Origin of the sequence: Leucobacter chromiireducens subsp. solipictus, from assembly GCF_016758195.1 — a bacterium.
In the GTDB taxonomy this organism is placed as follows: domain Bacteria; phylum Actinomycetota; class Actinomycetes; order Actinomycetales; family Microbacteriaceae; genus Leucobacter; species Leucobacter solipictus.
Window position 1 is genome coordinate 57,234 of record NZ_QYAC01000003.1, and the last position, 57,671, is coordinate 114,904.

A 57,671-nucleotide genomic window follows, 5' to 3' on the forward strand; every position below is an offset into this window, starting at 1 on the left:
CCGACGAGCCGACATCACCGATGTGCTGCCCGGCCGCGACCGTTTCGCCGGCCGTAACGTAGATACCGTCTCGCCACATATGCACGTAGTAGGAAGCGACGCGGGCACCCTTGACCGTGTGCTCGATGATGATGAGGCCACCCCAGCCCCCGAACTCCGCGACCGCGACGCGGCCATCGGCGACGGCGAAGATCGGGGTGCCGTCGGCTGCCGCGAGATCAGAGCCGGAATGGAACTCGCTCTCCCCAGTGAAGGGGTCGGTGCGCCACCCGAAGCTGTCGGTACTCGCGTAGCTGCCCTCCGGGAGCGGGAACACGACGCGCGAAGTCTCCGACACCTGCCCGCCACCCCCGCCGCCCCGGCTGTTGCCGGGTGCGGGGTTGGTGAGAGCGGTGAGGATCGCCTCGGCGACGGGCTGCCAGTTCCGGTACCGGTCGGGATAAGCGCTGACCTCGACCGCCTGCGCCGCAGCGCCCGGATCCATCGACTGCCAGCCGGGAATGTCAAGCAGACCACGCGGCGAAGGGTAGTTCGGTCCGTCCTTCCCGCCATAGAACGCCTGAGCCTGATAGCTCGGGTTCATGAGCTCAGCGACCGTGCCCCAGCCCGCGGCAGGCCGCATCTGGAACACCCCCAGCGAGTCGTGATCCGAAGCGTCGCCGTCGTTCGGGAAGTTCCCGGACTCGGGGTACGCGCCCGTGTTCGAGAGCATCCGCAGCCGCGATTCGGTGAGCGCGGCCATCAGCGCAATGCGAACGCCGGCCTGCCCGGCACCGGGGATGCCGGCCCCGGTGGTGATGATCGTCGCCGCGTGGGTGAGCTGCCGCTTGTCGAGCGTGACCGGGGTGCCGTCGGCGGTCGTCGCGGTAAGGCTGTCGGGGATCGGGCCGACGAGCAGGGAGTTGTTCAGGCAGAACCCGGCCGGCCCCATGAACGCGCCAAGACTCACGATCGCGGTCGACGGGCCGATGCAGAACAGCACCAGCAGGATGACGAGCAGCTTCTTCGCCATGAGCTACGGCATGGGGGTATCGACGGCCGAGAGCCGCAGCAGCCGGCAGGAATCACCCGTCGGGCAGGCGGCGAAGATCGTGAACGACACCGGGCGCGCATCCGAAACGTCCTGACCCTCCCAGGAGCCTGCGCGGTGCCGGGTGCCGGTGATCGTGTAGGCGACCGCACCCTGCGGAAGCGTGCCCGGTCGTGCCTCTTCTGTGACGCGCGCCCAGGTGTCGGGCACGGTGGCGGTGTCGAGTTCGAGCCACTGCCTCGTCGAGTAGCCCTGCAAGGTGCGCCAGGCGGCATCGTCTGGGTAGTAGCTGCGGAGATCGGCAGCGAGACCCGGCGCCTCAGCCGGGTCAGCGATGTCAATGAGGGACTGCATGTACTCGGCCGTGCCGTGGCCGAGCCGGGTATCCCACGCGAACAGCCGCACCGCGACCGCGCGGGCGAACCGCTCCCCATCCGAGGCCGCAGACAGCCGGCTCAGGGCGAGATCACGCTCAGGCTCGGGCTCCGCGGTCTCAGAAGTCGAGGAGTCTGCGCGGGTGTCCGTGTCTGAGGCGGGGCCCCGGAGGAGTCCGTAAATGCCGATGCCGACGAGCACCATGAGCGCGAGACCGCCGGCGATGAGGGCGATCTGGAAGCGGCTGGACTGCCGGCCCGATTCCTTGGGCGTGCGCATGGTTCCTCCCGAAGCCGAAGTGAGAACGTCACTCGGGAGGTGCACAAGCTGCACCCCGGGCAGGATCAGCCCGCCTGCGACCGGGCTTCCATCCCAGCGCCGGGAACCGCCGGTGCGGCGCTTTCGCGGACGGTGCGGATCGCGGCGAAGAACGAGACCGTCTCTGCGAGCACGATCTCGGCGCGCTCCCACTCCGGGACGGTCAGGGCGGCGGCGATTTCGGCCGGGTCGTACTTCCTCGTCCAGCCATCCATATCAGCCCAGAGCGCGACGAAGGCGCGCGGCGGCAGCATGACGAGCGTCAACGCCGGCCGGCCGGGTTCCTTCGCCTGTCGCTTCTTGCCCTTGCCCCGGCCCTCGGCCGTGACCCGGGCGATCGCCTCGGCAGCGAGGGCAGCAAGCTCCGCCGTGCGAGTCTCCGCGCTCGCGGCGGCCCGCACCTGGGAAGCCGAAGCGGCAGCCTGCGCCCGCACAGGCTCCGATTGCGCGGGGTCGGCTGCGATCCGGTCGAGCTCGTCGAGCGAGAGCGCCGCGTTCATGCGCAGATGCGCGCCATGCACTTTCCCGCCGGCCTCGATCCGAGCAAGCTCGGCCATCGCCTGAGACCTGATGCGCTCGGGGCGCGTGTCATCGTGCGCAAGATCCTTCAGCCGGCCGATCTGCTCAAGCATCGTCTGCGAGCCGCGGCCCGTCACCATGCGTGCCGCCTGCACCCGCGCTTCGCCCGCCGATCGCGGTGCCGTCGATTCGACGGCACCGGAGACTTCCGCAGAGTCCTCCGGTGTTCCCGCCTCCGCACCGAAGCGGGTCGCTGCCTGCCGACGCGTGGCTTCCTCGGCGAGCACGACCTTGAGCTCCCGGTACAGCGACTCGGCCTCTATCAGGGAGAGAGGCTTGTGCAGGGCGTTGTCGTTCTGCTCCGCGAGAAGCTGGCTGAGCCGGTCCGAGAGGTTCGAGCGCACCCACACGTTCGTGGAGCGATGCCCGAGGAGGCGGAGCGCCTCGAGCCGGCGACGCCCGCAGACCAGCGTCCCATCCGGGGTGACCGTGATCGGCTGCAACAGCCCCTCGCTGCGGATGGACTCGGCCAGCGCGGCAATGTCGCCGAGGTCAGTGCGATGCCGCTTGCCGACGACGATGGAATCGAGCGAGCGTTCCAGCTCGATATGCCCCGGGCTACTCGCAGCCACGTCACCCACCCCCGTCAGGCGCGGAACGCACGATCTCAGCGAGCACCGTGTCGTCGGCGAGGAGCGCGCGGAGCGGTTCGCCCGACACGAGCCGGTACAGCACCCCGCGCGCCGCCCGGGTGTGGGATTGGTTCGGGTCCTGCGTTCCGAGCACGATGCGCAGCATCGCCAGCCACGAGGCGGCGGGCAGGTCGAGCAGCGCACGGGCGTGGTAGTCGCGGCGCAGCGACTCGAACGCCTGCGCCCGAGAGGAGGACTCGGCCAGCCTCGTCACGATGTAGTCGATCCCCGCCCGCGCCGTCTCCGCCGGCCAGCCGAGCAGATGGAACAGCACCACGGCATCTTCCACGGCTCGCACTACGAGGGTCGAAGTCTCCGTGTCGTCGGGGTCGTCGTCTGGGAAGTCGGGGGCGGGCACGCGGAGGTTCGGGTGATAGTCGGTGAGCGGGTTCTCCCGGTCCGAGAACCGTTCGGCGTCGTGGTGCGCGGAGAACTTCGGCCTACGTGCCTGGTGCACCGAGCACAGCAACCCGTTCGCTCGCTCCTCGGCGATGCAGGTGACCTTGACGGCACGGGTGATGACCGCCCACGGGTCGTCGGCCCGGCGGACGGCGCCGGTGCGCATCGCATCGAACGCGGCCGCGGCTGCCTCCCACGGGTCGAGGCCGTGCCGGCGCGCGAGGGCGGCGTACTTGTCGGCGGCGTGCCGCATGAGCGCGGCGACCTCGGGATCGTGCCGCCACGCCCACTGGCCTCCCTCGTGCAGGCGGATGAGCAGGGCGCGCAGCCCCTCGGAATGCTCGAACCCCCGCCGCGGGCCCGGGGTTCCGGGCTGCGCGGCAGGGGTTCTCGTGCTGCTGGTTCTCTTCATGGTCGTGGCACCTCCTTGGAGGCAGGTGCACCCGGCCTGCATGGGCCCGGGCAGGTCCTGCGCGAAGACGCGGCTGGTCGCATTCATGGCGGATCACCTCAGCCCCATCCCCGAACGCTCCTGCGATGAGGCGCGGCGAGCACGGCGGCCCGAGATCGACAGATCGGGCAGACGCTCCGCCCGTGCGCTGCGGCGCTCGGCCCGATCCTGCTTCCGCTCGACACGCGCGTCGCGAACCCGCTGCCCGAGCTTGGCCCGCAGATCAAGGCCCCAGCCCGTCGCCCGAGCCCCGCCCTGCATCGCCAGCTCGGTCGGCCGCACCCACCGCACCTGCGTGCGCCGTTTCTCCTCAGCGTCTGCCTCAGGCTCGGAGGTCTCGGGATCTGCTTCGGGAGCGTTCAGCGTGGGGTCGCGGTGCACGGCGAGCATCGACCGCTGCGCCTCCGCGACCTCTGCCGCCACCGGGTCTGTCGGGCGGGCGGCTTCGGCTTGCATGGCCGCCGCGAGCGCGGGGTGCAGGCGCGACCGCGCCGCCTCCGGCCCGCCGGCGGGCTCGTATTCGGGGTTCATGAGGGTTCCTCCTCGTTCTCAAGAGGTGTCGCATCAGCAGGAGGTGACATCGGTTCCGGTTCGGGGCTGCCGCCCGTCGGCTCGCCTGGCTGGTCGGAGTCGTGGGCGAACCATCGGCCGACGGTCGAGGGGTGAACTTCGAGATAGCGGGCGATCTTCTTGTTCGACCATCCGCCCGCCCGCAGGACCTCGGCAGCTTCTCGCGCCGTCGGCACGCTGTGTCCGCTCGTCGGGGCCATGCCGTCGCTCTCGATGGGCGCGTGCTCTCGCGCCACGGCCGTGACTGGGATCGACGTCGGCGCCGGTTTCGGATTCGTCATCGCCTCTGGGATAGACAGTGCGTGGGTGGTGAGCAGTGATTTGCGATGCCGGTTGAGCACGATCGTGAGGTGCGTGATCGCGAGCAGCACCAGCGATGGTACGGAGGCCACTGAGCCGGCGAGCAGCCAGGGCACTTCGGGGTCGGCGGTCAGTATCGCGTGAATGAAGTTCGCCGTCACCGAGATCCCGGCACCGCACATCAGGAGGAACCACGGGTACCAAGCAGAACGGTGGCCGGCGATTGCGACCGTGGCAACGGTCGCCACGACGATGATGCCGTCCACGATCAGCGGCCATACCCACGCCTGCTCCGCCGCGTATCCCGACCTCTGGGCAAGATTCGTCAGCGCGATGAACGACAGCCAGAACGCCCCCGCCGCAATGGCGATCGTGCCGGTGATTGCCGTGATGACCGGGAGCCGTCCGACTCGCGTCTCAGATGCTGTGGCGGTCATGCGAGCACCCGCCCTCGATCGACCGGCCCCCGCTGGGCGGCCGGCTGCGCATGCGCGGGCGACGGCGAGGAAGCCGAGACGGGGCCACGGTATGCGGAGCGGATCGTGCGTGCGATTTCCGGAGGTGCGAGGCCGATCTGCTCGGCGACCGGGCCGAGCGCTGCGAACGCCTCGGCAAGGGTGGCGCCGTTCTCGGCGAGACGGCAGGAAGCCCAGTAGAGGCCCTGGTTCCGTTCGCTCTGCTCCCGTCCGCCAAGCCATGCTGCAATGCGCTGGGTGCGCTCTTGGAGGGCGCCCCGGAAGGGCTGCCCTTGCCACGTCGGCCGCACCAGGCGAGGGTCGAGGAACTCCCGCAATGCGGCCGCATCCACCGGCTGCACGTCGCCGGTGGCGAGATCGAGGAGCTGATACGCGGCCACCTGCCCGTCGATGAGGGTGCGAGATGGCGGGGCGACGATGTAGCCGGCGGTGCCCCGGAAGTCGAGCTGCGCGTTCCCCGACGCCCACGAGCGCTGCTCGATCTCCGCCGCCGGATAGTAGGCGTGCAGCCCGCCCGACGGGGTGACCACGTGCGCCGCCCACCCGTCGAGGAAGCCGGCCTGCGTGGCGCGCTGCCACGAGACGGGCCCGCGCGGTTCGTCGCCCTTCACGTCGACATCGACGACTTCGATCCCGGAGGCGGGGCCGGTCGGGATGCCGATGTTCGCCTCCGGCCAGCGCCGCCACCATGCACCCACCTGGACAGGGTCAGCGGTCGCGTCTTTGAAGCCGTGCGCCACGAGCGGGCGCTTCTCACCGGGCACGCACGGGAACACGGGCACCCCGAGATTCGCATAGTGCTGGGCGGCATCCGCCAGCGACAGGCCGGCCACTGGGGCGAGGAGCTGCTCGGCATCCATCACAGCCCCCGAACCGGCGCCGTCTGCGCTGGTTTTCGTGCAGCGGGGCGTGCCGGTGTCTTCCGTTCGGCCTGCTTTGCAGTCGCGCGCTCGGGCTCATCTCGGGTGAGACCGGGCGGGGTGCCGTCGCTGATCTGCACGGTGTCGAGCTGGTCCAGGATCTCGAGCGAGACTTTCCGCACGCGCTCGGCCGTGGCCTGCACGATCTGGATCGGGTTCTTCCCATCGGCGGCCATCGCCCACCCCGAAACATATGGGATCGTGTAGGCGCTCGTATCCATGCCGTGCGCGGCACCGACCATGAGCGCGACCGACTCGGCCTCCACCTCGCCGATCCCGCGATGCTGCCGCGCCTCCACCTGGTCGGGGCCGTGCATCTTCACATGCGCCAGCTCGTGCACGAGCGTCTTCACCTGGGCGGCATCGTCCATGTTCGTGCGCACCGCGACCTGACGATCATCGAACTTCGTGATGCCATTCGCACCGTGGATCATGCCCTCGTGCGGCACCGGCATAAACGTGAACCCAGCCTCCTCGACCTGCCGGATCAGGCCCTCGCGAAGCCCGGCCGGCGCCTCACCCGCGAGGAGCTGCGGTGACGGCGGCAGGGCCACGTCGGGGCCGGTGGTCTGGGAAATATCGAAGACGTAGGCGACCTTCGCGCCAACCATCTCCGACTTCACCTTCTCGCCCGGCAGCGGCGCTTCGCGGGGCGCGAGCCGACGCCACGACATCGGATTCGCCGGGGTCTTCGACGCGAACTTCCCGATCACCGGGGCGAGGATCGCGTACCCCTTCTGGCCCTTCTCGACGCGACGGCCAAGCTGCGCCCACTGCCGGAACCCCGCCACATACGTCGGCATCGGCTCCGGCACCCGGCCGGCCTCCCACGCGGCCTGATGCTGCGCGAAGATCAGCCACGAGTTGTTCACCGAACGTGACCGGAACTTCGCCGCGAACGACAGCGCCCGCTTCCAGTCCTCACCCGTGACCAGCTTCTCGACCTGCGCGTTAAGCTGCTCGCGCACCGCGTCGAGCTTCGCCTCGCGCGCAGCGCGGACTTCCTCGGGGGTCCTCCTCGGTGCAGCCATGATCCGCCTCCTTCACGTCTGCCGCAATCCCGATGTGTGAGACGCGGCATACCTTGAAGGTGCGCCGATCAGACATAGCTGGAGCGTTCAGCGACGTGGAGTACCGTCACTGCTTTCAGCCCTACGCAGGAACCCGGCATGGCACCGTCCTAGCAGGACAGCAGTATGGCGAGAGGTGTTTTCAGAAGAATCCAGTGCTTTCCGGCGGAGAATCGAACAAACCGGCGTTCTAGCCTGGTCGTCGATGGCGCCGCCTGTACTCGCCAGGAGTCATGCCTGCGATCCGTCGGAACAGAGCCGTACCGTGGCTAGAACTACGCCAACCAACGGTGAGCATCGCGGAGTCAATCGTGAGGTCCGAAGTCCGCAGTAATTCTGCAAGGCGCTCCGCACGAATCACCGCGAGATAGGCAGCCGGAGTCTTCCCATGGGCTTCTGTGAAGACGACGCGAAGCTGCGAGGATGACAGATGCACAGCAGCTGAGAGACAAGCAAGAGTCCAGGACTTTCCGGGTTCGCTTCGAAGGAGCTCTGCTGCCAGTCGGGCTTCGGCCCGCATCGGGAATGCCCAACGATTTGGCGAGAAAATCGATTCGAGGTCGAAGGGTTCGACCTCTGAGGGGAAGTCGGGCAGAAAGGGCGATATGAGATTTGCCGTGGAAGACCAGAGCGCCTGCATGCGATGGAAGTTCCGACCCACACTTCCTCTGCTAAGCACTACGAGTTCATCAAGCCATGCGGCAATGACTTTGGCACGATTCTGATCTAGTCGGAAGAATATCGTCGAGATCGGATACAGATCTTCTAGGAGCCTGGTAGCCTCAAGCTTGTCGTGCAATAGATGCGCATGACGCCAGCGGACTTGGTCAATCAAGTATTCGGGATCAAGATAGACCGTTGTGTAGGTAGTTGAACCGTCTGGGGTGCTTCCGCAGAGAGTGTTCGATGCCATCAAGATCGCATCGCCGCGAACCACCCGTTTCTTGCCAAATTCGCTGCAAAAGACACCTGACCCGCCGCGAACCAGTATGAATTTGGCTCGACTGTAAAATCCCGGACGAATTGGTCGGCGCATTTCTCGGGTATGCGCATAGATGGGATAGGACAATCAGTCGAGTTCCTGGATCGTGGAGGGACTGTGGGTACTATTCGAGTGAACCTAATCGGTCGTCGCGCCCAGTGTCGGCTACCGCGTGGATTCCGTTGAGGAGGCTTTCCCCAGGCTGAGTCGGAAAAGCCCCCTGGCAGGAACTAGCCTCAGCGGCGAGCAACCCAGCGGACTATTTCGGTATGATCCGCGCTCGATTCCAGTGATCCGCTGGCCTTCTTCCAGGCCTCTCCTGCAGTACGAAGCGCGAGTGCCGGGAGCCCGAGTTGCTCGCAGAGGTTCACTGCGGTAGCGACGTCTTTGGTCATGAGCGAGAGCGAGAAACCGGAGTTAAAGGTGCCAGGCAAGACGAACTGGGGGTACTTCCATTCGCTGCTGAAGCTCCTGCCCGATGATTTATTGATTATGTCAACGAACACTGCGGGTTCGATTCCGAATCGAGTAGCTGATTCAGTGGCTTCGGCCATAGCGAGGAGCGACGAGGCTGAGAGTGCATTGTTGAGGGCTTTGACGGCATGCCCGGAGCCGACGGGGCCGACTTCGAAGATAGTCTTGCCGAGCACCTCCAAGATGCCCCGCTCTCCATCGTGGAGCGCATCTGAACCGCCGACCATGATGGTCAGAGTTCCCTCAGTAGCCCCGTTAACGCCGCCCGAAACAGGGGCGTCAACGAACCTGATCCCGCACCCAGCGAGTTCACTAGCTCGCGCTCGGGATCCTTCTGGATCTGATGATCCCATGTCGAGTACGAGCGAGCCCTCGGGAAGCGCGGACGCGAGCTTGCCGCTGTAGAAGAGAACATCGTCGACAATGCTCCCATTGGGCAGCATGAGGATGACAATTTCGCAGGAGCTCATCTCGCGGAGACTCGTTGCCTTTCGAGGCGGAGCTGTCCAGCCGTCGAAGGCGGCAGGAGATACATCGTATGCGGTGATCGCATGGCCGGCGCTGATGAGGCGATTTACCATCGGTCGCCCCATGAGCCCCAGGCCGACGAAGCCGATTTTCATTGCGTCTTCCGTTCATCGAGCACGCTCTTGGCGACCCGGAATGCTTCGAGCGCTGCGGGAACGCCGCAGTAGATCGCCGTCTGCATGAGCGCTTCGCGGATCTCTTCCGGACTCAGCCCGTTGTTCAGCGCGCCTCGCACATGCACTGCGAGTTCGTGCGTTTTTCCGAGCGCGACGAGCATACCGAGGTTCAACAGGCTGCGTGAGCGCCGGTCGAGACCAGGTCTGGCCCAGACTTCGCCCCAGCAATACTCCATGACGAGTTCCTGCATGGGCATGGAGAACTCGTCTGCTGTTCCGACAGAACGTGCGACGTGCTCGGCGCCGAGCACCTCCGTGCGAATCCGGCGACCTGTTTCGATTCTTGATTCAGTGGTATCCATCGTGTTCCTGCTTTCCTGAAAGTGATTCGTGCTACCTAGACACGCCGATTCCGTGCCTCGCGAAGAAGGCGAGGGAATCTGCCACGGCGCGTTCTCTGTGAGGCGGTTCGTAGATGTCGTAGTGAGTGATGTTGTAGATGTGCATGCTTTTCGGTTCGCTGGCCGCTTGGAAGAGCGATTCCGTTTCCTCCACGGGCACGGCCAGGTCTTCTCCCGCCCCGAGGAAGAGCACGGGTCGCGGAGAGATACGAGCTACGTCGCGCTCGGGTGCAAACTCGAAGATGCTCTCGACCGCTTCCATCGGGAAGGTCTGGCGGATCTGCGGCCAGCGTTCTTCTGCTTCGATGAAGGCAGCATTGGATTGGCTGTTATCGAGGATCATTCCGGGGTCGATTCGTTCCGAAACGCCGGTTGTGGCTCGACGATGCCGGTCATCCACAACCAGAGGCTCCATACGTTCCCAGGCAGCAGGCCAGCATCGTCGAACGTCACCGATCCCGACCTGGCATACCACCGCCCGAACCCTTGAATCGTCAGCGGCTGCCTGGATGACGTTCGCACCTCCGAAGCTGGTGCCATAGAGCATGAGTTGTTCCGCATCGATGAAAGTCTGGCCTTCCAGCCAGGAGAGTGCCGATCGAATGTCGGCGACCTGTTCTTTGGGAACCAACCGGCCGCGCTCTCCATCAGATTCGCCGAACCCTCGGTAGTCGATGGCCATAGCCACGAACCCCGCTTTGACGAAGAGTTCGGCGAAGTCGGGCAGCGCCCACTCCTTGATGCCCCGGAACCCGTGGCACAGCACAACCGCAGGCACCGGGTTGGTCGTCTCCGGCCGCCAGAGGAGCGCAGAGCATCTGACTCCAGACGAGTAGTAGTCGATGGGTTGCGGAGCGAGAGAGGTGGTGTTCATGAATGGTCCTCCTTAGTGAAGGGCTGGCCTATGCAAGCTGGAAGACTTGCGGGTGTGCGGGGTCGGGTTCGATCTTGCGAACGGTCTCTGGGTCGTGGCCGGGAATGACGAGTTCGTCGGCGTCGGCAAGTGCAATGCAGAGCTGATGGCTGTCGAGGTTCGCGATGACATCGGCGACGACGGGGAACGGACTGCGCTGATCCGCGTTGGCTCGGAAATGCATGGCGTCTGAGGCGAGCACCAGCCATCCCCGCGCGGTGCGGACTCGAACGATCTGGGTGCCTTCGGTATGCCCGCCGACGTGCCTCAGTTCGATTCCCGGCCTGAGCTGGTGGTCGCCCTGGTATAGCCGGATTCGCTCAGTACCAATGAGCGCCCGGACTATCTCAATATCGGCTGACTCATAGGGGCCGGAGATGAGGCTGTGCTGCATCGCTCCGCCGTTGACGAATGCCCATTCGCTCGATTGCAGGTGGAATTGCGCCGCAGGGAAGAGATCGATGCCGCCGGCATGGTCATAGTGGAGATGCGTGAGGATCACGTCTTCCACTTGCCCCGTCGAGACGCCGACCTCAAGCAAGGTCGCTGCGATGTCAAGCAGCGGGGTTCGTCCTCGTCGCGTGAGCGTTTCGGTCTTCGCCCCGGTGTCGACAACGATGGTTTCCTGCCCGTTGCGGAGCAGCCAGAGGTAGTAGTCCATGGCCATCCTGTGGCTCGCTTCTTCGCCGCAGCAGTTCATGAGGTTCTGTGCTCGCACGCGATTCTGCATCGTTGCGTATCTGACGGCGAAGACCTCGTAGGTGTCGCTCACTTCGTGCTCACGGTTTCCAGCGTTGCGGTTTCTTCGATCGAGTGAGAACGGAAGAGATTGCGTCCGAGCGTCTCGGGAAGCCAGACGAGCAGGATCGGCAGGCAGACTGCGGCGACGCCGATGAGGTAGAACGCCGGTGATACGGGGTTCCCGGTGGTCGAGAAGAGCCATGCGGCGACGAACGGGCCGGGGCCGGCCACGAAGGCGAGCGCGAGGTTGTATGCGAGTGATACCGAGGATGAGCGGCTGGCAGCAGGGAACAGCTCGACGATGATGACGAAGTTGGTCACCACGACCATCGACTGCGACATTGCCATGAGCACGAGTCCGAGCAGCGCCGCTGCTTGGGAACCGGAACCCACGAGCAGGAACACGGGAATGGTAAGTACGAGGTGGCCGATGGTGCCGATGAGATTGATCGGGCGGCGACCGAAACGGTCTGCGAGCCATCCGGCAAGCGGACAAAGCGCCATGTAAGAAATCAGGGCGATGGTCATGAGAGTGAGGGCGGTGGTCTTCGGGAACCCTGCGACGGTGGAGAGCTGAGTGTTCATGTAGGTCGCGAGGAAGTAAATGCCGGTTCCGCCGACAGCAGAGACTGCGAAGGCGACCAACGGGCTGCGCCATCCATTCACGAGGGGAAGTTTGAGCGGGCTAGTTGCGAGTTCGTCTTTCTCGACGAGCGCCTCGAAGACAGGGCTCTCCTCAATGCGCAACCGCACGTAGAGGCCAATGATCGACAGAGGAGCTGCAATGAGGAAAGGAATGCGCCATCCCCAGGCAAGCATCTCACTCTCGCCCAGGAACGAATTGACAAGCAGCGCCGCAAAACTGCCCGCAACGAATGAAAGCGCTGCTGAGGCGGGGATCACGCTACCCACGAGGCCGCGTCGGTTTGCGGGTGCGCTCTCGACCAGGAAGGTGATTGCGCTGGCCCCCTCGCCACCTGCGGAGAGTCCCTGCACCATGCGCAAAGCAACGAGAAGTACCGTTGCGGTCACGCCGATGTCGTGGAAGGTGGGCAGGCAACCGATGAGCGTGGTTGCCACTCCCATAAGGAGCACGGAGAGAACCAGCGCGAACTTCCTGCCTTTTCGATCGCCGATCGGCCCGAAGATCAGTCCGCCCAGTGGGCGCATCACGAATCCGACAGCGAACACGGAGAGCGAGCTGAGGAGTCCGATCATCGGGTCATCCGATGCAAAGAAGAGCGCTCCGACAACGGCGGCGAAATACCCGTAGACGGCGAAATCAAACCACTCCATGAAGTTTCCGATGCCGACTGCAAAAGCCGTCTTTCCCATCGAACTCTTGCGGACTCGTGGTGCTTCGGTAAGGGACATTCCAACCTCCTTGTTGGTACTTGCGATGACGCATGACAATCTACATTGATTGTCATACGATTTGCAAGCATTGGTAGACGTTTCCGTGAAATTGTGGGCTACGGGGTTAGACTGAGCGCATGATTCAAGGTCAAACGTCGGGCGCGCTTCCCCGGCGAGAGCTGGTCGTCGAGGCAATTAAGGACGATTTCAGATCCGGCGCTCTCGTGCCAGGCACTCGCTTGACCGAGCGCGGGCTTTGCGAGCGTTTCGATGTGAGTCGCACGACCGTGAGGGAGGCGTTGCGGGCGCTTGAGGCGGAGGGGCTGATAGCCCTGATTCCGAATGCTGGCCCGGTCGTATCCGAGCTCACGGGCGATGAAGCTGCCCAAATCTATCTTGCGCGTGCTGCACTTGAAGGTCTGATGGCAGCCAGCTTCGTTGTGAACTGCACCCGAGCTCAGCTGCTTGAGCTGATGGATTGGAAGGATCGCTTCGCGGTAGCCGTGAGAGCTGGCGATGTGCCGGCCATGGTCAGCTCGATTGGTCAGTTCTACTCGGTGCTTACCCGTGGCGCGTCGAGTCGCATACTTGAACGGCAGTTGGATGCTCTGTATCTGCGCACGACAGCGCTCAGGATGACTTCGCTGGCTCAACCCGGGCGCGCTGACCTCTCTCTCGCGGAAGTTGAAGAGCTCTGCGATGCCCTGCAGCGCAGAGAAGCGGAAGTTGCACGTGTTGCCGCCATGCGACACGTGCTGAATGCCGGCAGCGTGGGACTTGAAGCACTGAACACGCAGGATGCTCGGATCATTTCGAGTTTTGAGGCCACGGCTCGCGCGCTGATTGGTGAGGGCTAAGGCGCCGTCGATGCCTAGGCGGGGGCAAGCTGTGCAGCGGCGAGCGTTGCCCATTCAGCCGTCCGAACTCGTGAGGAGGCTTCTTCTTCGCCGAGCATCAATGCTCCGAGCTGAGGAACCATGTTCGGCCATGCGGCCAAGCCGATAGCCCCGAACAGAAGCGTGGCCGCCTCAGCCTCCGGCACACCGACTCCCTTTGCGAAGGCGCTGACCTTTTCGCGGTAGAACAAAGTGCGCTCGGGGTCTTCGACCCCATCTGCGCCCAGTTCGAGCGCCTCCCATTGCAAGAGGCGGAGCAGCTCGGCATGGTCGCGGTGGTACGCGCCCACCGCAGCAACATACTTCGAGAGAAACTCAGCGGCCGTGAGATCGCCCTGCGGGAAAGGCACGAGCCCGAGCAGCGCATTCAGGGCATCCGAGAGCACGGCCTGGAACATGCCCTCTTTGCTTCCGAAATACGCGTAGATGCGCTGCTTGTTCACGCCAGCCGTCGCCGCGATTCGATCCGTGCGCGCGCCAGCGAGCCCGTGTCTCGCGAACTCTGCCCGCCCAGCGTCGAGAAGGGTGCGCTTGGTTGCCTCGGGATCTGCCATGCCCTCCATCGTAGAGTTCGCGCGCAAATCACGCAACCAACCAGTTAGTTGCAAAACCAACTGGTTGGTTGTAACTTGTTGGTCGTGACTACTTCTCCTCCCAATCTCGCTTCCCCCGCTTCTCCATCTCATCCAGGTTCAACTGGATATTCGACCGCCTCCGTGGTCCTCCTGGCGGTGCTCGCGCTGGTCGTGCTCTCGCAGCTCTACGGCGCGCTCGTACTCGGACCGACTGCCGCAGGCGAGTTCGGAACAGGCGGCGGCGGCCTCGTGCAAACCGCGTTCGGCATCGCCTATGCCGCAGGGTTCATCGCCTGGGGTCCGCTTGTCGATCGTTTCGACGCCCGGCGTATCCTGCTGCTCGGCCTCATCGGCCTGGCGCTCACGACCGCATTCGTGGCGTTCTCGCCGACGATGGCCTGGCTGATCTTTGGCAGGATCGCGCAGGGGCTCGCCGCCGCAAGTTTCGCTCCCGCCGCGTTCTCGTACTTCGGGTCTCACCTTCCAATGCCGTCGCGGGTGACCGCGATCACCGTGCTGACGAGCTCGTTTCTCGCCGCTGCAGTGCTGGGGCAGGTCGCCGCACAGGCGATCACCGACACGCTGTCGTGGCGCTGGTTCTTCGGCATCAGCGCGATCCTGCTCGCCATCGCAGTCGGGGCGGCAGCCCGGGTGCTGCACGCCGATCAGGCAACCGATCAGCCTCAGTCGCGGCCATTCGCCGCACTCGCGACGCTGCTCGGCAACGGCAGAATCCTCGTGCTGCTCATCGCGACGCTCGCTATTCTCGGCCCCTTCATCGCCCTGTACGCGGCCCTCGGGCACACTGCGCAATTTTCGGGGAACGCGATGCTCACGCTTCGCCTCAGTGCTTTGCCCGCCCTCGTCTGGGCCGGCTTCGCCTCGGGATGGCTTGCCCGGTTCTCAGCGTCATCGCGACTGATCGTCGGCTTCACCGGTGCGGCAGTTGCCGCAGCCGCGCTCGCGCTCGTCGGCGGCAACCCCGTCGGCGCAGCTATCTGCCTGTTCGTGTTCGCCGCATGCGTATCGATCCTCGCCCCAGCCATGATCCAGGCACTCACGGGCCTCGCACCCGAACAGCGCGGCAGCATCACCGCGCTTTACACCTTCGCCCTGTTCCTCGGCGCGAGTCTCGCGCCCTTGCCAGTCGCCACCGGCGCTGCTGCCCCAACGCACCTCGACCCGGTCGCCACAACAGCTCTTATCTCTGCCGCAACGCTTCTCGCCTCCGCAGCCCTCACTGCGGCCGCAAGTCGTGCACGCCCCGCCTGACCCCGCACCCCACCGAAAGGAACCCCATGAAATTCTCCACTCTCCGTCACCGCAGCACGATCGCAACGGCAGCCGCCCTGGCAACAGCCGCACTCGCAGTGACGGCGCTCGCCGGCTGCGCGGCGCCCGACGCCAACGCCGACACCCCCGCCCCGGCAGCCGAAACCACCCCTCAGCCGAAGCCCGCCCCCGAACCCGAAAGCACGCCCATGTTGCAGCCGATCCACCCCTCCCTGACCATCCCTGACACCTACGAGCAAGTCACCACCCGAGACGAGCATCACGACGGCCACCCCGTGACCGTCACCCGCGCCCAGGCCAACGGCGAGCTGAACTACGGAGGCGAACACGTCACCACCGTCGTCGGCGAAGACGGAACCATCTACGGGTACACCCGCCAGGCGGCAGCCTTCACTGCCGACGCAATGCCGAGCAGCGAAGAAGCCGAACGAGTCGCCCTCGAGTTTCTGAACAGCATCGACCCAGGCTTCGCGAGCGGGCTCACCGTGCAATGGATCGACCAGCACGACGAGACCATCACCGGCGCAGATGGCACACCCGTCACCGTGACCGGCATGAAGGTGAAGACCCGCCACGCCTCGGGTCTTTACACCTGGGTGATCGTCGGCGCAAACAACGAGATCGTCACCTACGAGCGAGACATCACATGGAACAGCGACCACTCACACAGGCAAACCGCCATGTGGCTTCACGACGCCTGGATCACGGCACGCGACAACGGCGGTGCCGAACTTGGCGGCTTGAACGCACCCCTGAACAGCTAAGACCGAGCAGTGTGGGGCCACCCCATAGGCGAGGCCCCACACCTCAATCCCTATTTCGCCGCACTACGTCAGGAACTCAAATGACCCATGCAACGATAGCCAATTCTCCTACCGCACGACTCGCTCATATTCGAGGAGACGACGCTATCCCCGGAATATCCCAGGCAGTGATCGTCGAACACGGCAGAATCGCATATCTCTCCGGTCATCTTCCGATATCCGCAGACGGCGAAGCGCCAGATCGATTCGAAGAACAACTCGCTCGGGTATTCGCCAGCCTCCGCTCCACTTTGGAGGATCTCCACGCCACCTCCGCTGATCTCATACGCATCACCATCTACGTCGTCGGCCTCAGCGAAGACCGGCTTCCGCTCATCAGAGCAGCCAGGGACCAGTTCTTGGGCAACAGCGACAACCCACCTGCATCCGCCCTGCTCGGCGTTGCATCACTGTTCCGTCCCGAGATCCAAGTCGAAATCGACGCAATCGTGAGCCTTCCGGGTTGAAAATCCCAGCAAGTCACGGGATTCATCCTTTCAAATGCTGAAGTGCGGCCCTCGCCTGCAGCGGTAGTACGCCGTTACCGAGAGCGGCGAGCTGCTGGTTTGCCGTGAGCAGATCCGTCGGATCAGTCACCCAACCTGACGGGAGACCCATGAGCCATTCGACGAACTCAGGGGCCGGCCTCGGGCGAGGCGTATCGTTCAGGATCGTCGGCGCCGGGGCTTGCCTTCCGGTGATGTGTTCCCATCTGGCGATGGCGTCGGCGTATCGGCCCCATCGCCGAGTATGCCGTCGATCAGCCACCACAACGTCTCGGGTTCGGGCTTCCATTCCTCCGAGCCAGCCGGCCCGTTCAATGCGATGTCGATGATCTGATGCGAGAGCGCGATCGTGCCGCGACGTGCTTTCACCTGATCCAGGTTCTCCCCGCCCCGCGCCGCGTCGGAGGCGAGCGGGGTGCGGAACAGGGTCGTGCGCGAGGATGAAAACGCGAAACCTCGGGTGCGGAGCACCGACGGTGGAAGCGGGTAGGCCGATCCATTGCGCGTCATACCCGATGTCGGCCAGGTCTCCGAGAACGGCTCCGGCCGCCCGGAGAGGTCGAGTTGCGTCGTCTCCCAGACCCCAGTATCCGGGTTCCAGGTCGCGAAGGGTTGCGGGGTGAGGGGTTGCATTATTGCCTCCTTCAGGGGTTGCACGGATCGCGGATGCAGAGAGCAGCCCGCGCACGTTCTCGATGACAACGAACTCGGGGCGGAGCTGGTCGATCGCTTCGGCCATGTACGACCAGAGGCCGGATCTCGTGCCGGGAGCAAGGCCCGCCATCTTCCCGACGGTGGAGACATCCTGGCAGGGAAACCCGCCACAGAGTATGTCTACGGGCTCGACGCCGGCCCAGTTGACCGAAGTGATGTCGCCGAGGTTCGGGGCATCGGGCCAGTGGTGAGCGAAGACGTGCTGCACGGGGCTGATCTCCGAGAACCAGATCGTCTGCGCGTGGAAGACGTGCTCCACGGCGAGATCGAGGCCGCCGTAACCAGAGAACAGGGAGCCGACGCGCGGTGGCGCAGGGTCGGAGGGCAGAACTTGGGCTTCTCGCATCGGAACTCCGGGTGATCGGCGATCCCGGCCCGCGCGTTCATCGCCGCCGGATGGTCACCTCTCAGGTGCACCTCGCCCTCATCCACCGCATCGCCTCTCGCGCAGATCCCGCACCACTGAGACCCACCCAGCCAGCGCAGCCAGACCGGCCAACCTAGCCTCGCCGCTCGCCCTGCTCCCGAGCTCTCACGCGTCTTGCAGATGAGGTCCACCCCGCTATCCGTCTCTCGTTCGTAGAGATAGCGATGCGGAATGTCAGCGGTGCGGGAGATACTTCCGGCATGAACGACATGCAGTGGACCGACGAAGATTCCGCCCGGGTTGCCTTTGAAACGTTGGCGGCTGACCATCCGTCGCGAGTAGCGAAGGCCTTCAACGACCTTTTCCATCAGGACGACCTGTTGACGTCTGTCCTCGAGATGTTTGTGACGCCAGAAGCTCGTGCTGATTGGGGAGACTTTACAGACGGCAAACGGTTCTTCTTTGACCAAGCGATCGCCATCTCCACGCGAGCGCTACGTCCGAAGGAAGCAAATGATGTGGCCTACGTGAAGCTCGTCCCCGATAACGGCGCATACCTAGTGAAGCAGCCGAGGCAGGACGTGATCGCCTACGTTACTTTCGTATGGCGTTCAGAACTCCACGGGTGGCGTATCCACTCGATCGGACAACCGGCACCGCCTCACTTGCTGCCCCGCACAGATCTTGGTGGTGCTGCACCACGATATGAGTCCGACGTTGAGGTCTCTATGCAATCAAAAAGTTAGTCACCGGCGCGCTCTAGGGTTGCGTCTCTGGCTATATGCAACCCCACGCAGCTCGGCAGTCCTGGTATGCGCACCTTGTCTGCTCTGGGACAACTTGTCTGAGCATTTGTTCGCTGTCAGGTCGACTGGATCAAATGCGGCAACCTCGTCTTGATGGCCTGGCTCAACTGACAGGCGGCCCTACCGATCCGCCGACCACGTGGTATTGGTGGGTGAGCCGACCAGGAGAAAGCTCGGCCTACCCAGCATCGTGTACATCAGACTCTCGGGAACATATCCTGGTGAGCGTAGCCAGTCTCGTACCTGTTGCTCGTCGTTGGTTCGTGCGGCGATGCTGACAAGTCGAGCTTCCGCATCCTGATACAAGTGCGTGCGTCTCATGCCATGGTCGCCTGTCATGAACTGCTCGATCGGGCTGATGCCATCCACTCGCGTGAATGCCCATTCCATGAGCTTGCGGTTCCCATGGACAAGATCAATAACTACGTTTAGAGCTTGAACTTGATGCCAAACATCCATAACTGAAGAGTTCGCGGCAGTTGCGGAGTCATTGACGGCAAGAGCCACATATCTCAGGAACCGGGCTACAGTCTGCGCGTTGTGGAACACGTCTACTGGAACTAGCGTGCTGAGCACCGCAATAGCGCCTTCTCTGATTAGGAGATCTCCGATGTTCACCACTCCTCCGCCTCGCGGCGAGGTATGGCACGCGCTGAGAATCACTAGTGGTGGGACTGCACCGAAGTCATCGCCAAGGCTACGTTCATTCTCCCCGATAACGATGCCGGCAACGTTTTGTTCAGGCGCGTGAAAACCATGTGCGCTGAGGATCAGTACGTCCGGCGCTGAGGCGGTGATCGCTTCACGGAGTGAATCCTTTGTAAGCGTTTCCCTGATTGTGAAGCCAATGCCTGCGGCCTCCATCTCGTCGGCGATACTTGCCCATCCTGTCCGAGATGCTGCACCAACGGGGTCCGAGGTCGGGATGCACTCCGCCACGAGAACTTTGAAGCCCGCCCTCAACAGGCGCGGTACCTGTGGACTGAGTTCAAACTGCAATGCACGGGTGAGAGGGTTGATGGGACGGTAGTTGATCGGGAGACGATTGCAGATAGGTGAGGAATCGCCGGGAATCGTCAGTAGCCCAAATGGGAAGTTGGTGAAAGCCTCAATGGATGATGCGCAGCGTATAGCTGCGACCAGTTCGTCGGTCCAAAAGGACTCAGTGACGTCGTTGAGGCGTTGAAGAAGCCGTTTAACTGCCACTGGACGCGGCCCTTCAGACCAATGGCGCTCTAGCGAGGCGACTGCATGAAACGCTTCTGGCGTCAGTACATCTTCAAGGACGATGCCCATCGAGTTGTCCGCCGATGCGACATGGCTAACCATCAGGGCTCTAACTTCTGGGTAGTCATCCCTGAAGGTGCCGTCGATGATTCCATCTGGCCCAGAAGAGAACCTGACGTAGCGAGGTGCTGTGCCGGATAGGCTCATCGTTAACCGTATTCGGGTGTTTGATTTCTTCTCCAAAGCTGCGGGATAATGCGCTTCGGCCGAATCGATGTCGACTCCCTCCTGCTCAAGCTCTGCTAGGGCTTCAAGATGTATTCGAAGCCTTCGGACGTTCGCCGCCGAACGAAAAGGAGATACCTGCTCTTCGGGGAGTTCGAGCGGAACTGCCATCATTCGTGCCAGTCTTTGTAGCGAAAGAAGCGAGCCGTCCTGTCGTATCGGCCACGACCACCTCGGAGTAGCAGGTTCGAGGACAACGACTTGCGGCCAGTCATCGAGCCATCGTGAAGCCAGAAGCCGCCAGTGTTCGTCTAGAGAGGATTGATCTAGCGCATCGAAGGCGGCCGGCGGGAGCAGCGAGCCGATCTGTCTCGAAGCTGTCTGTGCTGCCTCAATTCGGTCAGTGGATGCAAGGATGAGCGCCGGTTCATGCGGAGCAGCCAATACTGCCATGAGTTCGGCCTCATCTAGCAGCACATCTGGGATGAGGGCGATCGAGTGACCTCGAGGAAAGCCGTCTACCTGATCTTTGACGGCCGGTATTTGCAGGTCGAGCGTTTCGAACCGGTTCTTTGGAAGGTGCATCGCATAGTGGATTCCAATGAGGGCTGGCAGGAGGGCTTCGTCAAAGGTTCCGGGCTGCGGCTCATCAGGAATGAACGCTGGTTGGAAGTCCGCTCCATCAGGTCCAAGCGGTGCCGCAACAATGTATAGGGGTGTTGGGAAGCCCACCTTGTCGTCTTTGTTCGTCACGCTGAACCTCGGTACTGGATTGTAGATAGATGGGGAACCCAGAATCGCGTTAATGATATAGACGCAATAACTAGGTACCTTTGCAAACCTAATCTTGCTACACCAGGGCGGTCTGGATTTCAAGAACCGCGCGGCGTTCGCCCACCTATACATCATGACGGTTTCGATGCGGATCATGAGCGCCGGGGACGGCTACAAGTATCTCCTGCGCTCGGTCGTCGCGGGTGACGGTGACCGGAGCCTTGCGACGCCGCTGACTCGCTACTATGCCGAGGCCGGGAGCCCTCCCGGCCGGTGGCTCGGCTCTGGCCTCACCCAACTTGGCGAAGGCCGTATCACTCCTGGCGAGGAAGTATCGGAGCAGCAGCTCCAGCTCCTCATCGGGATGGGCTGCGACCCGGTGACAGGTGACCCGCTCGGCCGTGCCTACCCGGTCTACAAGACCCCCGCCGAGCGCATCGCCGACCGAGTTGAAGCCCTCGACCCGGACCTTGGCCCGGCCTCGCGCGCGGAAGCGGTCGCCGAGATCGAAGCCGAAGAACACGGGCGCGGTGCCCGGAAGGCCGTCGCCGGGTACGACTACACCTTCTCGCTCCCGAAGTCGGCGTCGGTGCTGTGGGCGGTCTCAGACGCCGGCACCCAAGCACTCATCGCCGAAGCGCACCACGCAGCGATCGCCGAGGTGATCGACTTCATGGAACGAGAAGTCGCCGCCACCCGCGTCGGCATGACCGGCGCCGACGGCGGCGCAGTCGCCCAAGTCGATACCTTCGGGCTCGTCGCGACCGCCTACGACCACTACGACTCCCGCAGCAATGATCCTCACCTTCACACGCATGTCGTCGTGTCGAACAAGGTGAAGACCGTGCTGGACGGGCGGTGGCGGTCGCTGGACGGGCGGCCGATGCACGCCGCGACCGTCGCGCTCTCCGAACTGCACGAGGCGATCATCGCCGACCACCTCACCCGGCTGCTCGGCGTGGAGTGGGAGGCGCGGGATCGTGGCCGCGACCGCAACCCCGCCTGGGCGATCAGAACGGTGCCGGAAGAGCCCATGCTCGAGTTCTCGACCCGCGCCCGCCAGATCGACGCCGAGAAAGACCGCCTCATCGCCGAGTACGTTCAGAAGCACGGCCGGCAACCCTCGGCGGCAACGATCATCAAGCTCCGCGCCCAAGCCACCCTCTCCACCCGGCCCGAGAAGCAGGTGCGCTCCCTCGCCGACCTCACGACCGAATGGCGCAAGCGCGCCACGACGCGGCTGGGGCGGGAGGCATCGGAATGGGCGCGTGAGGCGATCCCGGCAGCACCCGTACGAGTGCTGCGTGCCGATGACCTTCCTTTGGATGAGATCGAGAAGATCGGCCGTGCCGTGATGGAGGCCGTGGGTGAGAAGCGGTCGACCTGGCATCGCTGGAACCTGACGGCCGAGGCCGCACGGCAGACGATGGAGTACCGATTCGCGACCGTACGGGATCGGGAGGCCGTCACCGGCATGGTCGTCGATGCTGCCGAGCGCGCCTCGCTGCGCCTCACGCCGCCGGAGCTCGCCTCGACGCCGGTGCGGTTCCAGCGGCCGGATGGGTCGAGCGCGTTCCGCCCCCGCCACGGCACCTTGTATTCCTCCGAGGCGCTGCTCGATGCGGAGAAGCGGCTCCTCGAACGCTCCCGCATCCTGACCGGCACAAAGCTCCCGCTCGCCCTCATCGAGAAGGTCACGAGGCGACCGGATCGGGAGGGGCGGATGCTCGGCCCCGACCAGGCAGACGCACTCACCCGCATAGCGGTCTCGGGCCGTCAGCTTGATCTCCTCGTCGGCCCGGCGGGCACGGGGAAGACGACCGCGATGCTCGCGCTCCGCACCGCATGGGAACAGCAGCACGGTGCCGGGTCCGTGGTCGGGCTGGCCCCGTCGGCGGTCGCGGCGGAAGTGCTCGCCGGGGATCTCGGGATCAAAACCGAGAACACCGCCAGGTGGTGGACGCTGCACATCATGACCGGCCGAACCTTCCAGGCGGGTCAGCTCGTGATCGTGGACGAGGCGAGCCTCGCCGGCACCCTCGCCCTCGACCGCATCACCGGGGCCGCCGCGAAAGCCTGCGCGAAGATTCTCCTCGTCGGCGACTACGGGCAGCTCCAATCCCCGGCAGCGGCCGGTGCGTTCGGGCTCCTCGCCGGCGACCGTCACGACACCCCGGAGCTCTCCACAATCCACCGCTTCACGCACGAATGGGAAAAGCGAGCATCGCTGCGGCTCCGCCTCGGAGAACCCGACGTGATTGATGTCTACCAGGACGCCGACCGGATCATCGGCGGCACCACCGACGACATGACCGCAAGAGCCTACGAGGCGTGGCGGGCAGACCGAGAAGCCGGGATCGCGTCGATCCTCGTCTCCGACTCCGGCGAAGCGGTGGCGGCGCTGAATCTGCGCGCCCGTACCGAGCTCATCCTCGCCGATGTCGTGCACCCGCTCAGGGGCGAGGTAACGCTGAGCGGCGGGGTCCAGGCCTCTGTCGGCGACACGGTGATCACGCGGAAGAACGAGAGGAAGCTGCGCACCCGGTTCTCATGGGTACAGAACGGGAACAGGTGGACGATCACGAAAGTGCGCCGCGACGGATCAGTGACCGTGCGTCCAGTCGGCCCAGACCGCGGCGAGTCGATCGTGCTCCCCGCCGACTACGTCGCCCAGCACCTCGACCTCGGCTACGCCGTCACCGCATACCGTGCCCAAAGCGTCACCGTCGATACCTCGCATGTGCTGGCCGATCCAACGATGACGCGGGAGAACCTGTACGTTGCCTTTACCCGCGGCAAGGAAGCGAACCTTGCCTACGTCTCCACCGACACTCCGGACGACGCGCACGCGCACCCGCATGAGGTCGAAGACATAGAAGAAGCAGCCCGTCGGGTGCTCTACGGGGTACTGCATCATTCCGGGGCTGAACTCTCCGTGCACGAGACGATCCAGGCCGAGCAGGAAAGGTGGGGATCGATCCTGCAACTCGCTGCCGAATATGAGACGATCGCCACCGAAGCCCAGCACGACCGCTGGGCCACCCTCATCCGCACCTCCGGCCTCACCGACACGCAGACAGAAGCAGCACTCTCATCGGAAGCATTCGCCGCCCTCGCCGCCGAGCTGCGCCGGGCCGAAGCGAACCATCACGACGTTGACCGGCTCTTCCCGCGGCTCGCGAAAGCGCGAGGCTTCGATGACGCCGACGACATCGCCTCCGTCCTGCGCTGGCGCCTCGCCACCGTCACCCAGCACCCTGCCACAAATGGGCGCGCGGCACAGGCACCGAGGTTGATCGCGGGCCTGATCACCGTCGCCGACGGCATCACCGAACCGGACATGCGGCAGGCGCTCGCGGAACGGCACCAGCTCATCGAGCAACGCGCCGCCGCCCTCGCAGAGCGGGCCACGGCCGATGGTGCACCATGGGTGCAGGCACTCGGGGCGCGACCGGACGATCCGCGCAAGCAGGAGGCCTGGGCGCGGTATGTGCGCACGGTCGCGGCATACCGTGACCGCTACGGCGTCACGAGTGATGATGCCCTCGGCCCGGCCCCGGACGGGATCGCGCAGACGATCGACCAGGCCCGCGCCGCACAAGCGATCCAGCGCGCACGAGCTCTCACCATTCAGCGGGAGCGCCCGAAGGCCGCGGCGAACGCGCTCACCAGACGGGGCGCACGGTCGCTCTGATACTTGCGAAGGGTTCCGCTTCTCGACTGCCCGACGTACATTGGAAGCACAGCGGCAGAAACCTGCATGACACATTTCGCCTCCGGGCCGGGCCTTCGGGTCACTTCCATTAGCGCCGCTGCTAACCGCAATGCGCTAATGAGAGGAATCATCATGTTGAACTTCATCGTCTCGGGATTCGCGAACGTGGTCGCCACGCTGAACCGTCACCTTCCCAGCCTCCGGCTCATTCAGCGAGTCGTCCACCGTCGCGACAGCCACAAGTGGGGTGTTCCCGCGATGCTCCTCGCGGTGCCCTATTTCCTGCTCGCGAACGTCTTCAAAGTCATTCTCGAGGATGGAGGGCACGCCTTGTTCAGCTTGCCGCTCCTGTGGTGCCTCGTCATGGGGATCGTGTTCCTCGCGCTCGGCCCCATCAGCTTGGTCTTGCTATTTGCCGCCCGCGCTCGTGAGGTGATGACTCAACGTAGACGAGCGCACAGCAGGATGAACGCTTGAGAGCCAGCCGGGAGACGCGGCGGCACCCTCCTGCGTAGGAGAATGGGGGCGTGGAGCCAGAACTTGAACTGACCCGACGCGATGGAGCGCCGGAAGAACTGTGGCAGATTGCCCGCCTATATTGGGAACACTCGGGTGTCGATGCCTACGGCAAGGTTGTCTGGGCAAGGCCCACGAAATCGATCTCGGTCACCGCATGGCGGGGCGCAGTTCACCATGTGGCCGGTGCTGGCGCAATCGCAGCGCTCCCCGGAGCGGCTTGTGCCGAGTGCGGAGATCCTCTGACGCTCACCTCTCGTACCGCGTTCGAGTCTGGACGGAACGGGCGGAATACAGTTTGCTGTGACTGTACCTCAACATATGCGGACAGTGTGCTTCGCGTCGGCGGCTCCGACCTTGAAGATCTGCGTCTGCGTCAGCAGCAGCACGCGACCAGGCGACTGGCTGCGGTGCAGGCAGAAGCAGAATTGAAAGCTGAGCAGCAAAGACAACTGGACGCACTCGAAACCGAGCGGCGTCGCGCGATTGCTGCACAGTTTCCATTGCAGTATCGCCAGGATCTCCCAGATCCGCGATCCATCGGTCTCCGAGCTCGACTGACAACCCTCGCGCTGATGGACTACGCCGCACGAGATGGGCTCGTTGAGCCGGTCGAGCACCAAGAGCTCGTGCTTGCGCCGTCTCCCCAACTGGGGGCTGACCTCATTGACGAAGCAAGTGGAGGTCTGCTGGTCACTCATCCTTCAACCCCAACGCGAGCGTTTGCCTGGGCGTCGCCGGCGGACGGGGAAGAGCCGAGCTGGACGGGCTATTACCCACTCCTGACGCGATTACATCTGGGGCTCGGCCAGCATGATCCGGCAAAGTGGGAAGCCACACGCGAAAACCTTGTTGCATCCATGCAACTCGAAGCACTCACCGCAGCTGAGCAAAAGGATCTTTTGACTTTCGCGGCGGAGCTCATTGGAAACGAGGCACTCCGCTACCTTAAGTTCAAGCTCAACGACGAGTATCGTCTCCCGGACATCTCCGATGAGATTCGCCCGCGCGCACTCGACCTCCTGACATTCGCGGCCCACCAGCTTTCGCTTGGGCATCTCATGCGGGCAATCTGGACCGTAACTAGCGGCGCGACGAACCTCAAGGCCTCCAGGCCCTATATACCCAAGCAGCGTGTCGCGGACTACACCGTCGGTCAGCTCGAAGTGAAACTTCACGACTACTTAGCTCCCGAGCACCAACTTCTAGAACCGTACCGGGCCGACACCAGGCTCCCGCTGTCGGCACTCACCCGTGTCCTGTTTTACGAAGTCATTCACGCAGATCCCCTCACCTATACATTGCCGGAGCTGGAGCGGTCACTTCCGGCACCCAGTGACACCTATGCCCGCGAGCTCTGCCGCATCAGCATCCCCGACGGAGAACAAGCCCGAGATGCCCTGCTCGCAACCTCCCACAACTGGGACGGAACCCTGTTCCGCCGAGCCCTCGCCGAGGTCGAGAACCGGACCTTTGAACCGTGCACGCCGGGATGCATCCACGACCGTCAGCCAGATCGCGCAAGACAATTCGGGGCGAGCTTCGACAAGCTCATCTCTCGAATTGGCGCAGACGCAGCGAGCGTCGCCTTGATCGAGTTAATGCGTTATGCGAACGACGACCCGGAGACAGCAGCGGAACGTCCAGGCGATCTGCTACTGACCCTGGTCGCTCAGGAACTCGGCGCGCTTTGAAATCCGCGCACATCTCCAGTTTCAATTCGCCACCCGCATGAGGCCAGGCTGGAAGGATGAAGAGTCCCCAGCAGCACCCCCGACCAGCCCTTCTCCATTGCTCACCTCGCGCCCATCAGATCGGAGGGCAGCATGGCTAGGCCTCGCACACCCATTGGCACCTTCGGGAAGATCAGTCACCGCCGCCTAGGCAAGGGACGATGCGAAGCTCGCGCACGCTACCGAGACTGGGACGGCAAGCTCCGCGCCGTCCAATGCAGAGGCCTAACTCGTGCCGCGGCGGAACTCGCGCTGAAGCGCAAGCTCGCCGAACGTTCTCTCTTCCAGCCCGGCTTCATCGGTATCAGCTCCGACAGCCGATTTTCCGCGCTTGTCGACTACTGGCTCGAAGACATGGAGATCGAAGACCGCCTCTCGAAAACCACCCGGCAGCTCTACGAACGCAACATGCGCACCCTCGTCGCACCCGTCTTCGCCGAGCTCACCCTGCGCGAGATCGGGGTTGCTCGCTGCGACTACTTCCTGAAGCAGCTCGCGAAGCAGAGCTACAACCGGGCCCGGCAAGCCCGCGTCGTCCTCAGGCTCGCGCTCGGCCTTGCCGTTCGGCACGAAGTGATCCCGCGCAACCCGATGGATCACGTCTCCCGGCTGCGCCGCCCAGTCAGCACTCCGGACGCATTCGAGGACTCTGACATCGAGCTAATCCGCGAAGCGGTGCAGGCCTGGGAAGAACGGGAGATCACTGCCGGTCCGAGACCTGATGGGCAGCTCGGTCAGATCATCGAAGTGCTCCTCGGCACCTCTGCCCGGATCGGGGAGGTGCTCGCGATCCGGCTGTGCGACCTCGATCTGCGCAGCCCGATCCCGACGGTGAAGATCACCGGCACGATCGTCAGCCGGAAAGGCGAGCTGACACACCGGCAGGATCACCCGAAGACCTCGCGCTCGGTACGGAGGATCGCGCTCCCGGCGTTCGCGATGAAAGCGATCAAGGCCCGCATGAAGAAACGGCTCTCGATCGACCCCGACGCCTTGCTGTTCTGCAACCGCAACGGCGGCCCGATGACCACGAACAACGTCCGCCGCCAACTCCGCTCGATCATGGACAAAACCGGGCTCGAAGGAGTCACACCGCACCGGTTCCGCAGGACCGGAGCGACCACGATCTATCACGCGGGCGGACTCGATCTCGCGGCCGGCCTTCTCGGGCACACCGACCCGAGAATCACCCAGCACCACTACATCGCCCGCAACGACCTTGTAGATCCGGCCACCGCATCAATGCTCGAACAACGATTCGGAGGATAGTCGCCCAGCGCGCACGGGGAACCGCGCCCTATCACGAGGGTCGGGGCGCGGTTCCCAGAATCCAGGTCTTCACGTAAGGTCGGGACATGGGCGACGGCGGCATCGAGATCCCGGAAGACCTGGAGATCCGGGTGTGGGATCCGGACAGCGGGTACCGCACGTGCCCGGTATGCGGTGGAGATTGCGTTCCCGAGCCGAACGGCGCAGACGGGCACGGCATCCGCATCATGTTCGTCTGCCCCGAGCACGGTGCGCACAGCATTGTCGACCCGTTCGCCGATAAGCGGCGCTAGAGAAGGAAGTAGGTCTGCGCTTCCACCCTCTGTTCAGAACTGAATGTGAATACGAGCACATTCATCTAACATCCCAACACCGCGGCAAACCACCCACAGCCCGAAGCGTTCTCAGGCAGTTGCCACCACACAAGCCAGCCGTCATAGACTAGGGAAAGTGTTGTCCACGAGCTGACTTAGGTCGAGCCACAGATTAGCAAGGCGGTGATGCCATGAGTCAGTTTGATGCAAGCGCCTCAGCTCTTGGCTTCATCTACCAACTCAGATGGGCGTTGCTGGACCTCCTCCGAGCTATGCGGCGTGACGCGACCATCAGCCTATCGATCGAAGACTACGACGACATTGCGCAACTCACTCCCGACGGAGATGTGCATTCGGCTAGTCAGATAAAGAACCACGAAGCACCCGCGCCAGTTACAAACTCGAGTCCTGACCTCTGGAAAACCTTGCGAGTATGGCTAGAAACACCAGTGCTCCGAGCCAGTGGCGGCCCCCGACTGTATTTGATCACGACGGCGACAGTTCCCGAGGATTCAGCGGCATGGTTCTTGACACAAGAAGCGCGAGACACGAGTCAAGCATGCGCGCTCCTAACCCAAGCAGCTGCACGGTACACCGCAAAGGAAACCGAAGCAGGACGGACGGCGTGGAAGGACGCGCCAGAGTCGGACAGGCTAGCGCTCATCGAACGCATCTTTGTCATCGGAAATAACCCCAAGGTCACCGAGATTGATGAGATTGTCCGTCAAGAGTTGTCTCAGAGTGTCCGCGATGAACATATGGACCACTTCGTTGAGCGGCTCTGGGGGTGGTGGCATCAACAATGCCTGGCTGTTCTCACGAAGGACGGGGTAGCCACGATCTCTGCCGGACAGCTCCGGGCCAAACTCAACGCTCTTCGTGACCACTACACCGAAGGCGCTCTTCCAATCGACGATAGCCTGGCTGGAATTACCGCTGAGGATATCGGTGACGAACATTCAGGAAAACCGTTCGTACAGCAACTCGAGTGGATTCAGATTCGCGGTAAGAACATGCAGCGAGCGCTCATCGATTACCACCGGGCATACGCACAAACTACGAAGTGGCTTCGGGACGGAGACCTTGTTGAGGACGACCTCAGCAGGTACGAAAGGATGCTCGTTGAAGAGTGGGAGATTCAATTCGAGAACGCGTGTGACCGGCTCGACCGGCTAGGGGCGACTGATGATGCAGCCAAAGTGGAAACCGGTCGTTCTCTGTTTGAAAAACTCTATGAAATGAACAACGTAGTAATCCAGGCGGGGTTCACTGAGCGATTCCTTAGCGGAGGAACCCGCCATGTGATTGCTAATCGAGGTGATCTCGGGTGGCATCCAGATTTCCGTGAGCGAGTCCGAGAGCTTTTGGGAGTTCCTGCATGACCTCATCAGATCCTGGTCACCGGCCGGAATTATCCACAGCTATCCTCAACCCTGCAATCGTTGCAGCGTCGATTCAGTGGGCTAGCCGTCGGCACAGTGACACAGGCAAACGGTCGATGCCATGGGAGTACTCCTTCCTTATCGTGCCGCTTGTCTTTCATCAGCGCACCCGGCTTGAGCTTCCACAAACTTCGACTACTCATCTTCCTGTTTGGATTAACAACCACCAGAGCGTCTTGGCTGGTTTCCCGCAGCGGGCAAAAAAGTTCACCTCCCACGTTCGTGAAGGTATTCGGTATGGACTTCGAAGCGGACAGCTCACCCTCAACGCTGACGCAACGTTCAGAGGATCAATGAGATCCGGAATAACGCTTCCGGAAGATTCGGAACTTAAGAGCATCCTCTCGTCGTCTGCCACAGTTGGAGGCATTTTCTCAAAATCTGGCACCCCTGTGAACGTATTCACGCAGTTTGGAGTATCTCCCTAATGCAGATTGTCAGTATCAGCATTTATCACCAGGATGGCCGGAGAAGAGACGTAAATTTCCGCCTTAACGCCCTAAACATCATTACGGGCGACTCCAAGACGGGGAAAAGTTCGTTGCTCAACATTGTTGACTACTGCCTCGGGCGCAAAAAGTCTTCAATCCCTCGCACGAAATGGTTCAAGGCCATCGCTTGGTTTGCTGTGGTCTTCCAGCTGCCAGGTGGTAACCGCGCTCTTGTTGCGCGAATCCCGCATGCGCCCGGCATATCAAACCACCGAGCCATGCTGGAGTTCGGGAACTCCGAAATGGTTGCTCCGCCCGCAGAACAGCTGCGGCTGAATGTCGACACAGAAGCCCTGCGGACCCAGCTTGGAACGCACATTGGCTTGGCGGGCGTGCAATTGGAATCGAGCGAGAACTCAACCAGGGGCCCGGTCTCTGTGGGGCTAGGGAGTGCGGTACCCTTCACGCTGCAGGAACAGCATGAAATCGACAACAAAGTCTCATTGTTTCACAGGCAGGACGAGCACGGAATTGCGCAAGGACTCAGGGACTCACTCCCATTCTTCCTTGGCGCAGTGGACGGGGAACAAGCAGCAAAGAGAGCGAGGCTGCGAGAAGCCCGTCAAAAGCTCAGGCGTGCGGAGAATGCACTCGACGCCGCCGAGGAAGGACTCAAAGCGCAGCACCAGGAACTCCGTGAGTTGCTGAGCGAAGCTCGATCTGTTGGCCTCATCACGTCGCGAGTTGACGATCCAGGACAAAGCATCGTGGATGTGCTCAACAACGTGAGATTTACAAGACTGTCGGAACCAGTCATCTCCAAGGCCGATCTTGCTGCCCAGGACGAACGGCGCCGAAATGAACAGAAACGTTTTGAGCTCGCGCAGGAGCTCAACGTTTACATGAACAACCGTGAGCTTCTACTCGACGTACGAGATGGAGAAGGCGATTACGACGATTCATTGTCACTCCAGATCGAGCGATTGAGCGTGCTCGACTTCATCCCTCATCGAGACAGGCATAAGGATGTTTGCCCGGTCTGTGAGCAGGTGATGCCTCAGCCAGACGCAACAGTCGAAAGCCTTAATTCCCGACTGTACGAGCTGCGTGACGAACTCTCGCAGGTGACGGCCAGAAGACCCAAACGGCAACAGGCGTTGAGAGAGAATGACGGTGAGATCGACCGCATTCGACGCGAGCTGAGCATCATCGACGCGACGATGGACGGAAGCGCCGTATCCGATCTCAACATGAATCCGAGCGCGTTGCGCGAAGCGCAACAATTCGTTCGCGGCCGCATCGATGCCATCCTGAGTAATCTGCAAGGCCGTGATGACACCGAAGTGGCAAGGCTCCGTAGCGCTCGTGAACAGGCACAGGCAATGGTCGAAGCGCTCGAGAGCGAACTCGACGGCGGTGAAGCCCGAGAGCAGCTGACCTCACGCTTGAACGCACTAAGTGTCCTCCTGGGAAGTTACAGCCAGCGGCTCAACCTCGAGCAAGCCGATATGCCGATTCGACTGGACGTTCACCAGCTCACAATCGTTGTGGATACTGAAGACGGCCCGCTGCCTCTCCCCAATATTGGAAGCGGTGAAAACTGGGTCGGTTACCATGTTGCCGCGCACTTGGCGCTCCACGAGTACTTCTTGAAACAGCGCCGCCCCGTGCCTCGATTTCTCATGTTCGACCAACCCAGCAAGGCCCATTTCCAGTCGGATCGGCCTCGCGATCCAAACGATGAGTACGTCGATCCTGATCGAGAGTCTGTGCGGAACATGTTCAAACTCTTCGCTGATTACTCCGACGCCCTCAACGGTCAGATCCAACTCATCGTTGTCGACCACGCAGATTATGAGGATGACTGGTTCGCGAACTCAGTTATATACAACTGGAGACAAGGTCGAACATTCATTCCCAACACCTGGCTTTCTCCTGAGGCGCAGTTGCTTCCGGACGACGCCAGCAGCGAGCAGCTCCGACTGGAAGCCACGCCTTAGCCTGGATCTCCCCTTGTGACGTGTCAAACGTGACTTGGCCGCCCTACTTGCTGAGGTGCTCTAAGGCACAGAGCCAAGAGCGACTATTTCACTAAGGCGGCAGGCAGTCCTCTCGAGCCGCTGCGGATAACAGAAGCCGTAGGCGCAGATTCGGTTCGGATCAAGCAACGTTGGTCGGAAACCGCTAACCCGATCGTTGCTGGTACCTCAGGGAAGCGGTATCTACAGAGGGTGCTTGAAACCCGTAAAAGAGACCGAGGTCTCTGAGGTTCCGCACGAACAGGCCGCCCCCTGCGTCAAGTGCCGCGCTGTCGGACGGCCCGTTTGTCTTGGGCGCGCCTCGCGTTTCCTAGGAGCTGCTTGAGAGGTGCCCTAGTTTAGGAGTATGGCAAATCCAGCGATCGAACCATGGAGCGCAGCGCTCAGCACTTTCGGCGCCGAAAGCGCTGCCAAACTCGATGGACCTGGCGACCGCGAAGCAGCGATTCGCGGCCCTCTTGAGCAACTCATTAAGTCCGTCGGCAGTCTCGTGGGCAGAGCCGCTGTGCTGCATGACGAGGTGCGAGACCAGGAGCGTCGTGTGCGCCCCGATTACGGGGTCTCCATCAATAGAGTCATGATCGGGTACATCGAGGTGAAAGCTCCTGGGCGCTCTATTAATCCGACGGAGATGACCGGACATGACCTGGAGCAGTGGACTCGACAACGAGATCTGCCGAACCTGCTCTATACCAACGGTACGGACTGGCGATACTATCGCGGCGGGGAACTGATTGAACAGGCCATTCTGACGCCCCAGTCCCTGGTTGATGTCGGAGCAAACCTAGAGGCCACGCCTCAACTCGAGGCTATATTTCGAGCGTTCCTGAACTGGACGGCTGCCCCCATCACATCGGTGCGGTCCTTGGTCCGCGCAATCGCACCGCTGACTCGTTTGTTGAGAGGCGAGGTTCTCGATCAGCTCGCCGCGGAGCGGAAACGTATCTCTTCCGGAGAGCTCGAGGACGAACAACCCTTTATCGGACTAGCCCGCGATTGGCGTCGCCTGCTCTTTCCTCAGGCTGAGGACGAGACCTTTGCAGATGGGTATGCGCAGGCGGTGACCTTCGCGCTTCTCCTCGCGCGCACTAGCAACATCGAAATCTCTGGCCGCAGCCTGCATGAAGTTGGTAGGGAGCTTGGCCTTCAACATTCACTCATGGGGCGAGCGCTCCAGCTGCTCACTGACGACGTGGCCACTGATTTCAAGGTGTCACTCGACCTGCTGGTCACCGTAGTAGGCGCAGTACGTTGGGACAGAATTCGCTCCAGTAAGCGTGACGTCTATCTCTATCTCTACGAAGAGTTCCTGGCAGAGTACGATGACGAGCTCAGGCAGGACTCCGGTACTTACTACACGCCGAAGGAACTAGTAGACGAGATGGTGCGCCTGACGCAGACGGTTCTCCAGGAAGAACTAAAGATTGACCAGGGCTTCGCATCCTCCGATGTCTACACGATAGATCCGGCGATGGGAACGGGCACTTTCCTCCAATCGATTGTCGAAACCGTCCAGGAACAGGTGAAGATAGAGGAAGGCCCTGGTGGCGTCGCCGATGCTTTGACTGAGCTGGCGCAACGTCTAGTGGGATTCGAAATCCAGATGGGACCTTACGCAGTGGCCGAGCTGCGTGTGGCAGAGCTGCTCACGCAAGCTGATGCTTCACTGCCCGATGACGGACTCAAACTTTATGTCACCGACACACTCGATGACCCGAATGCTGATATGACGCAGATCGCATCCGGTCTTCAACCGATTGCTAATTCTCGCAAGCGAGCGAACGCGATCAAGCGTTCCCAGAAGGTCAACGTCGTTATTGGCAATCCACCCTATCGAGAGCTGGCTTCCGGTCTTGGCGGGTGGGTTGAACATGGTAGCGGTGCCGATGGCAAGGAGAGCGAGGGCGTTCTTAGTGCCTTTCTCGAAGACGTACCGGGTCGCATTGCCGCGAAATTGAAGAACTTCTACATCTATTTCTGGCGGTGGGGTACATGGAAGGTATGGGAATCAACACCGGCTGATGAGACCGGAATCATCTGCTTTATCACGACATCTGGGTATGTCACCGGCACAGCTTTCAAGACAATGCGTCGCTATATTCGTCAACACGCCAGTGACGGGTGGATCATCGACTTGACGCCGGAAGGGCAGACGCCGGAGGTGGCAACGCGAATCTTTCCTCAGGTACGGCAGCCGCTGGCCATTGGAATATTCGTGCGCCGCCCAGAAACCGACCTTGCCACCCCAGCCAACCTTCGCTACTTGTCCGTGCATGGTAGGCGTGCTGAGAAGTTCAGCCAGCTTCGGAAACTTGAGATTTCGGACGCTTCTTGGCGAACTGTTCGCACTGACTGGACGGCGCCGTTCACGGCGGCAGCCTCGTCTTCTTGGGATGACTGGCCCACCGTAGACAACATCTTTCCCTGGTACTCTCCGGGTGTCTTCCCGACCCGGACGTGGGTATATTCTCCTTCCAGCTCTACGCTCGAGGCGCGTTGGAAGACCTTGGTGGGAGAGGCTGACCAAGAGGAACGACGAAAGCTCATGAAGGACTCCGGAACGGCTTTCCATTCAGAGTTCAAGGATTTGCCAGGCTATCCGCATCCAGCGCGGCTGCCCAAGATTTCCTCACTCACTGCGCAGAGTGACGCGGAGCCAATCATCAAAGTCGGTTTCCGGGCGTTCGATCGCCAATACTTGTTAGCAGATCCACGCCTCATTCACCGTGCCCGAGAAGGTCTTTGGGAAGCTGCGCTTGTGCAGGGTCAGGTGTTTGTCTTCGAACAACATGTTCACTCCATCTCAGGAGGGCCGGGGCTGCTGTTTTCCGGTTGGATTCCTGATAACCACCATTTCAATAACCGTGGTGGTCGATCAATGCCGTTCCTGCACCCGGACGGCACTGCAAATCTCGCCTCGGGACTGGTTACCGCGCTCACATCAGAATTTGGAGAGCCAGTTGAACCCGTTGATGTGCTGGCCTATGTTGCAGCTGTGACTGCGCACCCGGGATTTACTTTAGATTTTGCAGACGAGCTTGAGACGCCGGGGATCCGCGTCCCGTTGACGAAAGATTATGCACTTTGGGCAGAAGCGGTTGAGCTTGGCAAGGATCTACTAACGGCTCAGACTTTTGGACGGTTCGATGGCTCGGATATTGCCTATTCCCAGGACGATCCCCGTCGCGTGATGATCCGAGACCGAGTTAAGGAGTTGCCCCAGGGACTTTCTTACGATGCCTCTGCAGAGGAGATCATTGTGGGTGGAGGACGGTTTGGCCCTGTCTCCCGGAAAGTCTTTGAATACAGTGTTGGTGGGAGAAACGTCCTAAAGTCATGGGTGGGATACCGCTCCAATGAGCCCGCTGGAAAGCGCACCTCTCCGCTTGACGATCTCAACCCAACGGTTTGGGAGCGTGAATGGACGAAGGATCTCCTGGAAGTACTTACAGTGCTCTCTAAGCTTGTAGCCCTCGAAGAAGGCCAGGCCAAACTGCTAAAGAAGATTGTTTCGACGCCCGTCTTTACTGTGACTGAACTCGAAGAGTGTGGTACCGCTTGGCCAAAGCAAGACAGTGATCGCAAGCCGCGCCGCGCCATCACGAACGCGCTGTTTGACGTCGAGGCGGTCGTGAAGGATGGAAACTAGGCCACTTCTTGCCGCCCTTTATGCGCGTCCAGGAAGGTGCAGAAAGGGTTGCGATCCCATAGAGCTTTGCTGTGTCCTCTTCTCAATGTGACGATGGCGAGTACCTGCGCCGCGACTGTTTCAACTCTTCGAGACGGTGGATGTGAAAGAACACCAGACACCCTTCGACGAGTGGTTGAATGCGGTAGGGCAGATATGCTTCTTTCACGTCAACCAGGCGTTTGAAGGCTTCGGAAAGTAACCGATCGGTCTGATATCGAGGGCATCCTGGAGGCCTCTTCGCTGTTCCACCGTTAGGGGGCGGAGTTCTCCCACAACCTTCGCTTCTGGCGCACGGACATGATGAGCGAAGCAACTATGCGGGAACGGGCCGAAGCCATCGAATCAATTCTTAGAAAAAGAAGTCTGGCGCGAAGACAACAAGCTCTGGCGTGAGGACCTGTAACCAGGTGATGAGCCTCTAGCTGGGTTCGGCATCGGCCTGCGGCTGCTCGGTCATGTCAAAAAGGTTTTCGATCAGGAAGCTTTCTGACATGACCAAGCCGGAGGGCCAGATCCAAACCTGGGGATGACTCGCACCGAGGAAGCGTTTGCTGACCGGTCTTGAATCTTGATCGCCATAAAGTCACCAAAAATTCCACCCCAGGGCCCAACGGACGCGCATCAAACTAAGCAACTAGTGGGCCAATCAAGTGGTCAACATCATGCAAAACATGCAAAACGTGACGCGCTCTGCAATGTATGGAACGGCGAAGCCCCAGCGAAGCATTGGAAATCGGCCGATCCGTCTGCCTGGGGGTCAAGGGGTCGCAGGTTCAAATCCTGTCAGCCCGACAAATGCGATGTCTCAGGACATCAGGGACACCTGAACCCGCGGAAACGCGAGTTCAGGTGTTTTTCGTTTGGTAGTCCTTTTCTGGGTCGATGGTGTATTCGCCGAGGACTTCCCTGGTGGTTGTGATGCCGGCGGCGTGACTGGCGTGGACGAGACAGACGAGCTCGACGCGGGCGTGACCTCGACCAATCCCAAGGTGCTTGAGCTTCCCTGCAGATCGGAACCTGATGGCGTCTCCGGGTCAGCGATGTCGTATCTCACTTGCCAGGTGTCTGGAGTGACTGGTTGTGTGGATGCGGCATTCGGGGTCGCGGTGCACGCGAGCCTTGGGCTCTTCTCTCGATCACGCGGTGGAAAGCGGAAGTTCTTGTGGTGACTGCGGCGAAGGCTGCAGTAGGCCGAGTCAAACTCAAGCCAGCACCCAATGGCGGACCACTCGGCTCAAACGTACAGGCGAGTCTCTAGCGTGCCCGATGGTGCGCGAGCTCGAAATCAATAAACGCCGCGATCATCGCCCGGTAGGCATGTTCCACGACCTCTGGCGATGCACCGCTTTGCTCCGCGAGGCCGCGAACCTTGACGATGACCTGCTCTACGCGATCCGGGGCGCGCACCGCCTGCTCATCCTTCTTGAGCGAGCCTGCTGCGAGAACCCACTCCTGACGCTCGGCGATGAGCTCCACAATCCGGGCATCGAGTGCATCGATTTGGTTCCGAACTTCGTCGATGCTTGGCGTCGCAGCTTCGGTCATGCGGTCGAGCATAGCGATTTCCTACGAATGGATCACCCCGGACAAAAAGGATGCCGTGTTCAGAGGCGATTGCAGTCCATCACCCTGACGGTCGGCACGGAACCGCTCAGGTATCCTGGATTGATCCCGGGGCACATCCGCAGCCGGGACGGTCGCGCGCCTGCCGCTCGGGGGATCACCTGATGGGGGAGCCGGCCCAACTCGCTGGTCGACAACGGCCACTTTGGGGAGACGTACGTGAGTGAACTAGCAGCCTTCGACCGCCGTGAATCTGAGGTCCGGGGGTACATCCGCTCGTTCCCCGTGCTCTTCGAGCGCGCGAACGGTTCGGTGCTCAGCACCGCGGACGGCCGCGACTACCTCGACTTCTTCGCGGGTGCCGGCGTGCTCAACTACGGGCACAACAACCCCAAGCTGACCGAGCCGCTGATCGACTACCTCCGCGAGGGCGGGATTCTGCACGGACTCGACATGGCGACCTCGGCGAAGCGGGACTTCATCGAGGCATTCGAGCGCCGGATCCTGGAACCCCGCGGCCTGGACTACAAGCTGCAGTTCACCGGCCCGACCGGGGCGAACGCGGTGGAGGCGGCGCTCAAGGTTGCGCGCCAGGCGACCGGCCGCTCCAACGTCGTCGCCTTCACGAACGGCTTCCACGGGCTCAGCCTCGGGGCGCTCGCCGCCACGGGCAACGCCAAGTATCGGCGCGCCGGCGGCGTGGACCTCGGTGGGGTCACCCGACTGCCCTACGACGGCTATCTCGGCGCGGACCTCGACACCCTTGACCTGTTCGAAAAGATGCTCACCGATCCGGGCTCAGGGCTGGACGTCCCCGCCGCGGTGATCGTGGAGACCGTGCAGGGCGAGGGCGGCATCAACGTGGCGAGCTCCGCGTGGCTGCAGCGCCTGCGCGAGCTGACCGCCGCCCACGGCATCCTGCTGATCGTCGACGACATCCAGGCGGGCGTGGGCCGCACCGGAGCGTTCTTCAGCTTCGAAGAATCGGGCATCGTCCCCGACCTCGTCACCGTCTCCAAGTCGATCTCCGCATCCGGGCTGCCGATGTCGCTGCTGCTCATGCGCCCCGAGGTGGATGTGTGGGAGCCCGGCGCCCACACCGGCACCTTCCGCGGCAACAGCCTGGCCTTCGTAAGTGCCCGGGCCGCCCTGGACAGCTACTGGGCGGACGCCGCGTTTATGGATCAGGCGGCGGAGCGCAGCGCACAACTGCGCGCAGCGCTCGACGCTATCGCGACCGAGTTCCCCGAGGCGGGCTTCGTGGTCCGCGGGCGCGGCCTCATGTACGGGCTGGCTTCGGCAAGCCGCCCCGAGCTTGCGGGCGCGGTCTCCGCCGCGGCGTTCGAACGCGGACTCGTGATCGAGACCTCCGGCGGCTCCGACGAGGTCCTGAAGTTCCTCCCGGCGCTGACCATCACGGCCGAAGAGCTCGACGCGGGGCTTGCGATCGTGCGGGAGTCGCTGCGCGCGGTCGGCGCGTAGCGCGAACGCCCGGGCGAACGCCCAGGCCACTCCGGCCGGTGCACCGACCCCGGCCGGGAAGGCGTGGCAACGCTCCGAGCGCTGCGCCGCGGCGCATTCATCGCCCAGGCTGGTGCCTGGGAGAACCGGCTGTCCTCCGCCGTATCGCACTTCCCGAGTGAAATAATCGCGGGAGCGGCAGTTGCGCCGCGCGGGACCCCGGGGAGGCGACGTGAGCCTGACGATCCAGCCACGCCGTGTGCGACGCCGGGCGGTGGTCCGGCTCCTCGCGCCGCTTCGTGAGGTGCGGTGGGGCGGTCTGCTGCTCGGAGTTCTGCTGCTCGTGGGGCTGACGGGCTGCATGACCGGGGACGGGGTCCACGCCGCGTTCACGCGCGAGTTTGCGCGGGATCCCGCGGTCGTCGACCTCGATCTCTCGAGCGCGGACAACATGCCGTTCACGGGTGGCGTGGGCGGCGAGGTGACGCTGCGCAGCGACTTGGGCGAGGCGGAACTGCGCGCCTTCGCGGAGCGAGTGCGGGAGTTCGGTGCGGACCACGGCGGTGCCGCGACGGATCAGGCCGGCTCGAGCGATCCCTCGCGCGTGCGCATCACCCTGCTGCTCGACGAGTGGCGTCTCCCCGTGCTCATGGATCCGGAGGCGGGGAACGCGCTGCTCGAAGTATTCGGTGAGCTCCGAGGAGATGCGCGCGTTCAGACGGGCGGCTTCGGGACACGGGACTTCACGGACTCGGCGACTTCGGCGCGACTCGAAGTTGCCGACGGCGAGACGGCGTTCGCGCTGCTCGCGGAGTCGCCGGAGCTGTTCGCGGGGCTCGGCAGGATGCCGGAAGTGACCGTGGCGACGGTACCGGGAGTTCCGGAGCGTGTCGTGCTGACTGGTGCCCCCGGGGCCTGGTCCGACCGAGCGGGTGCCGGATACGCGGCGCTCGGTGCCGCAGCCCCGCTCACCGCGTTCGAGGCCGATCCCGCCGCGGTGACGGTCACCCTCGCCAGCGAGGCGGATCTTGCGCGCGCCGAAGGGGTCGCGCGTGGGACGCTGCGGTACGGCGACGGTGGGAGCGTGTACTTCCAGAGCGATCTGGTGACGCTCTTCCCCGGGGCGAGCGGGGGATCCGCCCGGGTGCTACTGGCGGATCTCCCCGTGGACGCCAGTGCGGGCATCGAATCTCTGTGGACCGATGATCACGCGCTGCAGCTCGGTGCCCCCGGCGCACGGGAACTCGCCGTCATCGCCGCCGCGGTCGATCAGAGTCCCGCCGCGGCGGGCCTCGGCCCGGTGACGATCCGTGTGGGCCCGGCGGACGAGCCGACGCTCGCGATCGAGGGTGCCCCCGGTGCGCTCGCCGAGCGGGCGGCGACCGTGCTCGCGCTCGGGGAACGCGGCGAGGTGGCCCGGGTCGTGCTGTCCCCGGGATTCTCCTCGGAGCTGGAGACACGCGGCGACCCGAGCGATGCGGACCTTGCGGCATACGCGCGGCAGTTGAAGCCGCATGCGGAGCCGGGGGATCGGGTCTGCATTGATGCCGCGCGGCGTGGCTCGTTCTGCGTCACCGCGGCGGAGCGACTCACTGCCGCGGAGCTCACCGAAGGTGCGGCCCGGGATGGGCGTGCATTCGTGGATGCGTGGAACGCGCAGACCTGAGCGCTGACGCACGGCGCTGCCAAAGGCCGCGGCGGGTCGCCGCCCCGCGAGGTGCGGCTGCTCCGCGCCGCGGACTGCGGCACCGACGCCCGCGCGAGCGCACCGTGCCGAGCGCTCATGCACGCTGCGGGTGGGGAGAGACACCCCTCGACTGAGCTGAGCACGCGGACGTCCGTGAGCCGGCCCCGCAATTCCGCGCACGGAAGGCTCGGCGGGGTATCTCCCCGAGGCCGGGCATCTTTCCGCGGCGGATCCGCCCGCCCCGCGCCCCGCGGCCCGACGGCCCCTCGACGCCTCGGGGGCCGTCGGCCCCAGCGAGATACCCGACGGGTACAGCCAGGCGTGCTGCAACCTCCGAGGTGGGGGAGGGGCCGATGGACGGATCCACCTGGCCTCCCGGTTTTGACGCGTCGGAGGTCGTGAACGGGTTCAGTCCGGTGTTTCCGTGCGACGCTGGCAGGATGAGCACCCGCGGATCGCCGTGTGGGGCGATCGCGCCCTCGACCCCCGACCCCCAGCCTCAGGCCTTAGGCCTCAGGCGAACATGACGGGCCGGAGTGCCGGTCGCGCAGTGGACCCCATTGCGCAGTGCCCGTTCCCTGGCTAGGCTGGGTGTTATCGACATACCCCTCGGGGGTATGTGCTTCCGCGTCGAACGCGGGCGCTGTGCCTCGGATCGCGGGTGGCCGGCGTGAATCACAGGACGGGTGAAGGGAAATGAGCATGCAGCACGAAGCACACGAACATGACCATGGCGGAGCGGCGGTATCTGGGCACGATGCCGGGGGAGTGTCGCTCGCCGCGGGCGGGTATCAGCTCTCTCCGATTCAGGCTCCGGCGGCCATCGGCGAAGACGGAGCATTCCGATTTCAGGTGCTGACCGCCGCCGGCCATGTTGCGGGTGGCTTCCCGGAATCGCACGAGAAGGCGTTGCACCTCATCGTGGTGCGCGCCGACGGCACCGAGTTTGGGCACGTGCATCCCGAGGTTGATCGCGACGGAACCTGGTCGACACCCTGGCGCTGGGCCGCGGCCGGCACGTACCGCGTATACGCGGACTTCATCCCGCCCGAGGACGGTGCGGAAGGTCTCACGCTCACGCAAACGGTCCATGTTCCGGGCGAGTTTGCGCCCGTGGCGTTGCCGGTCGCGCGGGTGGCGAAGGTCGCGGGCTTCACGGTATCGGCTTCCGGCGACCTCATCGCGGGATCGCCGGTCGAGCTCGCGATTGACGTCACGAAGGCGGGCGCTCCCGTGCGCGCTCTCGAGCCGTACCTCGGCGCGTTCGGTCACCTCGTCGCGCTGCGGGAGGGGGATCTCGCGTACCTGCATGTCCACCCGGACGGACCCGCACCCGGCCCCGGTTCGGTCTCGGGGCCGACGGTCAGATTTGTGGTGACCGCCCCGACGGCCGGGCGGTACTTCCTCTACTTCGACTTCCAGGTCGACGGTGAGGTGTTCACCGCGGAGCTTCAGCTCGACGCCGCTGCCTCTGAGAGGGATCACGCGGCTCATTGAGCGCGTCGGCGCGGTGCGCCCCGGCGGCGCTTCCACCCGCACGCGGCGGTATCCCCGCCGGGTGACGGTGGAAGCGCCGCATTATGAGAACGCCCCACGGGGGTATGCAGTTGCTGGAATGGTGTCCGAACGACGGGCGGTCTGGGAGGACTCAGTAGTCAAACTCTTTGCGATTCGCGACTTCAGGCACCTGTTCGGTGCCCAGATCATCGCGCTCCTCGGCACCGGACTCGCCACGGTCGCGCTCGGGCTGCTCGCCTACGAGCTCGCCGGACCTGCGGCTGGCGCGGTGCTGGCGACGGCGCTGACCATCAAGATGGTCATGTACGTGCTCATCGCGCCGATCGCGGGCGCCTTTGCCGACCGCTTGCCGCGACGACTGTTCCTGACGATCCTCGATCTCGTGCGCGCCGCGGTTGTCCTCGTGCTCCCGTTTGTCACTGAGATCTGGCAGGTCTACGTCCTCATCGGGGTACTGCAGGCGGCATCGGCGGCGTTCACGCCCACGTTCCAGGCCGTGATCCCGGACATCGTCCCCGAGGAAGCCCAGTACACGCGGGCGCTGTCGGCGTCTCAGGTCGCCTACACGATGGAGAGCCTCTTGAGTCCGGTGCTCGCCGCCCTCGCGCTCGCCGTCATGTCGTTCAATTGGCTGTTCGTGGGCACCGCGGTCGGATTCCTGATCTCCGCGGCACTCGTGCTGTCGACGCGGATCCCGAACGCGGCCAGCGGAGTTCCGGGCGGCGCGTGGGAGCGCATCACGTCGGGGCTCGGCACGTTCGTGCGCACGCCGCGCCTGCGCGGCCTGATGGGGTTGAATCTGGTGGTGGCCGCCGCGGGCTCGATCGTTGTGGTGAACACGGTGAATTACGTACGTGATCAGCTCGGCGGGGATCAGTCCGACGTGGCCTGGATGCTCGCGGCGTCCGGCGCGGGGACGCTCGTGGTCGCGCTCATCCTGCCGCGCGTGCTGGACCGGGTTGCGGACCGCCCGATCATGATGACGGGGGCGGCTGTGCTGCTCGCGGGCGTCGCGGCTGCGGTGGCGATGGTGGCCGGAGGCGTCGTGTCGACGGCGGTGACCGCGCCCATCTGGGTGGCGATCGGCGCGGGGATGGCGTTCATCGTGACGCCGACGGGGCGCGTGATTCGCGAATCGACCCCTCCAGCCGGGCTGCCCGGCGCGTTCGCCGCGCAGTTCTCCCTGTCCCACCTGGCCTGGTTGGTGACGTACCCGATCGCGGGATGGCTCGGCACCGCGGCCGGCCTGACGGCCGCGTGGTCGGTCCTGGCAGCACTCGCGGTTCTCGGGGCTATCTTCGCGGTCGTCGCCTGGCCTCGTGAGGGCCGCGCCGCCGCGCAATCGCCAGCGCCCGCCGGAACCGCAACCCCCGCGCCCGCCGGGACCGCGACCCCCGCGCCCGCCGGGACCGCGACCCCCGCGCACACCGGGACCGCGACCCCCGCGGGAGCAGGTGCCGGGACCTCCGCGGGAACCGGGACCGCGACCCCGGCTGGAGCTGGGCTCCCTGCCGGTACCCCAGCCGTTCCCGCCGCGTCAGCGGGAGCGTGCGAGTGTGGCGAGGCGGTGCTGATCGCGGCGCAGTGCTCGTGCAGCCGGCCGGTGTGACGGTCGCCTCGCCCGGCTGAGTCGCCCGGGTGGCGCTCCGGGCCCGGCGCGGCGGCAGGCCCCGTGTGGCTGGCGCGGCGGGCTCGGCTGTGCGCCGCGTTGGCGCGGGGCCGATCTGGTCCGGCCTGCGTCAGGGGCCGATCCGGCCCGGGCTGCGTCAGAGCTCGTGAGAGGCAGTGACGTGGTGGCGGGGCATCTCACCGGCCCGCGCATATTCCGCACCGCGAAACTGCATCTTCACGATTCGGAAGTTTCTATTGACCCGTTGATCCTGCCCGTGATAGGTATGGAGCACTCCAACGACGGAGTACCTGGATCAGCAGACAGGGAAAAACTGAGCTGGCACCCACGTGGGGCCGGCAGGCGGTTCCACCGTACGGATGGAGTCAGCACATGCCACAGCCAACCGCGCGCCTCTGGATCAAGAACCCGCTCGGGATCTTCACGGGGACCGACGCCGACGCTGCAGGCGGGATCGTGATCGAAGGATCCGTCGTCAGTGAGCTCGTGCCCGCCGGGGGCGCACCCGCGGCTCCGGTCGATCAGCAATTTGACGCGAGTCGCCACGTGGTGATCCCCGGGCTCATCAACACCCACCACCACTTCTACCAAACGCTCACCCGTGCGTGGACCCCCGTCGTGAGCGCCGAGCTCTTTCCCTGGCTGCAGGGGCTCTACGGGGTGTGGGCGGGGCTCACCCCACGAGATCTGGAACTCGCGACCACCGCGGCCCTCGCCGAGCTGCTGCTGTCGGGGTGCACCACCGCCGCCGATCACCACTACCTCTTCCCGGACGGACTCGAGGACGGCATCGACGTGCAGGTCGAGGCCGTCCGGAAGCTCGGCATGCGGGCCACCCTCACCCGCGGTTCGATGTCGCTCGGCGAGGCGGACGGCGGCCTGCCCCCGCAGCGCACCGTGCAGGACGCCGACGTGATCCTCGCGGACAGCGAGCGCCTCGTCGGTGCGTACCACGAGCGTGGTGCCGGGGCCTTCGTGCACATCGGACTCGCGCCGTGCTCCCCGTTCTCGGTGACCACCGGCGTGATGCGCGACACCGCGGCGTTGGCCGAACGTCTCGACGTCCGTCTCCACACGCACCTCGCCGAGACCCTCGACGAAGAGGACTTCTGCCGCGACACTTTCGGGCTGCGCACCGTTGACTACCTCGAGAGCGTCGGCTGGCTCTCCGATCGCACCTGGCTCGCGCACGGGATCCACTTCGATGACGCGGAGATCGCCCGGCTCGGTGCGGCCGGGACTAGCGTGTCCCACTGCGCCACCTCGAACATGCGGCTCGCCTCGGGCATCGCGCGTGCGCTGGAGCTCGAGCAGGCGGGATCCCCCGTGGGTCTCGGCGTCGACGGATCCGCCTCGAATGACGGGTCCAACATGATCCAGGAGGTGCGCCAGGCGCTGTACCTGCAGCGCCTGCGCTACGGTGCCGCGGCGGTCACCCCGGAGCGGGCGCTCGGCTGGGCCACCGCGGGATCGGCGCGGGCCCTCGGCCGATCTGACCTCGGCACCCTCGCCCCGGGGATGCAGGCTGACCTCGCGATGTTCACCCTCGACGAGCTGCGCTTCTCCGGCAGTCACGATCCCGTGGCCGCGCTGCTGCTGTGTGGTGCCGAGCGGGCCGACCGCGTCATGGTGGGCGGCACCTGGCGCGTCACCGACGGACAGATCGAAGGCCTCGACGTTGCGCAGCTCATCGCCCACCACAGTGAGGCCGCCCGCGGCCTCCTCGCCCGCCACGCCGCATAAGCCTCCCAGACCCAATCCGTTCCACCGTTCCCATTCACCACGACAAAGAGGTCGATATGAACCAGAACACCGTGGCCGTCGACCGGCCAGAAGACGAAAGACTCCCGTTCGGAGCCACGCTCGCCTACGGGCTCCAGCACGTGCTCACGATGTATGGCGGCATTATCGCCCCGCCCCTGATCATCGGATCGATGGCCGGCCTGAACGGGGCGGAGATCGGGGTGCTGATCACCGCGTGCCTGTTCATGGGCGGGCTCGCCACGATCCTGCAAACCCTGGGGGTGCCGTTCTTCGGTTCGCAGCTGCCGCTGGTGCAGGGCGTCTCGTTCGCCGGGGTGGCGACCATGGGGGCGATCGTCACGAGCGGGGGCGGTCTCCCCGCCGTGCTCGGCTCCGTGATCGCCGCGTCCCTGATCGGACTCCTGGTGGCACCGGTATTTGCGAAGATCATCCGGTTCTTCCCGCCCGTCGTCACCGGTGTGGTGATCACCACCATTGGCCTGACCCTGCTGCCGGTTGCGGCAGGCTGGGCGATGGGCGGCGTCAGCGATGCGCCAGACTTCGGTTCGCAACAGAACCTGCTGCTTGCGGCGCTCACGCTGGTGGTCGTGCTGGTGCTCAGCAAGGTGCCGATCGGGGCGATCTCGCGACTCGCGATTCTTCTTGCCATGGTGATCGGCACGATCATCGCGGCGTACATGGGCATGGTCGACTTTGGCGGGGTGCTCGACGGCCCGATCTTCGCGATCCCGACCCCGTTTGCGTTCGGAATGCCGACCTTCGAAATCGCGGCGATCATCTCGATGCTGATCGTGGTCCTCGTCACCCTGACGGAAACCACCGCGGACATTATTGCGGTCGGCGACATCATCGGCACCAAGGTGGACTCGAAGCGGATCGCCGCGGGACTCCGTGCCGACATGCTCTCGAGCGCGGTGTCCCCGGTGTTCGGATCCTTCACGCAGTCCGCCTTTGCGCAGAACGTGGGCCTCGTCGCCATCACCGGCGTCGAGAGCCGCTTCGTGGTCACCGCCGGTGGTGCGGTGCTCGTGGTGCTCGGATTGCTCCCGGTGCTGGGGCGCGTGGTCGCGGCCGTGCCCACACCCGTGCTCGGCGGTGCCGGAATCGTGCTCTTCGGCAGCGTCGCGGCCAGCGGGATCCGGACGCTCTCAAAAGTCGACTACCGCGGCAACATGAACCTGATCATCGTGGCGGCCTCGATCGGGATCGCAATGCTGCCGATCGCCGCTCCCACTATTTACGATCAGATGCCCGCCTGGTTCAACACCATTTTCCACTCGGGCATCAGTTCGGCAGCGGTTGCCGCGATCATCCTGAACCTCCTGTTCAACCACCTCGGCGGCGCGGGCAAGGACGGGTCGGCGCTCGCCGCCGCGCCCACGCGCAGTATCCCGATCGCCTACTTGGAAGCGTTCGAGGACGGCGACTCGGTGATCGACGGCAGGATCGTTGACCGCGATGGGCGAGAGGTGCCGCTGGATCACCCCGCTCGGTAGCCGTGCGAGGGTGAGCGAATCAGGGCGACTGGTGCACCGGTCGCCCTGAGTTCGCACGGCAATGTAATCCATTACAAATATCTCGCCCCCGTGCTTGCGCCTGCCGTGGCTGGTGTGTATCGTAACTCAATGTACACGATTACATTTGCGGTAGTTGCAATCAAAGGGGATGTCGCATGCGCACACGGAGAGAGTCCACACACGTCCGAAGGGTGGGCTCCGCGCTCATCGCGATCCTCGCGGCGACCGCGCTGTCGGCGTGCGCCGCGGGAACTCAGGGTGGGACAGATGCCGAGTCGTCGCCGGAGGGCCTGACGCCGTTGACCCTTTCGCTGGACTGGAATTCCTACGTGGCCTACCACGCGCCCTTCGCACTCGCGGAAGAGTCGGGCATCTGGACCGAACACGGGCTCAGCGTGCAACAGACGATGCCGGGAGGTTCTGGGGACGCGCTCATCGAGGTCGGAACGGCGAAGACCGACCTCGCCTGGGCGGACCTGTCGACCTCGGCCGCATCCATGCTGCAGGGGGTGCCCGTCACGGCGGTCGCGACGGTCCAAACGAAGAACGCGAGCGGGCTGACGGTTCTCGAGGGTACATCGCTGGAGAGCGCGGCAGACGTTCCGGGGATGCGGATCGGGTCGACCCCCGGTGGATCAGACGCGACCCTGATCGGTGCATTCTTGCGGGCGAACGACATCGATCCCGAGGCAGTCGACATCGTGAATCTCCCGGCGAACGGCAAATTCGCGGCGCTGATGACCGGCGAGGTCGATGCGATTAGCGGGCAGGTGTATTACTACGTCAGCAGCGCGCAGAGCCAGGGCGTCACCGCGACCGGGAAATCGTATTCGGACATGGGGCTCGACGTCCTCGACCACGGCTTCGTGGCGAACGACGCGTTTCTCGCGGAGCAGCCTGAGGCGGTCACCCGGTTCCTGGCGGCATACCGCGAGGCGCTCGCGCGCACCATTGAGGATCCGGCGAGTGCGTGCACGGTGCTGACGGAGAAATCTGAGGGCGCGCTGCTCCCAGAGGATTGTGAGTCCCAGCTCGAGGGGTGGCTTCCGCTCGTGGGTGATCCCGCGGACCCAGCGTGGGGCACCAACGAGGCAGCGGACTGGACGAGCACGGTCGACGTGCTCACGGAATTCGGTGGTGCCGAGGGCGACCGCACCCCGGCGAGCATGTTCACGAACGAGGCGCTGCCGCATGAGTGAGCGCCACGCGACCCCAATCGAAGTCCGCTGCGACGACGTGTCGAAGCGGTACACGACGCGATCCGGCGCCGTCACCGCGCTTGAGCGGGTCACCGTTCGGGTGCGACCGGGTGAATTCGTTTCGCTTCTCGGCCCGAGCGGTTGCGGCAAGACGACCCTGCTGCGCCTCATTGCCGGGCTCGAAGCGGCGTGTGAGGGCACGGTGAGCATTGACGGCCAAGCGGTCACGCGCGCGCACCCTGAGCTGGGCGTCGTGTTTCAGACGGACCTCCTCATGCCCTGGCGCACCGTGCTCGACAACGTGCTCCTGCAGGCCGAGGTGCGCGGGCAGAAGTCGCCGGAAACGGTTCGGCGGGCAACCGAGCTGCTGGAGCAAGTTGGGCTCCGGGATTTCATCGCGAGCTATCCGCACGAGTTGTCCGGCGGGATGCGGCAGCGCGTCGGCATCTGCAGGGCCCTGCTGCACCGGCCTCGACTCCTGCTCATGGACGAGCCTTTTGCGGCGCTCGACGCGATGACGCGTGACCAGATTTCCGTGGAGCTTTCGGACCTTGCTGCGCGAGCGGGAACCACGATCATCTTCGTTACCCACTCCATCCCGGAGGCGGTATTCCTTTCCGACCGAATCTACGTGATGTCGGCGCGGCCCGGGGAGATCGCCGCTGAGGTGAGTATCGAACAGCCGCAACCACGACAGCTGCACCACCGGCAGCAGCCGGAGTTCGTGTCGAGCGTCGCCGAAGTGACCTCGATCTTTGAATCGCTCGGCGTATTCCACAGCACGCCGCAACAGACACAGGAGACCGAGTAATGACCAGACACACGGGTGCGGCAACGGTCGCCGTGGAGCTCCGGCAACCCCGCGGAAAACGCAAGCGTGGCCCCGACCGGGCGGGGCGGCACTGGCTCGCACGCATGCCGTGGATCGCGCCGGTCGTCACGCTCGTCGCGCTCATCGGGATCTGGGAGATCGGCGTGCGTGCCTCCGGCGTCGCGCGATTTCTACTCCCTGCCCCGAGCGCGGTGGCGCAGTCGATGGTGGAGAACTGGGATCTCCTGATGCGTCACGCTGGCGTCACGCTCCTGGAAACGCTCATCGGTTTTGTCCTGAGCGCGGTCGTCGGAATCGCGCTCGCCATCGTCATGGTGATGTGGCCGCTCGCGGGTGCCGCGATCTTCCCGATCCTGGTGGCTTCCCAGGTGATCCCGAAGGTCGCGATCGCACCGCTGATGGTGGTCTGGATCGGGACAGGGGTGACGACCGCCTCGTTGATCGCATTTGTGATGGCGTTCTTCCCGGTGGTTGTCAACGCGACACTGGGGATGCGATCGGTGAACTCGTCATCGATCGATCTGTTGCGGTCGATGCGGGCGAGCCAATGGCAGGTGTTTCGGTACCTCCGGTTCCCGAATGCGGTGCCACACATCCTGACGGGGCTGCAGCTCGCGGTCGCATTCGCGATCGTGGGCGCGATCGTGGGCGAGTTCGTCGGCAGCGACTCCGGGCTGGGCTACTTGCTCATCGTGGCGCAGGGCAATCTACGAACTGAACTGCTCTTTGCTGACCTTGTCGTGCTCACGGCACTTGGACTCCTGCTCTACTACGGCGTCGAACTGCTCGGACGGCTGTTTCTGCGGAACCGGCGCGACCAGCACTGACGACGCACGGCAGACGCACACGCAGAGAAGGAGCTTCCCCCACGGGATGCTCCGGAGAGAGAAAGAGGAGATTACGTGCACAACGCACACACACGATTCGGGACGGTCATCGATGGTGAGCCGCGCGCCGGAGACAGGAGTGAGGCGCTCATCGACCCCGCGACCGGGGCCGAATGGGGGCGCGTCGAGTGGAGCACAGCCCACGTTGCTGAGGCGATCGCGAGCGCTCAGCGCTGCGTCAACGATGGGGGTTGGGCCGGGTGGTCCCGCACCGAGCGGGCAGATCTGTTCGATGAAATCGCGCGCGGGATCGCGCCGCGGGCGGATGAGCTCGCGGTGCTGGAGTCTCGGGCCAATGGCAAGCCGATCGCGGCAACGCGAGCCGAGGTGCTGGCGGCGAGCCGGTGGTGGCAGTACTACGCGGCACTGCTGCGCGGGCTGCGAGAGGAACACTTTCAGAACTCGCCGACGAAGCGCACCCGCATCGACCACGAGCCTGTCGGGGTCGTCGGACTGATCACTCCCTTCAACGGGGCATTCTCGCTCGCGACATGGAAGCTCGCCCCAGCGCTCGCCGCCGGAAACGCGGTGGTCCTGAAGCCACCGGTCAACTCGCCGGGATCGAGCGTGATCCTCGCGACGATACTCCGGGACGCGGGCCTGCCCGCTGACGCAGTGCACGTGCTCCAGGGAGGTGCAGACGTGGGCAGCGCCCTGGTGAGCGACCCCGCAGTCGGCATGGTTTCCTTCACCGGGAGCACCGCGGCAGCCAAGCACGTGGCCAGTGTCGTGAGCGGCCGACTCGGCCGATTCGTCGCGGAAGCCGGAGGGAAATCCGCGCATCTGGTGTTCGCTGATGCAGACATTGAGGAGGCCGTGACCGCGGTTGTGCAGGGCGTCTTCTCCGGATCCGGCCAGACCTGCGTCGCGGGGTCGCGCGTGCTTGTGCAGCGTTCGATCGCGGCACCGTTCCGGGCCGCGCTCGTCGCGCGGGTACGCCGGTTGCGAGTGGGGGACCCCCGCGATTCGATGTCGCACCTCGGCCCGATCGCGACGGCACAGCAGCTCGAGCGGATCGAAGCGATGGTGGATGCCGCGATCGCCGAGGGCGCCGAGGTGCTGTGCGGCGGTGGGCGGCCGTCCACGCTCCCCGCGGAACTGCGCGGCGGGTTCTGGTTTGAACCGACCGTGCTCGGCAGCTCACACGGCACGGAGTCCGTCTGGCATGAGGAGGTATTCGGTCCGGTGCTCACCCTCAGGGAGTTCGGCGACGAAGACGAGGCGATCACGCTCGCGAACGACTCCCGATACGGCCTGGCCGCAGGCTTCTGGACGTCGGACGTGCGCCGCGTCGAGCGGGTCTCCCGGAGATTGCATGCCGGCACCGTCTGGGTGAACTGCTACCGGGGCATGGACTGGGAGACACCATTCGGCGGGTACCGGGAGTCGGGTCTCGGACGAGAAAACGGCGTGGAGGGACTCCGAGAGTTCCAGCAGGTGAAATCAGTGGTCGTCGAGAGCGGCCACGCCACGGATCCGTTCGGGATCGGTGAACAGGAACAGCGCACATCAGAGGAGAACGCGTCATGAATACCATCGTCGAGTCGGACTCGTCGGCACCGGCCATCATCGTCGATTGCCTGGAATACAGTAAGCCCTCCCGAGAGCGCTTTCTCGAATGGCAGCGGGGGCGCGTCGGATGCGTTCACGTCACCCTGGCGGTGTGGGAGACCGCGCGCGAGACGTTGAGCGTCATTGGGCAGTGGAACGATCTGTTCGCGGAAAACGCCGATCTGGTGGCGTTGGCGCGCACCTCCGCGGAGATCAGGACGATCGCAGCGTCGGGTCGAACCGCCGTCGTCTTCGGATTTCAGAACACGGCTCCGCTTGAGGACGACATCCGGCTGGTGCAGGTATTCCACGACCTCGGCGTGCGGATCGTGCAGCTGACCTATAACACGCAGAACAGCATCGCCGCGGGGTGCTGGGAGGACGCAGACAGCGGCCTATCGACCCACGTGGGCCGCCAGTTCGTCGACGAGCTGAACCGCGTGGGAATGCTGATCGATCTGTCGCACTGCTCCGAGCGCACGTGCCTCGACACGATTGCGCTGAGCAGCGCCCCGGTCGCGGTCACCCACGCGAATCCGCTCGAGTTCGTGGGCTCCGACGTGGAGCTGGGGCGGCGGCCGAAATCAACAGCGGTGCTCGAAGCGCTCACGGAGCGTGGCGGCGTCGTGGGACTCAGCCCGTACGTGCGGATGCTGAAGCACGGCATCCGCACGACGGAGCAGGAATTCGTGGACATGATCTCCTGGACCGTCGATAAGTTCGGGGTCGAGCACGTCGCACTGGGTACCGACTTCTATACCGGATACGGGATTGAGGCCGTCAAGTGGTGGCGTATGGGGCGGTGGGCGCGCGAAAGCCCGGTGCCGATCGACGAGCAGGCACCCGTTGTGCAGTGGCCCGCATGGTTCTCGTCCCCGGAAGCGTTCCCGTCGCTTGTTTCCACCATGGAGAAGTCTGGCTTTTCCGCGACCGAACTCGATCGGGTGCTCGGGGGAAACTGGATCCGCCTATTCGGCGAGATCTTCGATCGGCCGCAGCAGTGACGCAGCACGCGGTCATCGTGGGCGGCGGCCACAACGGGCTCGTCGCCGCGAACTACCTGGCGCGTGCGGGCTGGAAGGTCACGGTCCTTGAAGCGCGTGCGTCCTTTGGTGGGGTGGTCGGCCGGTACGAGTATCTGCCCGGCTACGCGGCCTCGATCACGAACTCGCCCGGTTCGTTCGACGGGACCGTGCTGCACGAGCTGGAGCTACACCGTTGGGGGCTGCGCTTCGAGCGCCCCGAGGTGACGCTCCTCCACCCCATGCGAGAGTCCCTGTTCGTGGGGTGGCGAGACCCGGAAGCCGTCGCACGCCAGATGGATGGCTACGCACCCGGCGAGTCCCGTCGGCACCGGCAACTCGTGGGGCGGCTCGACGCGCTCGGGGCAGCGGCCGGTGTGACGTTCGGGCAGCGGCCGCGCTCACTCGCGGAAACGCTGGCGCGGTTGGACCCGTCGTGGCGCGACGAATTCGAGCGGGTCCTCATTGCCGGATCGTTGACCGAGCTGTTGGATGAGTCACTGGAATCTGACGAGGTGAAGAGCCTGATGATGATGCTCGCGCTCAACGGTCAACTCGTGGCACCCACTGCGGCAGGGTCCGCGTTCGGTCTGTTGCTTCGTCCGATCGCGCGCGCATCGGCGACGCACGATCCGCTGGGGAGCACGTCTGCCCCGCTTCGCGGCTCCGTCGGGCTGCCCGTCGGCTCGATGGCCGCGATCGTTGACGCATTGGTCGCCTCGGCGCACGCACGCGGCGTGGAGCTCCGGCCGAGCGCGCGGGTCTGCGCGTTGACGATGAACGACGACCAAGACATCACCGGGATTGAGCTCGAGTCAGGGGAGCACATCACCGACATGGATGCGGTGATCGTGACACTCGAGCCCTCGCAACTGGCAGGGCTGCTGCCGAACGCATGGCGTTCGGATGTCGAGCGGCCGGCGGCACCGACCGGCTCGGCCTTCAAGATCGCGCTCGCGCTCGATGGGCTACCGGAAATCGCACACGCGCCGGCGGGCGTGCCGCAGGAGACCCTTTTCGCGGCGCAGTTTCGGATCGGCCCGGACCCGGGATACATCACCCGGGCCGTCGAAGACGGGATCGCGGGTCTACCGTCGGAGAACCCGCTCATCTGGGGCCTGGTCCCGAGCCTCACCTCCCCGGTGGTGGCCCCCCATGGTCGGCATCTCATGAGCTTGAATGTGTGGCATGCTCCGCACGCGCTCGGTGCCGCGTACTGGCGACAGCACGGCCGCGAGTTTGCGGACCGATGCATCGCCCAGGTTGACCGGGCCTTCCCCGGCCTGCGTGACCGGATCGTCGATCGCGTATGGCTGGGACCACACGACATCGAAGCGGAGTTCGGGTTGACCGGGAGCAACATCACCCACGGTGACATGCTCCCCGTTGACATGCTGAACGGACGGCCCGGGCTCGCCTTTGCGGAGGCTCTGGAGGCCTCGGGCGTGGTGCTTGGCGGAGCCGGAACCTGGCCTGGCGGCTACGTCACCGGTGTGCCCGGACGGAACGCCGCGATGTCCCTACTCACGAATCAGAAGGAGTTCGCCCAATGAGCGAAACGCAAGAGTTCTTGGTCAACATTCAGATCGATTGGCCCCGGGATCTCTCCGAGGAGACCATCGCGCGGGTGTCCGCAGAGGAACGACAGATGGCAGCGGAGCTTGCTCAGGCCGGCACGCTGGTGCGGATGTGGCGGGTGCCGGGGCGCCGGGAAAACTGGGGCTTATGGCGTGCGGCGGATGCAACCGCACTGCACCGCGTGATCAGCGCGCTGCCGGTCTGGCCATACATGTCGGTGACCGTTCACTCGCTCGCGCAGCACCCCGTGGACCCCGTCTACACTTGAAATCCATGAAGCAAGTGGGAGTGGTCGACATCGCTCGGGAGGCCGGGGTCTCGACGGCAACGGTCTCTCGAGTGCTGAACGGCTCGGGAGCGGTCACCGAGGCGACACGAGCGCATGTCCGAGAGGTCATCGCGCGCTTGGGCTACACCCCGAACGCGTTCGCGGCGAGTCTCCGCAAGGGGCGAAACGACGCGATCGGGATCGCGGTCGCGAGTATCTCGCAGCCGTGGCACGTCAAACTCATTCGGGAACTCCGGCGGGCGATCCGCGCACAGGGGTTTACGACGATCGTGTACGACCTCGAACACTCGGAGGAGGTGTTGATCGAACACGCCGAGAGTGCCAGGAGGCTCCGTCTCGCCGGGATGGTGCTCGCGACCGGTGATCGGCTCGACGCACCGGACGTGCGCGCCGCACTGGACCAGTTGGTCGAGACCGTGCCGCTTGTGGTGATCGGGCAGCAGCTGCCGGACGCGGGCTGGACGACGGTCGCGTTCGACGATGTCACCGCGTCGGAGCACGCGGTCCAAGAGCTGCTCGAGCGGCGAGCGAAACCGGTCCTGTTTCTGGGTGAGGCCGCATCCTCGTACCTCAGTGAGGAACGCCGGATCGGCGTGGAGCGAGCGCTCCGTGCCGCCCCCGAATTGCTCGAGGGGTCGGAGCTCGTGACACTCACCGCGGGGATGGATTACGCCGCGGGGTACCGGGAGGTGATGGCGCGCGCCGCTTCCCTCTCTCAGTTCGGGACTGTCTTTTGTGTGAACGACGAACTCGCGCTCGGGGCATGCCGAGCCGTGCACGAGCTGGGGTTCTCCGTGCCGAATGACGTGATGGTGATCGGCTACGGAGACGTGGATATGCTGCCCTACGTGGTCCCGTCATTGTCTTCGGTGAGTGGTGACGTGCATGCGGTCGCTGAGCGGGTGGTTCCCGCGATTATGGCCGGCATTGATGGCCGACGGATGCCAAATCCGGCGAAGTTGCAGCGGCGGATCGTGCACCGGGAATCCACGGGGGGATCGGGCGAGCAGTGACTCCTGGGGCACCGTGGCGACTGCACTCGCCCGGTGCGTTCACCCAGCTGACGTGATGCGTTCACGCCCCGGCAAGCCGGGCGAGGGAGACTCGGCACCAGGCCACGCACCGCGACGCGCGCGCGTGCCGGGGCCGGAGGGAGGACCATGGCGACGATCGACGACGTTCGATGGCATGCCGGCGGCGAGTTTCCAGCGGGGCTCGCGCCGGATGCTGCGGCGACGCACATCGGGATGTTTGTCGCCTGGCTCGCTGAGGCCCGCGATCCGGACGGGGAGTGTCTGCTGCTCCCGAGTCCGGCGCGTGAGGCGCTCCGCGGCCGCGTGGCGACCCCAGGACGCGCGCTCCTCGAGTACTGCGGCGGCACGCTGTCCGAAGCGATGCTGAGCGCCCGGGGCACCGCCTTCGCGCACGCCGGCTACGACGGGGAAACGGGCTCGTATCTGGATGACTACGTGGACGTATTCGACGACGTGGGGGACACGATCTATGAGGTCCCCGACACCTGGGGCAGCTTTCAGCGGATCGCACCATGGATCGACGCACGGTTCCGGGCCTGGCTCGACGCCACGGGCCCGTCTGGGTCGTGACCGCACCGCGTGTGTGACCGCGGGCCTCGGTGCCCCAGCCACCGAATGGCCGCCACGCCGAGGATCGCATAGCGTGGAGGGCATGACCGAGACCCGGCCCACGTACCGTCTGCGCAGCGCTCGTCCCGACGACTTCGACGCGATCATCGCGGTGATCGATGAGTGGTGGGGGCGAGCCGCGTCCCGAGACCTGACCCGACTGTTCCTCGATCATTTCTCGAACACGAGCCTGATCGCGGAGACGCAGGGGGAGGAGCTTGCGGGTTTTGTCTTGGGATTTCCGTCCCCCGCCCAGCCCACACTGGCCTACATCCACTTCACCGGAGTGCACCCGGCCCACCGGCGCAGCGGACTCGCGCGCACCCTGTACGCGCGGTTCTGTGAAGACATGCGTTCGCGTGGCTGCACTGAGGCGAAAGCGATCACCTCTCCGGTCAACGAGCGCTCGATCGCCTTCCACCGGGCGCTGGGCTTCAGCGTAAGCGCCCCGATCCGCGACTACGATGGCCCGGGGCTCGATCGCGTGGTGTTCCGGCGGCCGCTGTGACCGAGTCGCCCACGGCTGGGCCGGCGTGCGACCGCGTGCTGCAGGCTGTCACCGAAAGACTTTCCGCGCAGAACCCGGGGGATCTGCGCGGGTTGTTCCTTACCGGATCATGGGCGGCGGGATCCGGCGGGCCGCACAGCGACATTGACCTGCTGCTGCTCACACGCCATCCGCTGCGTACGTCCGAGCGCCGCGCTGTGACCGAGATGCTGCTGGGGCTCTCCGGCTGGAGCGGACACCGAGCGAGTTATCCGGAGGTGGCGGCGCGCCGGCCGATCGAGCTCACCGTGCTCACGATTACGGAACCGCTTCCGGCGTTGCCCGCCCCACGGCTCGACTACCAATTTGGTGAGTGGGCGCGCACCGAACTCCTGGCGGGGGAGCTTCCCGCGCCGCGGGAGGACCCCGATGTGCTCGTCCTCCTCGCGGCCGCGCAGCAGGCGCACCAGCGGCTGCTCGGGGCCCGGCTCGACGAGCTGCTGCGCCCCGTGCCGGAGGCTGAGCTGCGTGCCGCGGCCCGGGCGCTGGCCCCAGACCTCCGCACCGAACTGGCGGGGGACGAGCGCAACGTGCTGCTCACGCTCGCCCGCATCCTCGTTACCGTCGAGACGGGCCGGATCGTGTCCAAGGAGGTTGCCGCAGCGCTCGCCGCGCCGCGGCTCTCCGCCTCGGCGCGGGCCGTACTCGAGCGAGCCAGTGCCGAGTACCTGGGTACCGAGCGGGCAGATCCGAACGCGGGCTGGGCGTTCGCCGAGGAGACCGCCGCGGAACTCATCGCGCTGCTCTCGCCCGCGGCATCCCGGCCCCGCCCGGATGCGGTGTAATGGGAGACATGACTCGCCACCGTCCGCTCGCCGCTCTCTCCCTGCTTGCGGCGCTGCTGCCGCTCTCGGCCTGCAGTCCGCTGTCGCTCCCCGCGCCCCAATCGGACGGGCCGAGCCCCGAAGCGCGGATCGCCCAGGAGGCGGGGGTTGTGGTCGAACCCGGGCACGCGCGCTGCGACTTCACTAACGTCCCCTCGGGAGAGGCCGGCCAGGGGACAAGCAGCGGCGAAT

The 57,671-nt window shown here is 64.4% G+C and carries 50 protein-coding genes and 1 pseudogene (2 of these 51 cut by a window edge); 32 read left to right on the forward strand and 19 right to left on the reverse strand.

Translation table 11 applies throughout. From position 1 onward, the window contains the following. The 14 genes from D3230_RS06120 to D3230_RS06185 form a co-directional block, all read right to left on the reverse strand. Window positions 1–1,012 carry the 5' portion of a M23 family metallopeptidase gene (locus tag D3230_RS06120; protein ID WP_202344151.1) on the reverse strand. 161 nt of this gene lie to the left of the window's left edge, so 1,012 of the gene's 1,173 nt are visible here — the first part of the coding sequence; its start codon is at window positions 1,010–1,012; the stop codon falls past the left edge of the window. 3 nt (window positions 1,013–1,015) lie between these two features. Further along, window positions 1,016–1,684, reverse strand: a complete 669-nt coding sequence (locus tag D3230_RS06125) for a hypothetical protein (protein WP_202344152.1) — start codon at window positions 1,682–1,684, stop codon at window positions 1,016–1,018. Window positions 1,685–1,749: 65 nt separating this feature from the next. Beyond that, complete coding sequence (locus tag D3230_RS06130) at window positions 1,750–2,874, reverse strand: ParB N-terminal domain-containing protein (RefSeq protein ID WP_202344153.1); 1,125 nt, start codon at window positions 2,872–2,874, stop codon at window positions 1,750–1,752. Between the two features lies 1 nt (window position 2,875). Then, window positions 2,876–3,745 (reverse strand): hypothetical protein, encoded by an 870-nt coding sequence (locus tag D3230_RS06135; protein WP_202344482.1) that lies wholly within the window; start codon window positions 3,743–3,745, stop codon window positions 2,876–2,878. A 93-nt stretch (window positions 3,746–3,838) separates the two neighbouring features. Continuing rightward, a complete protein-coding gene (locus D3230_RS06140; protein ID WP_202344154.1) occupies window positions 3,839–4,315 on the reverse strand; it encodes a hypothetical protein in 477 nt (158 codons plus the stop codon). Continuing rightward, window positions 4,312–5,091 (reverse strand): DUF2637 domain-containing protein, encoded by a 780-nt coding sequence (locus D3230_RS06145; protein WP_202344155.1) that lies wholly within the window; start codon window positions 5,089–5,091, stop codon window positions 4,312–4,314. The genes D3230_RS06140 and D3230_RS06145 overlap by 4 nt, the downstream gene beginning before the upstream one ends. Beyond that, window positions 5,088–5,990: a bifunctional DNA primase/polymerase gene (locus D3230_RS06150; RefSeq protein ID WP_202344156.1), complete on the reverse strand. Its 903-nt coding sequence runs from the start codon at window positions 5,988–5,990 to the stop codon at window positions 5,088–5,090. Before D3230_RS06150 ends, D3230_RS06145 begins: the two co-directional genes overlap by 4 nt. Then, window positions 5,990–7,081: an ArdC-like ssDNA-binding domain-containing protein gene (locus D3230_RS06155; protein WP_202344157.1), complete on the reverse strand. Its 1,092-nt coding sequence runs from the start codon at window positions 7,079–7,081 to the stop codon at window positions 5,990–5,992. Before D3230_RS06155 ends, D3230_RS06150 begins: the two co-directional genes overlap by 1 nt. 229 nt (window positions 7,082–7,310) lie before the next feature. Next, entirely contained in the window at window positions 7,311–8,189 is an 879-nt protein-coding gene (locus D3230_RS06160) for a helix-turn-helix transcriptional regulator (protein ID WP_202344158.1), read from the reverse strand. 149 nt (window positions 8,190–8,338) lie between these two features. After that, window positions 8,339–9,199, reverse strand: a complete 861-nt coding sequence (locus tag D3230_RS06165) for an NAD(P)-dependent oxidoreductase (protein WP_202344159.1) — start codon at window positions 9,197–9,199, stop codon at window positions 8,339–8,341. Continuing rightward, window positions 9,196–9,582 (reverse strand): carboxymuconolactone decarboxylase family protein, encoded by a 387-nt coding sequence (locus tag D3230_RS06170; RefSeq protein WP_202344160.1) that lies wholly within the window; start codon window positions 9,580–9,582, stop codon window positions 9,196–9,198. Before D3230_RS06170 ends, D3230_RS06165 begins: the two co-directional genes overlap by 4 nt. Window positions 9,583–9,613: 31 nt before the next feature. Continuing rightward, the gene (locus tag D3230_RS06175) at window positions 9,614–10,495 is read right to left on the reverse strand and encodes an alpha/beta hydrolase (protein ID WP_202344161.1); all 882 of its coding nucleotides are present in this window, start codon (window positions 10,493–10,495) and stop codon (window positions 9,614–9,616) included. A 28-nt stretch (window positions 10,496–10,523) separates the two neighbouring features. After that, a complete protein-coding gene (locus D3230_RS06180; protein WP_202344162.1) occupies window positions 10,524–11,306 on the reverse strand; it encodes an MBL fold metallo-hydrolase in 783 nt (260 codons plus the stop codon). Further along, window positions 11,303–12,649 (reverse strand): MFS transporter, encoded by a 1,347-nt coding sequence (locus tag D3230_RS06185; protein ID WP_202344163.1) that lies wholly within the window; start codon window positions 12,647–12,649, stop codon window positions 11,303–11,305. The genes D3230_RS06180 and D3230_RS06185 overlap by 4 nt, the downstream gene beginning before the upstream one ends. Window positions 12,650–12,768: 119 nt before the next feature. On the opposite strand from D3230_RS06185, the gene D3230_RS16190 reads away from it, so the two are divergent. Continuing rightward, window positions 12,769–13,488, forward strand: a complete 720-nt coding sequence (locus tag D3230_RS16190; RefSeq protein WP_202344164.1) for a GntR family transcriptional regulator — start codon at window positions 12,769–12,771, stop codon at window positions 13,486–13,488. A 14-nt stretch (window positions 13,489–13,502) separates the two neighbouring features. Here D3230_RS16190 and D3230_RS06195 read toward each other — a convergent pair whose 3' ends face one another. Beyond that, window positions 13,503–14,081: a TetR/AcrR family transcriptional regulator gene (locus tag D3230_RS06195; protein ID WP_202344165.1), complete on the reverse strand. Its 579-nt coding sequence runs from the start codon at window positions 14,079–14,081 to the stop codon at window positions 13,503–13,505. A gap of 162 nt (window positions 14,082–14,243) precedes the next feature. On the opposite strand from D3230_RS06195, the gene D3230_RS06200 reads away from it, so the two are divergent. From D3230_RS06200 to D3230_RS06210, 3 genes are all read left to right on the forward strand, one after another. Beyond that, window positions 14,244–15,374 carry an MFS transporter gene (locus tag D3230_RS06200; RefSeq protein ID WP_202344166.1) on the forward strand — a complete coding sequence of 377 codons (1,131 nt, stop codon included), beginning with the start codon at window positions 14,244–14,246 and terminating at the stop codon, window positions 15,372–15,374. A 26-nt stretch (window positions 15,375–15,400) separates the two neighbouring features. Then, a complete protein-coding gene (locus tag D3230_RS06205) occupies window positions 15,401–16,159 on the forward strand; it encodes a hypothetical protein (RefSeq protein ID WP_202344167.1) in 759 nt (252 codons plus the stop codon). 80 nt (window positions 16,160–16,239) lie between these two features. Next, window positions 16,240–16,665: a RidA family protein gene (locus tag D3230_RS06210; RefSeq protein ID WP_202344168.1), complete on the forward strand. Its 426-nt coding sequence runs from the start codon at window positions 16,240–16,242 to the stop codon at window positions 16,663–16,665. Window positions 16,666–16,863: 198 nt separating this feature from the next. On the opposite strand, the gene D3230_RS15915 is transcribed toward D3230_RS06210, so the two are convergent. Next, the gene (locus D3230_RS15915; RefSeq protein WP_237467226.1) at window positions 16,864–17,337 is read right to left on the reverse strand and encodes a hypothetical protein; all 474 of its coding nucleotides are present in this window, start codon (window positions 17,335–17,337) and stop codon (window positions 16,864–16,866) included. A 46-nt stretch (window positions 17,338–17,383) separates the two neighbouring features. After that, window positions 17,384–17,764: pseudogene (locus tag D3230_RS15920) on the reverse strand (DNA cytosine methyltransferase); the annotation flags it as partial. Between the two features lie 281 nt (window positions 17,765–18,045). On the opposite strand from D3230_RS15920, the gene D3230_RS06220 reads away from it, so the two are divergent. After that, entirely contained in the window at window positions 18,046–18,531 is a 486-nt protein-coding gene (locus D3230_RS06220) for a hypothetical protein (RefSeq protein WP_202344170.1), read from the forward strand. A gap of 180 nt (window positions 18,532–18,711) precedes the next feature. Here the strand turns inward: D3230_RS06220 and D3230_RS16345 are convergent, their stop codons facing one another. Next, entirely contained in the window at window positions 18,712–20,796 is a 2,085-nt protein-coding gene (locus D3230_RS16345) for a CHAT domain-containing protein (protein WP_202344171.1), read from the reverse strand. A 154-nt stretch (window positions 20,797–20,950) separates the two neighbouring features. Here D3230_RS16345 and mobF point away from each other — a divergent pair, with 154 nt between their 5' ends. The 9 genes from mobF (at window position 20,951) to D3230_RS06265 (ending at window position 35,925) form a co-directional block, all read left to right on the forward strand. Then, window positions 20,951–24,511: a MobF family relaxase gene (gene mobF, locus D3230_RS06230; protein WP_202344172.1), complete on the forward strand. Its 3,561-nt coding sequence runs from the start codon at window positions 20,951–20,953 to the stop codon at window positions 24,509–24,511. A 153-nt stretch (window positions 24,512–24,664) separates the two neighbouring features. Next, window positions 24,665–25,009 carry a hypothetical protein gene (locus D3230_RS06235; RefSeq protein WP_202344173.1) on the forward strand — a complete coding sequence of 115 codons (345 nt, stop codon included), beginning with the start codon at window positions 24,665–24,667 and terminating at the stop codon, window positions 25,007–25,009. A 50-nt stretch (window positions 25,010–25,059) separates the two neighbouring features. Beyond that, the gene (locus tag D3230_RS06240) at window positions 25,060–26,742 is read left to right on the forward strand and encodes a hypothetical protein (RefSeq protein ID WP_202344174.1); all 1,683 of its coding nucleotides are present in this window, start codon (window positions 25,060–25,062) and stop codon (window positions 26,740–26,742) included. 132 nt (window positions 26,743–26,874) lie between these two features. After that, window positions 26,875–28,050 (forward strand): tyrosine-type recombinase/integrase, encoded by a 1,176-nt coding sequence (locus tag D3230_RS06245; RefSeq protein WP_202344175.1) that lies wholly within the window; start codon window positions 26,875–26,877, stop codon window positions 28,048–28,050. Between the two features lie 86 nt (window positions 28,051–28,136). After that, entirely contained in the window at window positions 28,137–28,343 is a 207-nt protein-coding gene (locus tag D3230_RS06250; protein ID WP_202344176.1) for a hypothetical protein, read from the forward strand. Window positions 28,344–28,555: 212 nt separating this feature from the next. After that, on the forward strand, window positions 28,556–29,746 hold the full coding sequence (locus D3230_RS06255) for an ABC-three component system protein (RefSeq protein ID WP_202344177.1): 1,191 nt from the start codon (window positions 28,556–28,558) through the stop codon (window positions 29,744–29,746). Then, entirely contained in the window at window positions 29,743–30,234 is a 492-nt protein-coding gene (locus D3230_RS16500) for a three component ABC system middle component (RefSeq protein WP_420029020.1), read from the forward strand. The genes D3230_RS06255 and D3230_RS16500 overlap by 4 nt, the downstream gene beginning before the upstream one ends. Continuing rightward, the gene (locus D3230_RS06260; protein WP_202344178.1) at window positions 30,234–32,237 is read left to right on the forward strand and encodes a DUF3732 domain-containing protein; all 2,004 of its coding nucleotides are present in this window, start codon (window positions 30,234–30,236) and stop codon (window positions 32,235–32,237) included. Before D3230_RS16500 ends, D3230_RS06260 begins: the two co-directional genes overlap by 1 nt. 385 nt (window positions 32,238–32,622) lie before the next feature. Beyond that, the gene (locus D3230_RS06265; RefSeq protein ID WP_202344179.1) at window positions 32,623–35,925 is read left to right on the forward strand and encodes a type ISP restriction/modification enzyme; all 3,303 of its coding nucleotides are present in this window, start codon (window positions 32,623–32,625) and stop codon (window positions 35,923–35,925) included. 1,296 nt (window positions 35,926–37,221) lie between these two features. On the opposite strand, the gene D3230_RS06270 is transcribed toward D3230_RS06265, so the two are convergent. Beyond that, the gene (locus tag D3230_RS06270) at window positions 37,222–37,524 is read right to left on the reverse strand and encodes a chorismate mutase (RefSeq protein WP_237467115.1); all 303 of its coding nucleotides are present in this window, start codon (window positions 37,522–37,524) and stop codon (window positions 37,222–37,224) included. 225 nt (window positions 37,525–37,749) lie between these two features. On the opposite strand from D3230_RS06270, the gene ectB reads away from it, so the two are divergent. The 18 genes from ectB to D3230_RS06360 all read left to right on the forward strand — a co-directional run. Beyond that, window positions 37,750–39,012 (forward strand): diaminobutyrate--2-oxoglutarate transaminase, encoded by a 1,263-nt coding sequence (gene ectB, locus D3230_RS06275; protein WP_202344180.1) that lies wholly within the window; start codon window positions 37,750–37,752, stop codon window positions 39,010–39,012. Between the two features lie 211 nt (window positions 39,013–39,223). Further along, window positions 39,224–40,657 carry a hypothetical protein gene (locus tag D3230_RS06280; protein ID WP_202344181.1) on the forward strand — a complete coding sequence of 478 codons (1,434 nt, stop codon included), beginning with the start codon at window positions 39,224–39,226 and terminating at the stop codon, window positions 40,655–40,657. 723 nt (window positions 40,658–41,380) lie between these two features. Further along, window positions 41,381–42,175 carry a hypothetical protein gene (locus tag D3230_RS06285; RefSeq protein ID WP_202344182.1) on the forward strand — a complete coding sequence of 265 codons (795 nt, stop codon included), beginning with the start codon at window positions 41,381–41,383 and terminating at the stop codon, window positions 42,173–42,175. Between the two features lie 118 nt (window positions 42,176–42,293). Beyond that, window positions 42,294–43,805, forward strand: coding sequence for an MFS transporter (locus tag D3230_RS06290; protein WP_202344183.1), 1,512 nt, complete (start codon window positions 42,294–42,296; stop codon window positions 43,803–43,805). A gap of 393 nt (window positions 43,806–44,198) precedes the next feature. Beyond that, window positions 44,199–45,569, forward strand: a complete 1,371-nt coding sequence (locus D3230_RS06295; RefSeq protein WP_202344184.1) for an 8-oxoguanine deaminase — start codon at window positions 44,199–44,201, stop codon at window positions 45,567–45,569. Window positions 45,570–45,625: 56 nt separating this feature from the next. Further along, complete coding sequence (locus tag D3230_RS06300; protein ID WP_202344185.1) at window positions 45,626–47,086, forward strand: nucleobase:cation symporter-2 family protein; 1,461 nt, start codon at window positions 45,626–45,628, stop codon at window positions 47,084–47,086. A gap of 176 nt (window positions 47,087–47,262) precedes the next feature. After that, a complete protein-coding gene (locus D3230_RS06305) occupies window positions 47,263–48,306 on the forward strand; it encodes an ABC transporter substrate-binding protein (RefSeq protein WP_202344186.1) in 1,044 nt (347 codons plus the stop codon). Further along, entirely contained in the window at window positions 48,299–49,117 is an 819-nt protein-coding gene (locus tag D3230_RS06310) for an ABC transporter ATP-binding protein (protein WP_202344187.1), read from the forward strand. Before D3230_RS06305 ends, D3230_RS06310 begins: the two co-directional genes overlap by 8 nt. After that, on the forward strand, window positions 49,117–49,965 hold the full coding sequence (locus D3230_RS06315) for an ABC transporter permease (RefSeq protein WP_202344188.1): 849 nt from the start codon (window positions 49,117–49,119) through the stop codon (window positions 49,963–49,965). Before D3230_RS06310 ends, D3230_RS06315 begins: the two co-directional genes overlap by 1 nt. Window positions 49,966–50,040: 75 nt before the next feature. Beyond that, window positions 50,041–51,555, forward strand: coding sequence for an aldehyde dehydrogenase family protein (locus D3230_RS06320; protein WP_202344189.1), 1,515 nt, complete (start codon window positions 50,041–50,043; stop codon window positions 51,553–51,555). Then, a complete protein-coding gene (locus D3230_RS06325) occupies window positions 51,552–52,580 on the forward strand; it encodes a membrane dipeptidase (protein WP_202344190.1) in 1,029 nt (342 codons plus the stop codon). Before D3230_RS06320 ends, D3230_RS06325 begins: the two co-directional genes overlap by 4 nt. Further along, window positions 52,577–54,151 (forward strand): FAD-dependent oxidoreductase, encoded by a 1,575-nt coding sequence (locus tag D3230_RS06330; protein ID WP_202344191.1) that lies wholly within the window; start codon window positions 52,577–52,579, stop codon window positions 54,149–54,151. The genes D3230_RS06325 and D3230_RS06330 overlap by 4 nt, the downstream gene beginning before the upstream one ends. Continuing rightward, on the forward strand, window positions 54,148–54,444 hold the full coding sequence (locus tag D3230_RS06335) for a muconolactone Delta-isomerase (RefSeq protein ID WP_202344192.1): 297 nt from the start codon (window positions 54,148–54,150) through the stop codon (window positions 54,442–54,444). The genes D3230_RS06330 and D3230_RS06335 overlap by 4 nt, the downstream gene beginning before the upstream one ends. A gap of 5 nt (window positions 54,445–54,449) precedes the next feature. Further along, complete coding sequence (locus D3230_RS06340) at window positions 54,450–55,478, forward strand: LacI family DNA-binding transcriptional regulator (protein WP_202344193.1); 1,029 nt, start codon at window positions 54,450–54,452, stop codon at window positions 55,476–55,478. A gap of 147 nt (window positions 55,479–55,625) precedes the next feature. Continuing rightward, on the forward strand, window positions 55,626–56,069 hold the full coding sequence (locus tag D3230_RS06345; RefSeq protein ID WP_202344194.1) for a DUF7832 domain-containing protein: 444 nt from the start codon (window positions 55,626–55,628) through the stop codon (window positions 56,067–56,069). An 82-nt stretch (window positions 56,070–56,151) separates the two neighbouring features. After that, a complete protein-coding gene (locus D3230_RS06350; RefSeq protein WP_202344195.1) occupies window positions 56,152–56,616 on the forward strand; it encodes a GNAT family N-acetyltransferase in 465 nt (154 codons plus the stop codon). After that, window positions 56,613–57,440 carry an aminoglycoside adenylyltransferase domain-containing protein gene (locus tag D3230_RS06355; RefSeq protein WP_202344196.1) on the forward strand — a complete coding sequence of 276 codons (828 nt, stop codon included), beginning with the start codon at window positions 56,613–56,615 and terminating at the stop codon, window positions 57,438–57,440. The genes D3230_RS06350 and D3230_RS06355 overlap by 4 nt, the downstream gene beginning before the upstream one ends. Window positions 57,441–57,448: 8 nt before the next feature. Next, window positions 57,449–57,671: the beginning of a hypothetical protein gene (locus tag D3230_RS06360; RefSeq protein WP_202344197.1), read on the forward strand. Its footprint extends 419 nt past the window's final position; the window shows 223 of its 642 coding nt (coding positions 1–223); the start codon lies at window positions 57,449–57,451; its stop codon lies off the right edge, out of view.

Bases quoted from the DNA above. Each gene is read 5' to 3' on its own strand.
- D3230_RS06325 (WP_202344190.1), top strand. From the start codon at position 51,552: ATGAATACCATCGTCGAGTCGGACTCGTCGGCACCGGCCATCATCGTC.
- D3230_RS06270 (WP_237467115.1), bottom strand. From the start codon at position 37,524: ATGCTCGACCGCATGACCGAAGCTGCGACGCCAAGCATCGACGAAGTT.
- mobF (WP_202344172.1), top strand. From the start codon at position 20,951: ATGACGGTTTCGATGCGGATCATGAGCGCCGGGGACGGCTACAAGTAT.
- D3230_RS06175 (WP_202344161.1), bottom strand. From the start codon at position 10,495: ATGAACACCACCTCTCTCGCTCCGCAACCCATCGACTACTACTCGTCT.
- D3230_RS06250 (WP_202344176.1), top strand. From the start codon at position 28,137: ATGGGCGACGGCGGCATCGAGATCCCGGAAGACCTGGAGATCCGGGTG.
- D3230_RS06150 (WP_202344156.1), bottom strand. From the start codon at position 5,990: ATGGATGCCGAGCAGCTCCTCGCCCCAGTGGCCGGCCTGTCGCTGGCG.
- D3230_RS06210 (WP_202344168.1), top strand. From the start codon at position 16,240: ATGACCCATGCAACGATAGCCAATTCTCCTACCGCACGACTCGCTCAT.
- D3230_RS06345 (WP_202344194.1), top strand. From the start codon at position 55,626: ATGGCGACGATCGACGACGTTCGATGGCATGCCGGCGGCGAGTTTCCA.
- D3230_RS06300 (WP_202344185.1), top strand. From the start codon at position 45,626: ATGAACCAGAACACCGTGGCCGTCGACCGGCCAGAAGACGAAAGACTC.
- D3230_RS06170 (WP_202344160.1), bottom strand. From the start codon at position 9,582: ATGGATACCACTGAATCAAGAATCGAAACAGGTCGCCGGATTCGCACG.
- D3230_RS06165 (WP_202344159.1), bottom strand. From the start codon at position 9,199: ATGAAAATCGGCTTCGTCGGCCTGGGGCTCATGGGGCGACCGATGGTA.
- D3230_RS06245 (WP_202344175.1), top strand. From the start codon at position 26,875: ATGGCTAGGCCTCGCACACCCATTGGCACCTTCGGGAAGATCAGTCAC.
- D3230_RS06260 (WP_202344178.1), top strand. From the start codon at position 30,234: ATGCAGATTGTCAGTATCAGCATTTATCACCAGGATGGCCGGAGAAGA.
- D3230_RS16500 (WP_420029020.1), top strand. From the start codon at position 29,743: ATGACCTCATCAGATCCTGGTCACCGGCCGGAATTATCCACAGCTATC.
- D3230_RS06340 (WP_202344193.1), top strand. From the start codon at position 54,450: ATGAAGCAAGTGGGAGTGGTCGACATCGCTCGGGAGGCCGGGGTCTCG.
- D3230_RS16190 (WP_202344164.1), top strand. From the start codon at position 12,769: ATGATTCAAGGTCAAACGTCGGGCGCGCTTCCCCGGCGAGAGCTGGTC.
- D3230_RS06315 (WP_202344188.1), top strand. From the start codon at position 49,117: ATGACCAGACACACGGGTGCGGCAACGGTCGCCGTGGAGCTCCGGCAA.
- D3230_RS06265 (WP_202344179.1), top strand. From the start codon at position 32,623: ATGGCAAATCCAGCGATCGAACCATGGAGCGCAGCGCTCAGCACTTTC.
- D3230_RS06290 (WP_202344183.1), top strand. From the start codon at position 42,294: ATGGTGTCCGAACGACGGGCGGTCTGGGAGGACTCAGTAGTCAAACTC.
- D3230_RS06305 (WP_202344186.1), top strand. From the start codon at position 47,263: ATGCGCACACGGAGAGAGTCCACACACGTCCGAAGGGTGGGCTCCGCG.
- D3230_RS06185 (WP_202344163.1), bottom strand. From the start codon at position 12,649: ATGTCCCTTACCGAAGCACCACGAGTCCGCAAGAGTTCGATGGGAAAG.
- D3230_RS06205 (WP_202344167.1), top strand. From the start codon at position 15,401: ATGAAATTCTCCACTCTCCGTCACCGCAGCACGATCGCAACGGCAGCC.
- D3230_RS06220 (WP_202344170.1), top strand. From the start codon at position 18,046: ATGAACGACATGCAGTGGACCGACGAAGATTCCGCCCGGGTTGCCTTT.
- D3230_RS06235 (WP_202344173.1), top strand. From the start codon at position 24,665: ATGTTGAACTTCATCGTCTCGGGATTCGCGAACGTGGTCGCCACGCTG.
- D3230_RS06125 (WP_202344152.1), bottom strand. From the start codon at position 1,684: ATGCGCACGCCCAAGGAATCGGGCCGGCAGTCCAGCCGCTTCCAGATC.
- D3230_RS06350 (WP_202344195.1), top strand. From the start codon at position 56,152: ATGACCGAGACCCGGCCCACGTACCGTCTGCGCAGCGCTCGTCCCGAC.
- D3230_RS15915 (WP_237467226.1), bottom strand. From the start codon at position 17,337: ATGCAACCCCTCACCCCGCAACCCTTCGCGACCTGGAACCCGGATACT.
- D3230_RS06310 (WP_202344187.1), top strand. From the start codon at position 48,299: ATGAGTGAGCGCCACGCGACCCCAATCGAAGTCCGCTGCGACGACGTG.
- D3230_RS06255 (WP_202344177.1), top strand. From the start codon at position 28,556: ATGAGTCAGTTTGATGCAAGCGCCTCAGCTCTTGGCTTCATCTACCAA.
- D3230_RS06155 (WP_202344157.1), bottom strand. From the start codon at position 7,081: ATGGCTGCACCGAGGAGGACCCCCGAGGAAGTCCGCGCTGCGCGCGAG.
- D3230_RS06295 (WP_202344184.1), top strand. From the start codon at position 44,199: ATGCCACAGCCAACCGCGCGCCTCTGGATCAAGAACCCGCTCGGGATC.
- D3230_RS06140 (WP_202344154.1), bottom strand. From the start codon at position 4,315: ATGAACCCCGAATACGAGCCCGCCGGCGGGCCGGAGGCGGCGCGGTCG.
- D3230_RS06145 (WP_202344155.1), bottom strand. From the start codon at position 5,091: ATGACCGCCACAGCATCTGAGACGCGAGTCGGACGGCTCCCGGTCATC.
- D3230_RS06135 (WP_202344482.1), bottom strand. From the start codon at position 3,745: ATGAAGAGAACCAGCAGCACGAGAACCCCTGCCGCGCAGCCCGGAACC.
- D3230_RS06335 (WP_202344192.1), top strand. From the start codon at position 54,148: ATGAGCGAAACGCAAGAGTTCTTGGTCAACATTCAGATCGATTGGCCC.
- D3230_RS06195 (WP_202344165.1), bottom strand. From the start codon at position 14,081: ATGGCAGATCCCGAGGCAACCAAGCGCACCCTTCTCGACGCTGGGCGG.
- D3230_RS06285 (WP_202344182.1), top strand. From the start codon at position 41,381: ATGCAGCACGAAGCACACGAACATGACCATGGCGGAGCGGCGGTATCT.